At 58.6% G+C, this 55,126-nt stretch carries 60 protein-coding genes (3 of these 60 running past the window's edge); 26 read left to right on the top strand and 34 right to left on the bottom strand.

Annotated features, from left to right (window positions below):
• Position 1 carries a 1-nt sliver of an HvfC/BufC family peptide modification chaperone gene (locus ACR0I7_RS01635; protein ID WP_480507771.1) on the bottom strand. 761 nt of this gene lie to the left of the window's left edge, so just 1 of its 762 coding nucleotides falls inside the window; its start codon straddles the left edge of the window (only 1 of its three bases is visible, at position 1); the stop codon falls past the left edge of the window.
• Positions 1–855, bottom strand: partial view of an MNIO family bufferin maturase gene (bufB, locus tag ACR0I7_RS01640; protein ID WP_480507773.1) — the 5' portion only. Its footprint begins 3 nt before the window's first position; the window shows 855 of its 858 coding nt (coding positions 1–855); its start codon is at positions 853–855; its stop codon lies beyond the left edge, outside the window. The genes ACR0I7_RS01635 and bufB overlap by 4 nt, the downstream gene beginning before the upstream one ends.
• 74 nt (positions 856–929) lie before the next feature.
• Positions 930–1,232: a BufA1 family periplasmic bufferin-type metallophore gene (locus tag ACR0I7_RS01645; protein ID WP_480507775.1), complete on the bottom strand. Its 303-nt coding sequence runs from the start codon at positions 1,230–1,232 to the stop codon at positions 930–932.
• Positions 1,233–1,453: 221 nt separating this feature from the next.
• Entirely contained in the window at positions 1,454–3,412 is a 1,959-nt protein-coding gene (gene thrS, locus ACR0I7_RS01650; RefSeq protein WP_480507777.1) for a threonine--tRNA ligase, read from the bottom strand.
• A 215-nt stretch (positions 3,413–3,627) separates the two neighbouring features.
• Here thrS and ACR0I7_RS01655 point away from each other — a divergent pair, with 215 nt between their 5' ends.
• From ACR0I7_RS01655 to ACR0I7_RS01675, 5 genes are all read left to right on the top strand, one after another.
• Entirely contained in the window at positions 3,628–4,377 is a 750-nt protein-coding gene (locus ACR0I7_RS01655) for an alpha/beta fold hydrolase (protein WP_480507779.1), read from the top strand.
• Entirely contained in the window at positions 4,377–5,366 is a 990-nt protein-coding gene (locus ACR0I7_RS01660) for an alpha/beta hydrolase (protein WP_480507781.1), read from the top strand. The genes ACR0I7_RS01655 and ACR0I7_RS01660 overlap by 1 nt, the downstream gene beginning before the upstream one ends.
• 2 nt (positions 5,367–5,368) lie before the next feature.
• Positions 5,369–5,794, top strand: coding sequence for a VOC family protein (locus ACR0I7_RS01665; protein WP_480507782.1), 426 nt, complete (start codon positions 5,369–5,371; stop codon positions 5,792–5,794).
• 20 nt (positions 5,795–5,814) lie between these two features.
• Positions 5,815–6,429 (top strand): hypothetical protein, encoded by a 615-nt coding sequence (locus ACR0I7_RS01670; protein WP_480509682.1) that lies wholly within the window; start codon positions 5,815–5,817, stop codon positions 6,427–6,429.
• Positions 6,430–6,503: 74 nt separating this feature from the next.
• Positions 6,504–7,214: an alpha/beta fold hydrolase gene (locus ACR0I7_RS01675; RefSeq protein ID WP_480507784.1), complete on the top strand. Its 711-nt coding sequence runs from the start codon at positions 6,504–6,506 to the stop codon at positions 7,212–7,214.
• Here the strand turns inward: ACR0I7_RS01675 and ACR0I7_RS01680 are convergent.
• Together ACR0I7_RS01680 and phaZ are read right to left on the bottom strand one after the other, a co-directional pair.
• Complete coding sequence (locus ACR0I7_RS01680) at positions 7,211–7,702, bottom strand: DUF6151 family protein (protein WP_480507786.1); 492 nt, start codon at positions 7,700–7,702, stop codon at positions 7,211–7,213. The two genes, ACR0I7_RS01675 and ACR0I7_RS01680, sit on opposite strands and share 4 nt — an antisense overlap.
• A 96-nt stretch (positions 7,703–7,798) precedes the next feature.
• Positions 7,799–9,076, bottom strand: a complete 1,278-nt coding sequence (phaZ, locus tag ACR0I7_RS01685) for a polyhydroxyalkanoate depolymerase (RefSeq protein WP_480507788.1) — start codon at positions 9,074–9,076, stop codon at positions 7,799–7,801.
• 112 nt (positions 9,077–9,188) lie between these two features.
• Between phaZ and ACR0I7_RS01690 the strand changes: the two genes are divergently transcribed.
• The 3 genes from ACR0I7_RS01690 to phaR all read left to right on the top strand — a co-directional run bounded on the left by ACR0I7_RS01690 (position 9,189) and on the right by phaR (position 12,260).
• Positions 9,189–10,991, top strand: a complete 1,803-nt coding sequence (locus ACR0I7_RS01690) for a PHA/PHB synthase family protein (RefSeq protein ID WP_480507790.1) — start codon at positions 9,189–9,191, stop codon at positions 10,989–10,991.
• 131 nt (positions 10,992–11,122) lie between these two features.
• The gene (locus ACR0I7_RS01695) at positions 11,123–11,569 is read left to right on the top strand and encodes a phasin family protein (RefSeq protein WP_480507792.1); all 447 of its coding nucleotides are present in this window, start codon (positions 11,123–11,125) and stop codon (positions 11,567–11,569) included.
• Between the two features lie 136 nt (positions 11,570–11,705).
• Positions 11,706–12,260 carry a polyhydroxyalkanoate synthesis repressor PhaR gene (gene phaR / locus ACR0I7_RS01700; RefSeq protein ID WP_480507794.1) on the top strand — a complete coding sequence of 185 codons (555 nt, stop codon included), beginning with the start codon at positions 11,706–11,708 and terminating at the stop codon, positions 12,258–12,260.
• A 39-nt stretch (positions 12,261–12,299) separates the two neighbouring features.
• Here phaR and ACR0I7_RS01705 read toward each other — a convergent pair whose 3' ends face one another.
• The 5 genes from ACR0I7_RS01705 to ACR0I7_RS01725 all read right to left on the bottom strand — a co-directional run bounded on the left by ACR0I7_RS01705 (position 12,300) and on the right by ACR0I7_RS01725 (position 18,359).
• On the bottom strand, positions 12,300–13,514 hold the full coding sequence (locus ACR0I7_RS01705; RefSeq protein ID WP_480507796.1) for a DegT/DnrJ/EryC1/StrS family aminotransferase: 1,215 nt from the start codon (positions 13,512–13,514) through the stop codon (positions 12,300–12,302).
• Positions 13,515–13,625: 111 nt separating this feature from the next.
• Entirely contained in the window at positions 13,626–14,930 is a 1,305-nt protein-coding gene (locus tag ACR0I7_RS01710; RefSeq protein WP_480507798.1) for an NAD(P)/FAD-dependent oxidoreductase, read from the bottom strand.
• A 12-nt stretch (positions 14,931–14,942) separates the two neighbouring features.
• Positions 14,943–16,301, bottom strand: coding sequence for a glutamine synthetase family protein (locus tag ACR0I7_RS01715; RefSeq protein ID WP_480507800.1), 1,359 nt, complete (start codon positions 16,299–16,301; stop codon positions 14,943–14,945).
• Positions 16,298–16,981, bottom strand: a complete 684-nt coding sequence (locus tag ACR0I7_RS01720) for a type 1 glutamine amidotransferase (protein WP_480507802.1) — start codon at positions 16,979–16,981, stop codon at positions 16,298–16,300. Before ACR0I7_RS01720 ends, ACR0I7_RS01715 begins: the two co-directional genes overlap by 4 nt.
• Positions 16,982–17,039: 58 nt before the next feature.
• A complete protein-coding gene (locus ACR0I7_RS01725) occupies positions 17,040–18,359 on the bottom strand; it encodes a glutamine synthetase family protein (RefSeq protein WP_480507804.1) in 1,320 nt (439 codons plus the stop codon).
• A gap of 223 nt (positions 18,360–18,582) precedes the next feature.
• Here ACR0I7_RS01725 and ACR0I7_RS01730 point away from each other — a divergent pair, with 223 nt between their 5' ends.
• Entirely contained in the window at positions 18,583–19,392 is an 810-nt protein-coding gene (locus ACR0I7_RS01730) for a M90 family metallopeptidase (RefSeq protein ID WP_480507806.1), read from the top strand.
• 168 nt (positions 19,393–19,560) lie between these two features.
• Here the strand turns inward: ACR0I7_RS01730 and ACR0I7_RS01735 are convergent, their stop codons facing one another.
• From ACR0I7_RS01735 to secG, 11 genes are all read right to left on the bottom strand, one after another.
• Positions 19,561–19,998, bottom strand: coding sequence for a hypothetical protein (locus ACR0I7_RS01735; RefSeq protein WP_480507808.1), 438 nt, complete (start codon positions 19,996–19,998; stop codon positions 19,561–19,563).
• A gap of 50 nt (positions 19,999–20,048) precedes the next feature.
• The gene (locus tag ACR0I7_RS01740) at positions 20,049–20,855 is read right to left on the bottom strand and encodes an ABC transporter permease (RefSeq protein ID WP_480507810.1); all 807 of its coding nucleotides are present in this window, start codon (positions 20,853–20,855) and stop codon (positions 20,049–20,051) included.
• Positions 20,852–21,739 carry an ABC transporter permease gene (locus ACR0I7_RS01745; protein WP_480507812.1) on the bottom strand — a complete coding sequence of 296 codons (888 nt, stop codon included), beginning with the start codon at positions 21,737–21,739 and terminating at the stop codon, positions 20,852–20,854. The genes ACR0I7_RS01740 and ACR0I7_RS01745 overlap by 4 nt, the downstream gene beginning before the upstream one ends.
• Before the next feature lie 82 nt (positions 21,740–21,821).
• Positions 21,822–22,571 (bottom strand): transporter substrate-binding domain-containing protein, encoded by a 750-nt coding sequence (locus ACR0I7_RS01750; RefSeq protein ID WP_480507814.1) that lies wholly within the window; start codon positions 22,569–22,571, stop codon positions 21,822–21,824.
• A gap of 32 nt (positions 22,572–22,603) precedes the next feature.
• Positions 22,604–23,380, bottom strand: coding sequence for an ABC transporter ATP-binding protein (locus ACR0I7_RS01755; RefSeq protein WP_480507816.1), 777 nt, complete (start codon positions 23,378–23,380; stop codon positions 22,604–22,606).
• Between the two features lie 128 nt (positions 23,381–23,508).
• Positions 23,509–24,261: a phosphate/phosphite/phosphonate ABC transporter substrate-binding protein gene (locus tag ACR0I7_RS01760; protein ID WP_480507818.1), complete on the bottom strand. Its 753-nt coding sequence runs from the start codon at positions 24,259–24,261 to the stop codon at positions 23,509–23,511.
• The gene (locus ACR0I7_RS01765; protein WP_480507820.1) at positions 24,258–24,695 is read right to left on the bottom strand and encodes a tellurite resistance TerB family protein; all 438 of its coding nucleotides are present in this window, start codon (positions 24,693–24,695) and stop codon (positions 24,258–24,260) included. The genes ACR0I7_RS01760 and ACR0I7_RS01765 overlap by 4 nt, the downstream gene beginning before the upstream one ends.
• Positions 24,696–24,716: 21 nt before the next feature.
• On the bottom strand, positions 24,717–25,166 hold the full coding sequence (locus ACR0I7_RS01770) for a tellurite resistance TerB family protein (protein WP_480507822.1): 450 nt from the start codon (positions 25,164–25,166) through the stop codon (positions 24,717–24,719).
• 96 nt (positions 25,167–25,262) lie between these two features.
• Positions 25,263–26,039, bottom strand: coding sequence for an isocitrate lyase/PEP mutase family protein (locus ACR0I7_RS01775; RefSeq protein ID WP_480507824.1), 777 nt, complete (start codon positions 26,037–26,039; stop codon positions 25,263–25,265).
• 101 nt (positions 26,040–26,140) lie between these two features.
• Positions 26,141–27,784, bottom strand: a complete 1,644-nt coding sequence (locus ACR0I7_RS01780; RefSeq protein WP_480507826.1) for a CTP synthase — start codon at positions 27,782–27,784, stop codon at positions 26,141–26,143.
• A gap of 160 nt (positions 27,785–27,944) precedes the next feature.
• On the bottom strand, positions 27,945–28,310 hold the full coding sequence (gene secG, locus ACR0I7_RS01785; protein WP_480507828.1) for a preprotein translocase subunit SecG: 366 nt from the start codon (positions 28,308–28,310) through the stop codon (positions 27,945–27,947).
• A 151-nt stretch (positions 28,311–28,461) separates the two neighbouring features.
• Here secG and nthA point away from each other — a divergent pair, with 151 nt between their 5' ends.
• The 6 genes from nthA (at position 28,462) to ACR0I7_RS01815 (ending at position 32,556) form a co-directional block, all read left to right on the top strand.
• The gene (gene nthA, locus ACR0I7_RS01790; RefSeq protein WP_480507830.1) at positions 28,462–29,076 is read left to right on the top strand and encodes a nitrile hydratase subunit alpha; all 615 of its coding nucleotides are present in this window, start codon (positions 28,462–28,464) and stop codon (positions 29,074–29,076) included.
• A complete protein-coding gene (gene nthB, locus ACR0I7_RS01795; protein ID WP_480507832.1) occupies positions 29,073–29,750 on the top strand; it encodes a nitrile hydratase subunit beta in 678 nt (225 codons plus the stop codon). The genes nthA and nthB overlap by 4 nt, the downstream gene beginning before the upstream one ends.
• Entirely contained in the window at positions 29,747–30,082 is a 336-nt protein-coding gene (locus tag ACR0I7_RS01800; protein ID WP_480507834.1) for a nitrile hydratase accessory protein, read from the top strand. The genes nthB and ACR0I7_RS01800 overlap by 4 nt, the downstream gene beginning before the upstream one ends.
• A gap of 135 nt (positions 30,083–30,217) precedes the next feature.
• Positions 30,218–31,513 carry an adenylosuccinate synthase gene (locus ACR0I7_RS01805; protein WP_480507835.1) on the top strand — a complete coding sequence of 432 codons (1,296 nt, stop codon included), beginning with the start codon at positions 30,218–30,220 and terminating at the stop codon, positions 31,511–31,513.
• The gene (locus ACR0I7_RS01810) at positions 31,513–31,755 is read left to right on the top strand and encodes a DUF2842 domain-containing protein (protein WP_480507837.1); all 243 of its coding nucleotides are present in this window, start codon (positions 31,513–31,515) and stop codon (positions 31,753–31,755) included. Before ACR0I7_RS01805 ends, ACR0I7_RS01810 begins: the two co-directional genes overlap by 1 nt.
• An 87-nt stretch (positions 31,756–31,842) precedes the next feature.
• Positions 31,843–32,556, top strand: a complete 714-nt coding sequence (locus ACR0I7_RS01815) for a porin family protein (protein WP_480507839.1) — start codon at positions 31,843–31,845, stop codon at positions 32,554–32,556.
• A gap of 64 nt (positions 32,557–32,620) precedes the next feature.
• On the opposite strand, the gene ACR0I7_RS01820 is transcribed toward ACR0I7_RS01815, so the two are convergent.
• Positions 32,621–34,243 (bottom strand): hypothetical protein, encoded by a 1,623-nt coding sequence (locus ACR0I7_RS01820; protein WP_480507841.1) that lies wholly within the window; start codon positions 34,241–34,243, stop codon positions 32,621–32,623.
• Positions 34,244–34,365: 122 nt separating this feature from the next.
• Here ACR0I7_RS01820 and ACR0I7_RS01825 point away from each other — a divergent pair, with 122 nt between their 5' ends.
• Positions 34,366–35,073 carry a thiamine diphosphokinase gene (locus tag ACR0I7_RS01825; RefSeq protein ID WP_480507843.1) on the top strand — a complete coding sequence of 236 codons (708 nt, stop codon included), beginning with the start codon at positions 34,366–34,368 and terminating at the stop codon, positions 35,071–35,073.
• Here the strand turns inward: ACR0I7_RS01825 and ACR0I7_RS01830 are convergent.
• From ACR0I7_RS01830 to ACR0I7_RS01840, 3 genes are all read right to left on the bottom strand, one after another.
• A complete protein-coding gene (locus ACR0I7_RS01830) occupies positions 35,018–35,932 on the bottom strand; it encodes a DMT family transporter (protein WP_480507845.1) in 915 nt (304 codons plus the stop codon). The genes ACR0I7_RS01825 and ACR0I7_RS01830 overlap by 56 nt on opposite strands.
• 170 nt (positions 35,933–36,102) lie before the next feature.
• Complete coding sequence (locus ACR0I7_RS01835) at positions 36,103–36,861, bottom strand: isocitrate lyase/PEP mutase family protein (RefSeq protein WP_480507847.1); 759 nt, start codon at positions 36,859–36,861, stop codon at positions 36,103–36,105.
• Positions 36,848–37,933: a bifunctional transcriptional activator/DNA repair enzyme AdaA gene (locus ACR0I7_RS01840; protein WP_480507849.1), complete on the bottom strand. Its 1,086-nt coding sequence runs from the start codon at positions 37,931–37,933 to the stop codon at positions 36,848–36,850. The genes ACR0I7_RS01835 and ACR0I7_RS01840 overlap by 14 nt, the downstream gene beginning before the upstream one ends.
• A 197-nt stretch (positions 37,934–38,130) precedes the next feature.
• On the opposite strand from ACR0I7_RS01840, the gene ACR0I7_RS01845 reads away from it, so the two are divergent.
• Positions 38,131–38,943 carry a DUF2189 domain-containing protein gene (locus tag ACR0I7_RS01845; protein WP_480507851.1) on the top strand — a complete coding sequence of 271 codons (813 nt, stop codon included), beginning with the start codon at positions 38,131–38,133 and terminating at the stop codon, positions 38,941–38,943.
• Between the two features lie 14 nt (positions 38,944–38,957).
• On the opposite strand, the gene ACR0I7_RS01850 is transcribed toward ACR0I7_RS01845, so the two are convergent.
• Both ACR0I7_RS01850 and ACR0I7_RS01855 read right to left on the bottom strand, forming a co-directional pair.
• The gene (locus tag ACR0I7_RS01850) at positions 38,958–40,331 is read right to left on the bottom strand and encodes an L-serine ammonia-lyase (RefSeq protein ID WP_480507853.1); all 1,374 of its coding nucleotides are present in this window, start codon (positions 40,329–40,331) and stop codon (positions 38,958–38,960) included.
• A complete protein-coding gene (locus ACR0I7_RS01855; protein WP_480507855.1) occupies positions 40,331–41,029 on the bottom strand; it encodes a glutathione S-transferase family protein in 699 nt (232 codons plus the stop codon). The genes ACR0I7_RS01850 and ACR0I7_RS01855 overlap by 1 nt, the downstream gene beginning before the upstream one ends.
• A 789-nt stretch (positions 41,030–41,818) precedes the next feature.
• On the opposite strand from ACR0I7_RS01855, the gene ACR0I7_RS01860 reads away from it, so the two are divergent.
• The 8 genes from ACR0I7_RS01860 (at position 41,819) to ACR0I7_RS01895 (ending at position 49,334) form a co-directional block, all read left to right on the top strand.
• Positions 41,819–42,037 (top strand): hypothetical protein, encoded by a 219-nt coding sequence (locus ACR0I7_RS01860; protein ID WP_480507856.1) that lies wholly within the window; start codon positions 41,819–41,821, stop codon positions 42,035–42,037.
• A 67-nt stretch (positions 42,038–42,104) separates the two neighbouring features.
• Positions 42,105–42,791, top strand: a complete 687-nt coding sequence (locus tag ACR0I7_RS01865) for a hypothetical protein (protein ID WP_480507858.1) — start codon at positions 42,105–42,107, stop codon at positions 42,789–42,791.
• Between the two features lie 346 nt (positions 42,792–43,137).
• Complete coding sequence (gene rpiA, locus ACR0I7_RS01870) at positions 43,138–43,923, top strand: ribose-5-phosphate isomerase RpiA (protein ID WP_480507859.1); 786 nt, start codon at positions 43,138–43,140, stop codon at positions 43,921–43,923.
• 140 nt (positions 43,924–44,063) lie between these two features.
• The gene (gene gor / locus ACR0I7_RS01875; protein WP_480507861.1) at positions 44,064–45,422 is read left to right on the top strand and encodes a glutathione-disulfide reductase; all 1,359 of its coding nucleotides are present in this window, start codon (positions 44,064–44,066) and stop codon (positions 45,420–45,422) included.
• Between the two features lie 72 nt (positions 45,423–45,494).
• Positions 45,495–46,637 carry an FtsH protease activity modulator HflK gene (hflK, locus tag ACR0I7_RS01880; RefSeq protein ID WP_480509684.1) on the top strand — a complete coding sequence of 381 codons (1,143 nt, stop codon included), beginning with the start codon at positions 45,495–45,497 and terminating at the stop codon, positions 46,635–46,637.
• Positions 46,637–47,515 carry a protease modulator HflC gene (hflC, locus tag ACR0I7_RS01885; protein ID WP_480507863.1) on the top strand — a complete coding sequence of 293 codons (879 nt, stop codon included), beginning with the start codon at positions 46,637–46,639 and terminating at the stop codon, positions 47,513–47,515. The genes hflK and hflC overlap by 1 nt, the downstream gene beginning before the upstream one ends.
• A complete protein-coding gene (locus ACR0I7_RS01890; RefSeq protein WP_480507865.1) occupies positions 47,515–47,709 on the top strand; it encodes a DUF2065 domain-containing protein in 195 nt (64 codons plus the stop codon). The genes hflC and ACR0I7_RS01890 overlap by 1 nt, the downstream gene beginning before the upstream one ends.
• 197 nt (positions 47,710–47,906) lie before the next feature.
• The gene (locus ACR0I7_RS01895; RefSeq protein WP_480509686.1) at positions 47,907–49,334 is read left to right on the top strand and encodes a Do family serine endopeptidase; all 1,428 of its coding nucleotides are present in this window, start codon (positions 47,907–47,909) and stop codon (positions 49,332–49,334) included.
• 259 nt (positions 49,335–49,593) lie between these two features.
• Here the strand turns inward: ACR0I7_RS01895 and ACR0I7_RS01900 are convergent, their stop codons facing one another.
• From ACR0I7_RS01900 to ftsY, 4 genes are all read right to left on the bottom strand, one after another.
• On the bottom strand, positions 49,594–50,262 hold the full coding sequence (locus ACR0I7_RS01900; RefSeq protein WP_480507867.1) for a Crp/Fnr family transcriptional regulator: 669 nt from the start codon (positions 50,260–50,262) through the stop codon (positions 49,594–49,596).
• A 145-nt stretch (positions 50,263–50,407) separates the two neighbouring features.
• The gene (locus ACR0I7_RS01905; RefSeq protein ID WP_480507869.1) at positions 50,408–51,013 is read right to left on the bottom strand and encodes an inner membrane-spanning protein YciB; all 606 of its coding nucleotides are present in this window, start codon (positions 51,011–51,013) and stop codon (positions 50,408–50,410) included.
• A 16-nt stretch (positions 51,014–51,029) separates the two neighbouring features.
• Positions 51,030–51,932: an EamA family transporter gene (locus ACR0I7_RS01910; protein WP_480507871.1), complete on the bottom strand. Its 903-nt coding sequence runs from the start codon at positions 51,930–51,932 to the stop codon at positions 51,030–51,032.
• 88 nt (positions 51,933–52,020) lie between these two features.
• Entirely contained in the window at positions 52,021–53,169 is a 1,149-nt protein-coding gene (gene ftsY, locus ACR0I7_RS01915) for a signal recognition particle-docking protein FtsY (RefSeq protein WP_480507873.1), read from the bottom strand.
• 167 nt (positions 53,170–53,336) lie between these two features.
• Here ftsY and ACR0I7_RS01920 point away from each other — a divergent pair, with 167 nt between their 5' ends.
• Positions 53,337–53,738: a hypothetical protein gene (locus ACR0I7_RS01920; RefSeq protein ID WP_480507875.1), complete on the top strand. Its 402-nt coding sequence runs from the start codon at positions 53,337–53,339 to the stop codon at positions 53,736–53,738.
• A 9-nt stretch (positions 53,739–53,747) separates the two neighbouring features.
• Here the strand turns inward: ACR0I7_RS01920 and ACR0I7_RS01925 are convergent, their stop codons facing one another.
• Together ACR0I7_RS01925 and xseA are read right to left on the bottom strand one after the other, a co-directional pair.
• Positions 53,748–54,389 carry a glutathione S-transferase family protein gene (locus ACR0I7_RS01925; RefSeq protein WP_480507877.1) on the bottom strand — a complete coding sequence of 214 codons (642 nt, stop codon included), beginning with the start codon at positions 54,387–54,389 and terminating at the stop codon, positions 53,748–53,750.
• Between the two features lie 3 nt (positions 54,390–54,392).
• On the bottom strand, positions 54,393–55,126 hold the 3' portion of the coding sequence (xseA, locus tag ACR0I7_RS01930) for an exodeoxyribonuclease VII large subunit (RefSeq protein WP_480507878.1). 751 nt of this gene lie beyond the right edge of the window; the window shows 734 of its 1,485 coding nt (coding positions 752–1,485); its start codon lies off the right edge, out of view; it ends in the stop codon at positions 54,393–54,395.

The following is a 55,126-nucleotide window of genomic DNA, read 5'->3' on the forward strand; positions in this document are numbered from 1 at the left end:
TGCGGGAACCCGATCCAAAGCGGCCTGTGCCCGAACGGCTTCTTCGCGAAGAACCGGCCAGTCAGGGACGTCCGTGTCCCATTCGACCAAAACAGGTTTCGGGCCCGAACGATCCAGCACATAATCCAGCAGAGCCCAGACCGGGTCTACGACCTCGCGACCGTGGCTGTCGATCAGCAGCGGTTGCCCGTGGTCATCTTCGTCCTCGTCATGGCCGCCAAGGTGGATCTCACCAACTTTGTCCAGCGGGTAGGCATCGATGTATTCCTGCGGCGAATACTTCAGGTTTGTGGCCGAAACGAAGACGTTGTTCACATCCAGCAACAAACCACACCCAGTGCGCCGCGAGATTTCCTTGAGGAAAACGGGCTCGGGCCAGGTGCTTTCTTCAAAAGCGAGGTAGCTGGAAGGGTTCTCTAACAGCATTTGCCGTCCCACTGTGCTCTGCACCTCATCGATATGCGCGCAGACACGCTCCAGCGTCGCGTCCGTATAGGGCAGCGGCAGCAGGTCGTTCATGAATTGGGTCTCGTGCGTGGACCACGCCAGATGCTCGGAAAAACTGGCTGGGTCCAACCAGCTCACCAGATGCTTCAGCCGTGCTAGATGGTCCTTGTCCAGCGGCCCTTCGCCGCCGATCGACAGGCCAACCCCGTGGACAGAAATGGGAAACTCTTCGGATAGATGGCGTAGCTGCGCCAACGGGCGACCGCCATTACCCATGTAGTTTTCAGCGTGGATTTCCAGCCACGCGACGGGTTTTGCCTGCTCGAGAATCTGCGCAAAATGCTGAGGTTTGTATCCCACACCCGGTGCTGCGGGCAGGCGGTTCGACCTGAGTGCATTGTCCAGCATTTGCCAACTCCTTGATAGCAACAAAGAGGGCGGGCGATATCAAAAAGCCCGCCCTCTTATTCATGCAGCGGCTCTTATGCCGGCAGATCGCGTTCCAGCGGCTCAAGCGATCCTTTGCGTGCTGCGCCGTTTGCTTCGGCGGGCAGTTCGATCGAACCACAGGTGCCTGCGTCAACCAGAGTCCATGCGTTGCCCTGATAGTCTACGGTTGATGTGCCCGCACAGGTGGTGCCGGGACCGGCTGCGCAATCGTTTTGACCGGCCAGCGAAACGCCATAGCATTTCTCTTTTGCCTGTGCGCTTGCAGTTGTGGCTGCGCCGGAAACGGCGGCGGCAACGGCGCTTGCGATGACCAGGGTTTTTGCAGTGTTCGACATCTCGGTAATCCTTTTAATGACTGCGTATGTCTGCTTGTGACAATGACAAAGGTAGTAGCTTAATCTGCTCAGTTGAATTCACGAGCCCGTGTCTCACAAGCGTGTCAAAGGGCGTAATGCCCCCTTGAAGCATAACGAATTGTTTTTGAAATGAAATATGGAATTTGTTTCAATCCGGCCCGCAGATCGGGGCCGGATTCCCGGCAATGAACTGCCTAATGTTACAGCAAATCTGGTGGCGTTGCCGCCTGGCTGAGCTCAATTGTTACAGCCTCAAGCGATTGAACCTGCGTTTGTTTTTCACCCAGACGCCGGACGGTCACGGTACGTTCCTCGACCTCGCGATGGCCGACGGCCAAAATAACCGGAACTTTGCCCACCGAATGCTCGCGGACCTTGTAGTTGATCTTTTCGTTGCGGATGTCTGCCTCGGCGCGAATGCCAGCAGCTTTGAGCGTTTCGACAACTTCCATGACATAGTCGTCCGCCTCGGAGGTGATCGAGGCGACCACGACCTGACGCGGAGCCAGCCAGAAGGGCAGCTTGCCTGCGTGTTCTTCGATCAGAATCCCGATGAAACGCTCGAACGATCCAAGGCAGGCGCGGTGCAGCATGACGGGGCGATGTTTCGCGCCATCTGCGCCGATATAGGTGGCATCCAGTCGTTCAGGCAGAACAAAATCCACCTGGAATGTGCCACATTGCCAGTCGCGGCCTATCGCGTCTGTTAGAACAAATTCCAGCTTCGGTCCATAGAACGCACCTTCGCCGGGGTTCAGTTCCGGTTCGACACCTGCGGCGCGAGTCGCCGTCAGCAGTGCGTCTTCCGCGCGATCCCAGACCTCATCCGATCCAGCGCGTTGATCCGGGCGGTCCGAGAATTTGACCTTGAAGCTGTCAAATCCGAGATCCTTGTAGACTTCAGTCAGGAAGCCAATGAAGCGTGCGCATTCATCGCCTATCTGATCTTCGGTCGAGAAGATATGCGCATCATCCTGTGCAAAGCCGCGCACCCGCATGATGCCATGCAACGCGCCCGACGGCTCGTACCGCGCGCAGGAGCCAAACTCGGCCATGCGCAGCGGCAAGTCGCGATAAGATTTCAGGCCCTGCTTGAAGATTTCCACGTGGCAGGGACAGTTCATCGGCTTGAGTGCGTTCACCGCCTTTTCGCGGGCATGTTCCTCGTCGACTTCGACAATGAACATATTCTCTTGATATTTGTCCCAGTGGCCTGAGCGTTCCCATAGCTTGCGATCCACCACCTGCGGCGTGTTCACCTCGACATAGCCGCCGCGATGCTGCGCGCGTCGCATGTAGTCCTGCAATTGGGTGTAGATGGTCCAGCCGTTGGGGTGCCAGAAAATCTGACCCGGGGCCTCTTCCTGCATATGGAACAGATCCATCTCGCGGCCCAGCTTGCGGTGGTCGCGTTTGGCGGCTTCTTCCAGCATATGCAGGTGCGCCTTGAGCTTTTCTTTGCCGGTGAAGGCCACACCATAGATGCGTTGCAGCATCGCGCGATCGCTGTCGCCGCGCCAATAGGCGCCAGCGATGGACATCAGCTTGAACGCGTCGCCCGGAACCTGGCCGGTGTGCTGCAGATGCGGGCCGCGGCACAGGTCCTGCCAGTCACCGTGCCAGTACATGCGCAGCGGTTCATCGCCCGGAATGGCGTCGATCAGCTCGACCTTATAGGGCTCGTTGTTCTGTGTGTAGAAATCAACCGCGCGCTGACGATCCCAAACCTCGGTGGTCACGGGCTCGCGCTTGTTGATGATTTCTTTCATCTTTTTCTCGATCTTCCCGAGGTCTTCGGGTGTGAACGGCTCGGCCCGGTCGAAATCGTAATACCAGCCATTGTCGATCACAGGGCCGATTGTGACTTTGGTGTCAGGCCAGATCTCTTGCACCGCGCGGGCCATGATATGCGCCAGATCGTGGCGGATCAGCTCATTGGCCTGCACCTCATCCTTCATGGTGTGGATGGCGATCTGCGCGTCAGCTTCGATGGGCCATTGCAGGTCCCAGTGCTGGCCGTTCACAGTGGCCGAGATGGCCTTTTTCGCCAGTGAGGTAGAGATATCGGCAGCGACCTGCGCGGGCGTGATGCCTGCGTCATAGGATCGGGAATTGCCATCGGGAAAAGTAAGGGAGACTGACTGTGAGTCCAGGGCCATATCGGCTCTCCTCGTCGGTTTGGCGCCCACTGAACGCCCGGTTGCGGGTTATTTGCGTTTGGCTGATGTGGCAGGTGTGTCTGTATGTGTCAAGGGCGGGTGCGTGGGGGCATCCGGTCACGCTCTGCGCGATATTTTTCGGTCAGATGGCGGGTATCCCGGAATTGCACTTGGGGGTGGGGCGTGCATGATGCGGGAAAGAATAAGAGGGTTTCATGGCAGCGACGGATTTTCTGGAGACAGCACAGGGCAGGCGGCTGGCCTATCACAAGACTGACGGAGCCGGGCCAACAGTAGTTTTTCTTGGCGGGCTTAAATCGGATATGGAAGGCACCAAGGCTGTGCATCTCGAGGCCTGGGCGCAAGCGCGCGGGCAGGGGTATCTGCGGTTTGACTATTCGGGGCATGGGGAAAGCTCGGGCACGTTTGCCGATGGCTGTATCGGGGACTGGCACGAAGATACCGTGGCCGCCATCACAGCGCTCACGGATGGGCCGCTGATTGTTGTTGGGTCGTCCATGGGCGGTTGGCAGGCGCTTTTGCTGACGCGGGCGATGCCTGAACGGATCGCCGGTCTGATCACAATCGCCGCCGCACCCGATTTCACCGAGGATGGGTATTGGACTTCGTTCACGGATCAGCAGAAACAAGCGTTGGAAAGCGTGGGCCATGTTGAGTTGCCATCGGATTACATGGAGCCCTACATCGTTACCAAGCGCATGATCGAAGATGGGCGTCAGCACCTTGTTCTGCGTCAGGCTTTGCCACTGCCTTTTCCCGTTCGTTTCCTGCAAGGAACGGCAGATACTGCAGTATCGACCGAAACCGCGATCCGATTGCTGGAACATGCGGACGGGGCAGACATGCGGTTGCTGCTGGTGAAGGATGCGGATCACCGGTTTTCTGACGGGCCGTGTCTGGAGCTGATCGAAAACGCGGTTCTTGATGTACTGGGGGAACAGTGATGCAACGCCTTGGGTGGTTTCTGGGTCGTCTTCTGCTGGTTTTGATCATTGTTGGCGGGCTGGTCTATTGGTTCGGACCGCGCGAAGAGGTCGATCTGAACCCGACCTTTGATCCGAAGAAATTCGGCGAAGGCGTGCAGGTTTATTTCGAAAGCACCGAGTCCGCTTATGATGACATCACGCCGGGCGTTGAAAAGCGCGTCATCTGGCAGGAAGGGTTCGAAGAGCAGCGCACACCCGTATCGGTTCTCTATGTCCACGGGTTTTCTGCCTCGTCCGAAGAGATTCGACCGGTGCCGGACCATGTCGCGGACGCGCTGGGGGCCAATCTGGTCTATACCCGCCTGCAAGGGCACGGTCGGAGTGGCGCGGCAATGGCCGAGGGAACCGCATCGGGCTGGATGCGCGATCTCGCCGAGGGGCTGGCCGCAGCCCGCGCCGTGGGTGACAAGGTTATTGTCATCTCAACCTCGACAGGGGGTACCCTGACAGCAGCGGCAGCGCTGGATGTTGATCTGAGCAAAGACGTGGCCGGCATGGTGTTTGTCTCACCTAACTTTGGCGTCAACACGCCGGCCGCCTGGGCGCCGGGGCTGCCTTGGGCCAGACTATGGCTGCCGGTTCTGATGGGGCAGGAGCGGGACGTATCTGGCCCTGACCCGGAGAAAGAGAAATACTGGTCCACGGTTTATCCGTGGGAAGCCGTTGTGCCCATGACAGCATTGGTCGAGACGGTCTATGTGCAGGACTTCTCGCAAGCCGGTATTCCGGCATTGTTCTGGTTTTCCGACGATGATCAGGTGGTGCGCCCGGACCGGACACATGCTGTGGCCAACGCCTGGGGGGGGCCTGCAACGGTTGAGCTGGTGACGATGGGCCCCGAAGATGACCCGTCCTCGCACGTGGTGGCAGGGCGCCTGATGTCGCCCGGACAGACCGACGCCGCGGTTGCGGGCATTTTGGCGTGGCTCAAGGAACAAGGGATTTAGAGATGGAACAACGTGTCAGTCTGATTACTGTTGGGGTGGACGATCCAGAGCAGGCCGCCGGGTTTTATGAACAGCTGGGATGGCAGCGGGTCGACAGCCCGGATGGTGTCATTGCGTTTGATCTGATCGGGCAGACGCTGGGTCTCTATCCCCTTTCTGCTCTGGCCGATGAGATTGGTGTAGAGGCCGCGACCCTGGGTCGTGGTGCGCTGACGCTCAGCCATAATTGCCGCGCAAAAGACGAGGTCGCCGCGCTGCTGGACAAAGCCGCGCAGGCGGGTGCGGATGTTCTGAAACCGGCCTCTGATGTCTTTTGGGGCGGGCATCACGGGTATTTTCGCGCACCTGACGGCACGATCTGGGAGGTTGCGTTCAATCCCTTCTCAAAGCTCGGGCCCGATGGGGCCTTTCGCTGGAACGGGTACTGAACATGCGCAAACCGGGCAGCATGTGGAGCCTTGAGACTCTTGGCCGCGTGCGCTTGTCCCGGCATTTTTTTATGCGTGACTTTCTGTACTCCGAGATCGGCAATTTCCACCAACAACAGAACATCCCCGAAAATCCCGATCTGGCGATCGAAACGGGGCGGGCGTTCTGCGAAACCTTGTTGGATCCGTTGGAAGAGACCTTTGGCCGGGTCGCCGTGCGTTCCGGGTATCGCTCACCCTCGCTCAATCATTTCGGCAATGAGAACAGGCTGAATTGCGCCCGCAATGACAACCCGCTGGAGTGCCACATCTGGGATATTGGGCAGGGTGACGACAGGGTCGCCGGGGCGTCGATTGTGATCCCGTGGTTTGCAGATCAATACGCCACGGGCCGCGATTGGCGTGATCTTGCCTGGTGGATGCATGATCATCTGGACTATTCCGAGATATGGTTTTTCCCCAAACTCTGCGCCTTTAATCTGGTTTGGAGACCGGTTCCAAGGCGCCGGATTGACAGCTATATCGCACCGCGCGGCAATTTGCTGCGCGCTGGAGAAGAGCCGGCTGAGGCGCTTTCTGACAGGCAAACCCGCTACGCTGATTTCCCTAAGTTCCGCGCCATCCGGTATCCCTGAACTTTCGCTTGCCCGCGTCAGGCAAACCTTTCATCCTGAGCCAAAACGGGAACCCGAGCAGATGGAGGCCCCGGATGATCGAGCCACTGGTGTTTTTGCCGGGTTTGATGTGTGATGCCCGACTGTTTCGGGCCCAGACAGAATTGTTGTCTCAGGACAGGGCGGTGACCGTTGCCCCGGTAACATTGGGGGAGCGCATTGAAGAGATCGCCTCGGCCCTGTTGGACCAGCTGCCGCATCGGTTTGCGCTGGTGGGCCACAGCATGGGTGGCGTTGTCGCGCTAGAGCTTGCCCGTCGCGCGCCGGATCGTGTTACACGCCTGTGCCTGATGGCAACTGATGCACAGGCGGATACCCCTCAGATGGCCGCCGCCCGCGAAGAGCTGATCGTTGGCGCACAGGCCGGGCGGCTGGACGATATGATGCGCAAGATTGTCGGCTCCGACGCGCTGGCGCCGGGGCCGCAGCGTATTCCCATCCTGAACGAGCTGCTAAAAAATGCGGTTGATCTGGGGCCGGATGTCTTTGTCCGCCAGATGCGCGCCCTGCAACGCCGCCCCGATCAGCAAAGCGCCCTGTGCCGCATTCGGGCGCGCAGTTTGATCCTGTGCGGTGCACATGACACGCTGGTGCCGGTCAGAAAACACACCTTCATGGCGGAACTGATCCCCGAGGCAGAACTGCTGGTGATTGACGCCGCAGGCCATCTGCCAACACTGGAGACGCCGAACAAGGTTTCTGAGGCCTTGCGGAATTGGCTGCAACAGCCGCTCAGGCTGCTTTAGTCATACAGGTTTGCCCGCTCGGCTTTCGAAATCACATGTGGAGCCGCAACGGACTGGCCTGTCTGTGCATCAAAAAACGGGGTCTGCCGCCAACTGCCGGTCAGCCGCGACCTGAGCACGCGCTTGAGCAGACCAACCGCGGCAAAGCGCAGTTTTTCATGCTTTTGTTTACCATCCGGCTGCGGAACGAAACCTCGCGTCGTGACGGGGCCAAGGCGATCAGTGTCGGTGATCCGTTTCGAAATGAAGCCGGCGAACGGGAATTTGGGCGTTGCAGGAGTGGTCGCCAGCGGCGCATTGCAGCAATTAGCATACCAGCGCAACATCCCCTTGGGGCTGAGTTGCATGACTGCCAGATGCTCAGAGCCTTGGGTGATCCGAATTGCCTCGGGGCTCATCTGAAAAACATCGACGGGTCTTGGGGGCCGGGTCAGGTTGATTGAAATACAGCTGGGCGGCACGGCAGTCGTGGCAATAGCATACCACATGGGTGCCGCTTGTAACTCCGGGTCCTGAAATCTGCCCGCGCAGCGCGCCACATGTGCAGGCGAAGTTCAGTGGTTCGCCCGGTGCAGCCCTCATCGTCAGGCTGCGGTGTTCTTATTGGCTGCGCGGCGATTTGGCTTGGGCTTTCGCTGGTTTTCGTTCATGAACGCGATAACCAGCGGGCGAATATTGTCGCGCCAGCTGCGACCCGCGAAGATACCATAGTGGCCCGCGCCGGGTTCGACATGGCTGGCTTTTTTGGCATCCGACAAGCCGGTACACAGGTCCAGGGCTGCGATACACTGACCAGGCGCGGAAATGTCGTCATTGGCACCTTCAACGGTTTTCACAGCGACATCGGTGATCTTGCTCATGTCCACCTTGTGGCCTGCGACCACAAATTCATTGCGCGCGATCTCTCGGTTCTTGAAGACACGCTCGACAGTCGACAGGTAGAATTCTGCTGTCATGTCCATCACGGCAAGATATTCGTCGTAGAAACGGTTATGCGCATCGTGATCAGACGCTTCATCCCGGATCACCCGTTGAATCTGATCCGAGAACGCCTTGCTGTGGCGTTCGGCATTCATCGACATGAAAGAGGCAAGCTGCAGAAGGCCGGGATAGACCATGCGGCCCACGCCTTTGTATTTAAAGCCCACGCGCTGAATCATCGTCTCTTCCAGCTGGCCCATGGTCACCCGACGGCCGAAATCCGTCACTTCGGTCGGGGTGGCGTCGGGGTCGACAGGGCCGCCAATCAGGGTCAGCGTGCTGGGCTGCGCCTTTGGGTCCAGCTCTGCCAGATAGGCGGTGGCCGCCAGGGTCAGCGGCACGGGTTGGCAAACCGACACAACATGCGTCTCAGGCCCCAGCGCCTTCATAAAATCGACAAGGTAGAGCGTGTAATCCTCGACATCGAACTTACCTTCGGAAACGGGAATATCGCGCGCATTATGCCAGTCGGTGACATAGACCTCGCAATTGACCAGCAAACTTTTGACTGTCGATCGCAGCAATGTGGCGTAGTGCCCCGACATTGGCGCAACCAGAAGCACTTTACGCGGTTGTTCTTCGCGGCCATTCACGCGAAAGTGTATCAAATCCCCGAACGGGCGCTCAATCACGGTGGTAACGTCAACCAGATGATCTTTTCCGTCTTCACAGGTAAACGTACGGATGCCCCAGTCAGGTTTAGTGATCATTCGCTGGAATGTCCGTTCGGTTACCTCACCCCAGGCTGCCATCCAACCGAAGGCAGGGTTGGGTACCATAGAAAACAATGGGTAGGAGGCCATCGCGCTGGCCGTCGCACCAAGCCATTGGTTGGTGTTGCGCATGGTTTCCATCAAGTCGTAGGTCATCATATAGCGCATGAAACAGAGCCTCCTGAGTGTCAGCCTGAGAGTTCGGACCATTCGCCGCTTTGTCCACCGACACCCACGACGTTATTCTGCATAGCAGCGAGGTTAGGGGGGAATGGTTAAAATGACAACAAGTGAGGGTCAGACGCCCGAATTGACCGACGAAGCTATTGAACGCATTAAAGAAAATATGGGCAAGGTCGAGGAGCTTTCAAAGCGGTTGATTGATGTCATGGCGCTGAGGAAGCACCATACCCCCGCACTGGACGGTCCGAATCAAGAGCTTTTTGCAAGAGCAGCAACAGCTTATTGGCTTGAGGCATGGCAGGATCCCGCCAAGCTGCTCGAACGACAGGTCGAATACTGGGGCAAATCGGTTTTGAATTTTGCCGAGGCCCAGCAAGCACTTGCCGGTAGTGATCAAGGCGACGCGGCGCAGGGACCTCGCGACAAACGGTTTGGCAACCCGTTGTGGGAGACCAACCCCTATTTCCGCCTCATTCGCCAGCAATACCAGACCAACGCCGAGGCCATTTCACAGGCGGTTGCCTCTGTCGAAGATCTGGATGCAAAAGACAAACAGCGCCTCAGGTATTTCTCGCAGCAGATTATCGACATGATGTCGCCGACCAACTTTCTGGCAACCAACCCGGACGCTCTGGAAAAGGCGGTAGAGACTGAGGGGCAGTCCCTCATCCAGGGGCTGGAAAATCTGGTTTCGGATCTTGAGGCCAATGGCGGCGAGCTGGTGGTTAAGCTCGCCGACGAAAGTGCTTTTGAAGTCGGCGGGAACCTCGCAACCACACCGGGCGACGTGGTGTATCGCAACCGGATGATGGAGTTAATCCAGTACAAGCCTGCGACCGAAACAGTTTATGAAACGCCCATCATTCTGTTCCCACCCTGGATCAACAAATTCTACATTCTGGACCTTAAGGCGCAGAACAGCCTGATCAAATGGGTGACCGAGCAGGGATACACCTTATTCGTCGTAAGTTGGATAAACCCGGATGAAAGTTATGCTGATACCGGGATGGAGGATTATATCCAGGACGGGTTCCTGACCGCGATCGAAGAGGTCAAGAAGATCTGTAAGGTCAAGCAAGTCAATACCGTCGGATATTGCATCGCCGGAACCACGCTCAGCCTGACCCTGTCGCTGCTGAAACAGCGTGGTGACAAATCGGTCAAGTCGGCAACCTTCTTTACGGCGCTGACAGACTTCGCTGATCAGGGAGAGTTCACACCCTTCCTGCAGAATGATTTCATCGATGGCATTGAAGAAGAGGTTAACAAAGAGGGCCTTCTTCGCGCGTGGATCATGGCGCGCACCTTCTCGTTCCTGCGGTCGCGTGACCTGATCTATGGCCCGGCTATCCGCAGCTATATGATGGGTGAGACGCCCCCGGCCTTTGACCTGCTCTATTGGAATGGCGATGGCGCAAACCTGCCTGCAAAGATGGCGGTGCAGTATCTGCGCGGTCTGTGTCAGAGAAACGAGTTCGCGACCGACGGGTTTGAGTTGATGGGGCACACGCTGCGCGTCTCTGATGTGGATATTCCCTTGATGGCGATCACCTGCGAGACGGATCACATCGCCGCCTGGAAAGACTGCTATCGCGGAGTTCAGAAAATGGGGTCGCGGTCCAAGACCTTTGTCGTTTCGGAATCGGGGCATATTGCCGGTATTGTGAATCCGCCCAGCAAGAAGAAATACGGACATTATACAAATACCGATCTCAAGCCCGACGCTGATACCTGGCTGAAAGAGGCAACCTTTCACGAGGGGTCCTGGTGGCCCAGATGGGAGGCCTGGCTGAAGAAGAGGTCAGGCAAGCAGGTGCCGGCCCGTGATCCCGGTGATTCGAGCCACCCGTCGCTTGTACCTGCACCCGGCACTTATGTAGTGGGCGCGCCAAACGACTGATTTCGCTCTGGAAGTGGATTTTTTCTGCATTGCAGCAAGAAAAAACTTGCAATGCTGCGCCGCAGCAATCATATTCCCATCAAGCTGATGAAAACCGGGGTGGGCCCGGTTCGGCAAAAAGGATTATGACAATGGCAAAGACTCAGGACTTTACCGCAATCATGAAAGACATGATGGGCGCGTTCCCCGTAGACACCACCGCCATGGAAGGTGCCTTCAAATCGACCGCAGCTCTGAACGAAAAGCTGTCGGGCGTTGCTCTGGAAGCAGCTGAGAAATCGGCAGAAATCTCGAACAAATGGACCAAAGAAACTCTGGCCAAACTGAGCGAGATGTCGAAAGCCAAAGCAGAGCCTGCTGATTATGCAAAAGCAGCCACCGATTTCGCCAGTGCGTCTGCCGAAGTTGCTGCTGAAAACATGGCTGCATTTGCAGAAATCGCCAAAAAAGTTCAGTCGGAAACCGTTGAACTGCTGATGGCTGCAGGTAAAGAAGTTGCAGAAGATACAACTGCTGCTGTGAAAAAAGCCACCAACGAAGTAACCGCTGCTGCCAAAAAAGCAACGGCTGCCAAGTAAGGTAGGCAAGCGACGCGCACCTTCTCCTCCCAAAGGGTGCAATCGCAAGAGGGCAGGTCGATTGACCTGCCCTTTCTTTTTGTTCTGCAGTCGCATAACCTCTGCTGCAATGCATCATCCTTGGGGAGGGCAATTGGTGTCAGAACAAGAAAAACCGCTGTTGATCAAGCGTTACGCCAGCCGTCGGCTGTATAACACCGAGACCAGCGACTATGTCACGCTCGAAGATATCGCGGGGTTCATCCGGGATGGGCGCGAGGTGCAGATCATTGATCTGAAAACCGGCGACGACCTGACGCGCCAATATCTGCTTCAAATCATTGCCGAACATGAAAGTCGGGGTGAAAATGTTCTGCCGGTCAACGTGCTGAATGATCTGGTGCGCAGCTACATGGTTCCCGGTGGGGGCATGATGCCGCAATTCCTGCAAAGCTCGTTCGAAATGCTGCGCGAAAGCCAAAGCAAAATGATGGAGAACATGAACGCCATGAATCCCATGAGCGGTATTCCAGGCTTTGATGCTTTGCAAGCGCAACAGCAGGCGTTTTTGAAGGCCATGACTGGCGGCTTGTCAGGGGGCTGGTCAGGTCCTGACAGCGCAGAAGAAGCTCAACCAGAAGCAAACGAAGATCTCGATGACATCAAAAAGCAACTTGCCGAGTTGCAGCAGAAGTTGTCGAAACTCAACTGACATCGGAAAGACCCGCAGCGCGGGCCTTTCCCTGCTATCTTACGTACCGAATGCCTGGGTTGGTGCGGTTACCTCTTCGACTGAGGCAAGCAGGATGTCGGCAATGACGTCAAGCTCATCGCGTGTCAGGCGCACGGGCAGGCGCACATCGCAGGCTTTCATCAGCATTGCACGTGTCTGCGGCAACTCAAAAGTTTCAGGCAAGAACTGCCAGTTCCAGAAGGCGCGCGCATTGTCCTCACTCAGGCCGAAAACCTGCACCTTAACACCGCGTGCCTCAGCGGCAGCGGCAAAGGCGCGTGTTTCATCTTCGTTCAGCCCGACCAGATTAAACTGTATTGAATCCGGCGCGCGCTGTTCGGGGGGCAGCGGGGCAGGGACCTGAATATATGCCGAGTTATTCAGCCGGTCTGCCACATAGTCGTGGTTGGCCAACCCATCACGAACCCGCCGGGCCAGTTCGGGTATTTGCGGGCGAATGACGGCGGCGCTCAGGTTGCTCATGCGCAGGTTATATAGCGGCAGCTTGTTCTGCCAACGGGCAAAGGCCTGCTCCAGTTCGGGCGAGTTGTCGCCACGCGGGCCTTTGTGTTTCTTCCAGTTATGTTCGTAAGCGCCCGACATGATCACCGTACGCGCAACCAGATCAGCGTCGTCGGTGATCAGGATGCCACCTTCTCCGGCGTTGATCATTTTGTAGGACTGGAACGAAAAACAGCCGATTTTGCCGATGGTGCCGATGTTACGTCCATGCCAAGTAGTACCAAGCGAATGCGCCGCGTCTTCGATAACCGGAATCTCGCGGGAACCACACAGTTCCATAATCGCGTCCATATCCGATGTATGGCCGCGCATGTGGCTGATGATAACCGCCTGCACAGTTTCAAGCTTGGCAGCGAAATCAGCCATGTCGATGCGGTAATTGTCCGCCACTTCGCAGAGGACCGGAATGCAATCGGCATGCACGATAGACGACGGTACAGCAGCAAATGTAAAGCCGGGGATCAAAACCCGCGCATCGCGCGGTAGATCCAGCGCCTTGAGCGACAGGAACAGTGCCGCCGAGCAAGAGGATACGGCCAGAGCGTATTTCGACCCCAGCAGCCCCGCAAACTCAGCCTCGAGCAGCGCAACTGGCGCATCCTGAGGCGCAGTATATCGAAACAGGTCACCTGACTGCATCAGGGCATCAATGGCGTCTCGTGCGGCAGCGGGGATGGGTTCGGCGGCATGAACGTTGGGTGGAAGCGTCATATTTGGATTTCCCGAATTCTATCTTTTGCAAATATAAAATTAGATGACGGGTAAGCCAAGCCTCCATTCCATTCTTTGGCAAAATTTCACTGAACTGTCGTGTTCAGAAAACTACAGACCCAATCGGTCGCGCAGGCTGTACCAGGTCATCGCCAAAGCCAGCAGCGGATTGCGCAGGGCTCGGCCGCCGGGGAAAGGCGATGACGGGACCCGCGCCATGGTGTCGAACCCATCTGCCTGTCCCTGAATGGCCATCGCCATAAGCTGCCCGGCATGCGTTGCGGTCCCAACCCCATGACCGGAATAGCCCGAAGCGGACAGGATGTTTGTGGACAACCGGGTCAGATACGGCATGCGGCGCATCGTGATGGCCAGTGTTCCGCCCCAGGCATAGTCGATTTTGACGTCCCGCAGATGCGGATAGATCTCTGCCATGGGCTTGCGGACCGTCGCTGTGATGTCAGGCGGAAAGTGGTAGCCATAGCTTTCCCCGCCGCCAAACAGCAGACGCCCATCCGGGCTGAGCCGAAAGTAGTTCACCACAAATTTGGTATCTGCAACCGCCACGTCGCGGGTCAGAACCCGCTGCACCTCGGTGCCCAAAGGTTCCGTTGCAACGATGAAGTTGTTGATCGGCATGACCTGCGCGGCGACCTGCCGGTTCAGATCGCCCAGATACCCGTTGCAGGCAAGGATCAGGTGATCCGCCACCACCTGACCGGAGTCGGTGCGGACGATAATGCGATCTCTGTCCTCGATCCCCAGCACCTCGGTGCCTTCGTAAATCTTGGCACCCGCCGCTTTGGCCGCTGCAGCCAATCCCAGCGCATAATTCAACGGGTGCAGATGTCCGGCGCCCATGTCCAGATATCCGCCCGCATAGGCTGGTGAGGGGCAGAGCGCATGCCCGGCCTCGGCATCCAGCCGCTCGATCTGGTCATAGTTGTATCGGTCAGACAGATAGGCCGCGTGATCGTGCAACCCCCGGCATTCGGCATTTGTAAACCCCAGCGTGGCGACACCCGGTTTCAGATCGCAATTGATTTCATGGGTTCGGATCAGTGATTTGACCAGAGATTTTGCGTCTTCGGCCAGCTCCCACAGCTTGGCGGCATCTTCCAATCCAACCAGCCGTTCAAGCTGCTCCTGATCAACCCGTTGCGCGCTGCCCAATTGCCCGCCGTTGCGACCTGACGCGCCGAACCCGACGCGATGAGCCTCAAGCAGGGCTACATCATACCCGGCCTCGGCCAGATGCAACGCCGCCGACAGGCCGGTATAGCCGCCGCCGACGATACAGATATCCGCCTTGATCTGCCCGGACAATGCAGGAGACGGAGACGAGTCGTGCGCCGTTGCAGCATACCAGCTTGGCGGATAAGCCCCTTTGCGATCGTTGCTATACAACAGGTTCATCGCGTCGTGCCGTCAGACGTTCAGCAAAAGGTGCTCGCGCTCCCACGGAGAGATCACCTGCAGGAACTCCTCGTATTCTGCGCGTTTGACGATGCCATAGACGCGCGCAAAATCAGGGCCAAGCACCTCGCGCAGCGCCTCAGCCTCATCAAACAGATCCAGCGCCTGACCCATAACCTGTGGAATATCTCCATCCCCGTCATAGGCGTCGCCATAGAATTGGCGGCGCGGGCGTTCCTGATGGATCAGGCCCAGATAGCCACAAGCCAGTGACACCGCGATACCCAGATACGGGTTACAATCCATCCCGGCAATCCGGTTCTCGATCCGGCGGCTTTCGGGACCGGACAGCGGCACCCGAATCCCAGTGGTACGATTGTCGCGCGCCCATTCCAGATTGATCGGGGCGGCCTGATCTTTGACATAGCGACGATAGGAATTCACATAAGGCGCCATCACCGCCAGCCCGGCGGGCAGGTGCGTCTGAAGCCCGGCTATGAAGTGATAAAACGCATCCGTCTCACCGCCCTGAGGGCCGGAAAAGAGGTTCTGACCAGTCTCAGCATCCGTGATTGAATGATGGATATGCATGGCTGAACCCGGCTCATCCTCAATCGGTTTGGCCATGAAAGTGGCAAAACAATTGTGGCGCAGCGCAGCCTCGCGGATCAGGCGTTTGAAATAGAACACCTCGTCCGCCAGCTTGACGGGGTCGCCATGGCGCAGGTTGATCTCAAGCTGGCCAGCCCCGCCTTCCTGCGTGATGCCGTCGATCTCGAACCCCTGATGCTCGGCGAAATCATATATGTCGTCGATCACTGGCCCAAATTCGTCCACGGCCGTCATGGAATAGGCCTGCCGGGCGGCGGCAGGGCGGCCTGACCGCCCCATCATCGGCTCAATCCCCTGCGCGGGGTCCACATTCCGGGCCACGAGGAAGAACTCCATCTCAGGCGCGACAATCGGGTTCCATCCCTTTTCGTGATAGAGTTGCACAACACGTTTCAGAACGTTGCGCGGGCTAAAGGGTATGGGCCGTTCGTCGCGGTCATAGGCGTCGTGGATGACCTGCAATGTCCAATCGCCTGTCCAGGGCGCGGCTGACGCCGTCGTGAGATCGGGTTTCAGGATCATGTCGCGCTCGATAAACCCGTCTTCGCCTGCAGCCTCGCCCCAGCCGCCGGTGATGGTCTGATAAAAGACACTGTCGGGGAGATGGAAATGGGACTGGCGCGCAAATTTTGAGGCCGGAACCGCCTTGCCGCGCGCAATTCCGGGAAGGTCCGAAATGATGCATTCAACCTCATCCAGCCGATGTCCCGCGATATAATCCTGTGCTGCCTGCGGCAGGTTATCCGTCCAATCGGTCATCGGTCCCTCGCTTTTGTCAGGAAGTCAGCCATGAAGGCCGCGATTTCCTGATTGTCATTCGCGGCGCTCAGCTGGGTGGTGGCCGCTTGCAGCAGCTCGTCGGGGACCACACCTTTGCCACGCGTGCGGATCAGGCCGTCGACAAAAGCATTTTGAAATTCCGGATGCGCCTGCACCGTCCAGATCGTGTCGCCATAGGCCAGCATCGCATTCTTGCAAAACGCGTTGCCGCCAAGCACCCGTGCGTTGTCGGGCACCTGAACGACCTGATCCTGATGCCACGCGTTCAGCACGACAGAGCGCCCGTCATAGTCATAGGTTTTTCGTCCAACGGCCCAGCCGTCCCGGAATTTTTCGACCTTTCCACCAAGGGCTTGCGCGATGATCTGGTGGCCAAAACAAACACCGATCAAGGGCTTGCCGCTGTGTTGGATGGCGCGGATCAGCTCTTCGAGCGGTCCAATCCAGGGATGATCTTCATAAGCGCCGTGACGCGATCCGGTGATAAGCCAGCCATCCGCATCATCCGGGCCGCCCGGAAAGACTTGATCAACAACGGGGAACGTTTTGAATTCAAAGCCATTCCCGCTCAGCAATGCACGAAACAGAGTGTCATAGTCACCGAACTCCTCAATCATGGAATCGGGGGAGTGGCCGGTTTGGAGGATGCCGATTTTCATGGATCACCGCATTTAGTCAATTTTAGTCTGCCCAACCGAAAGACAGGGTGTGAGACTATCATACTGCCTCAAGATAGCTGAGCCAGTGCTCATTGGGCGGGCGGGCTGCAAAGCGGTGGATTTCCTGCCGCTTGGTCATTGCAAGATTTCGGATCAACTCGGCCGGGAAGATGCGGGCAATTTGCGGATCCGCGGTAAACTGGTCGATCGCGCCTTGCCAGTCCGGCGCAAGTTGCGGCAGGTCTTCGATTTCATAGGCGTTGCCCACAATCGGGCTGGGCGGTTGCAGGTTGTCTTCGATACCGGTCAGCGCGGCACCTAGCACACCAGCAAGCACGAGGTAGGGATTGGTATCGCCCCCCGCGACCCGGTGTTCGATCCGGCGCGCCGCCGGAGCGCCGCCCGGTATACGGATCGCGGCGGTACGGTTTTCATAGGCCCAACAGGCCCCTGTGGGCGCATGCGCGTCGGGCGTCAGGCGGAGGTAGGAATTCCCATGAGGCGCAAAGAGCAAAGTGCTGCCCGGCATTGCAGCAAGGCACCCGGCCACCGCCGAGCGCAACATGTCGGTCCCGTCAGGGCCGCCATCATCGAATACATTATGACCCTCCCCATCGATGACCGAAAAATGCACATGCATCCCGTTGCCGGCATCGGAGGGGTAGGGCTTGGCCATGAAGGTGGCGGCAAACCCGTGTTTATGCGCAAGGCCGCGTGCCAAGCTCTTGAAAAGCCACGTATCATCGGCGCAGCGCATCGCGGCTTGATGGGTCAGGTTGACCTCGAACTGACCTATCCCGCTTTCGGAGATCGCGGTCTGGGCGGCGATACCCATCGCGGAGCAGCCTTTGAAGAGGTCTGTGAAAAACGCGTCGAACGCGTCCAGTTCGGCCATGGCCAGAACCGCCTCATCCGAGAGGCGTCGGCCTGTCACCGGGTTGATCGGTGGTTTGGGCGCGAACTCCGATGCATCGAGCAGCGTGAACTCAAGCTCGGTCGCGGCGACAACGGACCAGTTGCGCTGCTCGTAGCGGGACAAAACCGCTGCAAGGGCGTGACGTGGATCACCAGTGTAGGGGGTGCCCCGATCATCGTACAGGCACATCGGGACCAACGCAGCAGGCGTATCGAGCCACGGCATGGGAACCGGGCCACGGTCGGTTGGCAGCAATGCGCCATCTGCGTCACCGGTCTCGAACACCAAAGGGCTGCCATCGATGTCCGCCCCCCAAAGATCGACATTCAGTGCTGAAAACGGCATCCGGACCACGCCTTTGTCCAGCTTTGCAGCATAAGACGAAGGTACGCGCTTGCCGCGCATCTGCCCGTTGAGGTCACAGGCCGCGACGCGGAAGGTTTGCAGGTTGTTGAGGTCCATCCGGGGCTCCGCTCCTCTCGTTTCCGAAGGTGTAGTTGAGCCGCTTTGGGTTGTCATCAGATTTGATCAGGTCACGCACGACGTGTTCGCGAGAACCCGGGCTCCGGCGCGTTTTGTACAAATCACACCACAGCCGGAACCCGTTTCCTATATTTTGTACAAAGCTGAAACAGATGTTCAGCGCCAATTGTACCCGCGCCGGTGATCCTTATAGTCTTCCACTATGTTCATCTTTCTTAGCATTTTGTTACTGATCGCATGCGGTCTTGCCTATTACCTCTGGTCCAGAAAACAGGCCCGGGCGGTGCTGTTGGCGACCCCGCTGACCGACCATCAACGCGATGTCATCGCGCGGCAGGTTCCGATTATTCGGCGGCTGCCGGCCGGGTTGCGCGCGCATCTGGATGGCAAGGTGAACCTGTTTCTGGATCAGGTGAGTTTCTATGGCTGTGACGGGCTTGAGGTGACCGAAGAGATGGAGCTGTCGATTGCGGCGCAGGCCTGTCTGTTGGTGATCAACAGCGACCTCTGGTACGACAATCTGACCACCATCCTGATCTATCCGAACGCGTTCAAATCCAAACAGCGGCGGCAGTCGGGCTTTGTCGTCTCGGAAAAAGAGATCGTGCGCACCGGCGAGAGCTGGGATCGCGGGCCGGTTATTCTGTCCTGGGCGCATAGCAGGCAGGGCGCGCTGGATGACCGGGATGGGCAGAATGTGGTGCTGCATGAGTTTGCGCATCAGATCGACGATCTGTCCGGCGGCACAAACGGGGTGCCGATCCTCAGCGAAGGCCAGAGCTTTGCCGAGTGGGAAAGGGCCTTTCTGACCGCCTATGACGCCCATGTTCACGCAGTTGAAACCGGGCAGCCCACGGTCATCGATTCCTATGGGGCGACCGGGCATGAAGAGTTCTTTGCCGTCTCGGTCGAAGTTTTCTTTGAACGCCCCAAAGCGCTGCAGCACGCGGTGCCCGAGGTCTATGCGCAGCTTTCAAAACTGTTCCGTCTGAACCCGGCCGAGTGGGCTTAGGATGTTTTGCAGTTGAACTGAGCAGGGGCCTTGCCCTTCGGTCGAGTTGTGGAATGCGCTAGGTTTTACCTTTATCACCGGTCAGCGCCCTGCAGATTTGGCGATCCGGCATCGTCGCGCTCTTGTAGATCATGGCGAACGTGCTGAGCAGTTTCCTGTGGATGTTCCTCAGTCCAGGGGGGGCAGGCCGGACTTTTCGAACCTTGTCAGGCAATCTTCTATGACCGCCCTCATCTCTAAGTCGTTTGAAGCGACAACGCCCCGGGGAACAATATGTTCGGCTGTTGGATCATCAAGCTGGGTGCATGCCAGAAAGCTCCACATGAAATGCGGACCACAGCCCTTGTCTTCGAGAAGGCTGATGTCTTGCATAGGCGTTGATCCAAGGATTTCATCGACAGAGGCAAATGGATCAGTTTCATCGTTTCGTCGCTGCCAGTCTTCGATACGCAACTGAACGATATCGTTCCTGCATTCGTCAGCTAACGAACTTGGCGGTGAGATGAAAAGACGGTCAAACGCCGCAGAGTCTCCGGCCACCAAGAGGCTGGGATGCAGCAGAAAAAGCGCAGAAATCAAGGGCAAATGCTTCAGTTGTCTCGCCACATACACGGAAAAAAAACCTTACGCTCTGATAAATGAAAACCCGGTGCTCTTTACCGTACCAGGTTTAGGCGGAACTTCATTTTGGATTTTCGCTCGGCAGGCAGATGCCGATTCAGCCGTTTGTTGACCAAGCCGAACGCCCAGATGATCACCAGCGTCAGCAGGATGAAATAGAAGGCCAGGATCGGGTAGGGGATGAACGGGTTGAACGTCTTGTCGGCAAAGTAGCTGGCATAATACAGTGCATCGCCGCGTTGCTGCCAGGCCGGGAAGGCCGAGAAATAGACCAGGGTGGTGGCGTGGAACAGAAAGATCGCCTCATTCGTATAGGCGGGCCACGCGAGCCGCAGCATGGTGGGCCAGACCACCCGTCTGAACCGGGACCAGCCGGACATGCCATAGGCGTCCGCCGCCTCGGTATCCCCCTTGGGGATCGAGCGCAGGGCGCCATAGAAGATCTCGCCCGAATAGGCGGCTGTGTTCAGGAACAGCACGATCAGCGCCCCCAGCCAGGCCGAGGTGAAGGCGTCGAACATCGGGTATGTCTTCTTCAGCGACAGGAAGAAGAAATACGCGAAGAAGAACTGGATAAACAGCGGCGAGCCGCGGAACAGGAAAATGAACCACTCGGCCGGTTTGCGCAGCCATTTGCGCGGGGACGCTTTGCCAAGCGCCAGCGCGGTGGCCAGACAGAAGCCGGTCGCCAGAGCCATGATGCCGAAATAGATGTTCCAGATCATGCCTGAGCCGATGAGGGTAAACTGCTCGCACAGGGTAAAGTCGGTTTTGGGCAGCAGCCGTTCGCCCAAGCCAATCGAGCGCAGGCCATAATCCTGGATGGTTTGCAAGCAGCTCATTGGGTGGTCTCCTTGCGCAGCAGCTCTCCGGCGGCGGTGGCCTGACCGCGGGACAGGCGGCGCATCAGACGCTCCAGCCCGATTTCCGAGACGCGGGTCATGCCGAGGTAGAAGACCAGCAGGAACAGGAAGTACCACATGCGCCAGTCGCCATGCGGATAGGCGGTGAATTTCGACGTTTTGGTGCCGCCGAGTTCACGGGCCCAGTAGACGATGTCTTCGATCCCCAGCAGGAACAGCAGTGGCGTGGCCTTGATCAGCACCATCCACAGATTGCTGAGACCGGGCAGCGCATAGACCCACATCTGCGGAACCAGAATGCGCCAGAAGGTCTGGCGGCGAGTCATGCCATAGGCCTCGGCTGTCTCTAGCTGGGCGTGGGGCACGGCACGCATGCCGCCGAACAGGACATTGGCGGCGAATGCGCCAAAGACGATAGAAAAGGTGATCACCGCCAGCGCAAAGCCATAGGTTTCATGGACCCATTCCGGCGCGGTGCCAAGCGGCAGTTTGGCGGCCTGACAGACAAGGAAGTCATTGCCCTGACGCACCGGATCGGTCCAGTCGGAGCACAGGGTCTTGTGGCGGATCCACTCGAACGCCTGATCCAGCGCGATCACGAAGAAAAGAAAGAAGGCAATGTCCGGCACGCCGCGGACAATCGCAATGTACCCCTTGCCCAGCCAACTGAGCGGCGCAAGATGCGACCGGGCAGCCATCGCGCCGACAAATCCAAAGCTGAGCGCAACCGGGGCCGTCACAGCCAGCAGCGCCAGAACCTTGATGAACGACAGGTAGAACGACCAGTGTACGCCATTGGTTAGATAACACGAGAACCAGCGGAACGTGCCCAACGTGTCGGGGTCAGCGCAATAGGAAAACATGAAGCGTCTTTCGAGCGTCGTGCCCGGCGACAAGGCTGGGCGTGTCCGGCGCGGTGACGCGCCGGACCGTTGGACGGAGGGCTTAGTTGGTTACAACAGAACCGTCTGTGTTGTAGGTGGTGGTGTCCTCACCGAACCATTTGACCAGCATCTCGTTGAGTGTGCCGTCAGCCTTCATCGACGTAATGGCTGCGTCAAACTTGCCGCGCAGTTCAGCGTCGCTTTCGCGCAGACCCATGCCTACACCGCCACCCAGTGGAACCGGATCGCCAACAAAGACCAGCTCGCCACCGGATTCTTCGACCAGCGGCGCCAGATAGTCGCGGTCGGCCAGAACGGCGTCAGCTTCACCGTTGCGAACGGCTGCAATGGTTTCTTCGGGCGTTGCGAATTCAACCAGCGTGGCGCCGGTCTCGGCGACGTGGCCAGCTTGGATTGTTGCGGTTTGCGCAGCAACGACACCGCCGGTTACATCAGCCGCGTCCGAAGTTGCGACATAGGCCGATGCGGTGGGCGGATAGTAGTTCTGGGTGAAATCGATAACTTCGTCACGTTCGTCGGTGATCGACATACCCGCGATGATGGTGTCGTAGTTGCCCGAAACCAGGTTCGGAATGATCGAATCCCAATCGTTCTTGACCCATTCGCATTCCAGACCAGCACGTTTGCAAAGCTCGTCGCCAACCTCACGCTCAAAGCCGTCGATCTCGCCGGCATCGTTGATGAAGTTATAGGGAGGGTAGGCGCCCTCGGTGCCCATGCGCACGGTGTCAGCCATGGCGATACCGGCTGTCAGTGCCAGTGCTGCAGTGGTCAGAATCAGGTTTTTCATGAGTTACTCCCCTTATTGGTTCTATTCTGAGGTTAAGCCGCCTTGGTGGCGGAGAGAAATCCCTGAAGCCGTTCGGATTCAGGGGATGCAAAGATATCTTCGGCGGTGCCTTCTTCCTCGATCAGGCCCTGATGGAGAAAGACCACATGGCTGGAAATGTCGGCGGCCATCTTCATGTCGTGGGTCACGATGATCATGGTGCGGCCTTCGGCGGCCAGATCCTTGATCACTTTGATCACTTCCTGTTCCAGTTCGGGATCAAGCGCCGATGTGGGCTCGTCAAACAAGAGCGCCTCGGGCTCCATGCAAAGGGCGCGGGCGATGGCCGCGCGCTGTTGCTGGCCACCCGACAGCTGCGCCGGATAGACATCGCATTTGTCGCCGATGCCCACCTTTTCCAGATATTTGTGGGCGCTGTCCTCGACCTCGGCCTTGTCGCGGCCCAGAACGGTGACGGGTGCCTCCATCACGTTTTGCAGGATGGTCATATGGGCCCACAGATTGAACTGCTGGAACACCATCGACAGGTTGGTGCGGATGCGTAGCACCTGTTTTGGGTCGGCCGGGCGGCGATGGTGGTGGCTGCCATTCCAGCGCACCGGTTCGCCCTTGAACATAATCTCGCCTTCCTGGCTGTCTTCCAGCAGGTTGCAGCAGCGTAAAAGCGTAGATTTGCCCGAGCCGGAAGACCCGATCAATGAAACGACGTCACCTCTGCACGCTGTAATGTCCACCCCCTTCAGTACTTCGAGGTTCCCAAAGCTTTTATGAAGGTTTTTGATCTCGATGACGGGAGCGGCTTCTGTCACAGGCAGTCCAGTTGTTGTTGGTGGTGTTGGTGCGGTACTAGGGCTGAAAAAAACGACCAATGCAATGCGCAAATGACAAGTTCAAGCCTAGAAAGTGACGAATCGGCCAAAGGTATTGATCAAAATGGTCAGGATGTGGATTGAATTGCCTGCGGTGTGTGCGGATTGCCAATAGCCAGATACTGTGCGGCCGGAATGTCGATCAACCTGCGGATGTGCAGTGCTTTGCGGTTCGCCGGTGAGAGGTCTGCAATAGCGGCCTGCACGGCCTGCGCGATAAACGCGGCATCTTGATCTTGGGCGGTGATATAAGGCAGCGCCGGGGTGGGGTCTGTGACCGCAATCTGCCGCAATTTGAGCCCGATATCCGTATGCTCGGTCAGCAGCGCCCATGTCAGCGCATCCAACGCTGCAAAATCGGCGCGTCCGTCGGCCACTGCGTCTGCCGATTGCGCGTGGCCGCCGGTTTCAAGCAGGCGGCCTGGGGTCAGGCCGTTGCGGGCCATATGCGTCACGGGGGCCGCCCAACCCGATTGAGACAGCGCCTCGTTATAGGCAAAGACGCCTTGCGTGAGCTGGTCCAGATCACGGTCGTCTTGGGTACGGATAACAAAGACAGAGCGGTAGTGTCCGGCGGGGCAACCGGGCAAGCCGTAATCCGGCGTGCCGACCAACTGCACTTTGCCGTGCAGCCGGGTGCGATAGGGCATGCCGCAGGTCTGCGCAAAGATCAGCGACGGGTCTTGCCAAATCTCCCAGAAATCCCGGTTGCGGGTCAGATGCGTGGGACCAAGGCCCAGATGGCCCCGAATCAAAGTCCAGAACCGATCATTGGCGGGCTGCAGCGCGGGCATGTCATACATGCCCAGCATGGCAATCACGATTTGGCAGCCTTCTGCCGCGCGCGCGCGGAATCGACGTCGCTGACGCCGAGCAGGCTGACGGCAAGACGGATCAGCGAATCCTCATTGGCCGAGCGTTCTCCATCGGCCAGGGCAACGGACCACAACGCCTCGACCACGCCAAGGCGGTGCTCATACGGTACGGCCTCTTTGATGGCACGGGTAAAGCGGACGGTGTCGGGGGCCTCGGCCTCAAGGTCTTCGGCCTTGGCGCGCAGGCCGGCGGCTTCGAACGGGGACAGACCATAGCGTTGGGCTGAGATACGGTCGATCCGGGCCATTTCGGTATCGGCATAGTCATTGTCGGACCGGGCGATGCGGACCAGCAGCGCGGTCAGGGCCAGGCGGGCATCATCTTCGGCAAGCGGATCGGGCTGCGGCTGCGTGAGCCGGGACAGGAAATCACTGAACATGAACAAAGATATAGACGCTGCTTAGCTGGCTTCCAAGCGGCTTTGCACCCGGTCGCGCGCATCCTTGTTGTCTTTGATGCTGAGACCCATGGAGGCGCAGGCCTCTTCGACGATCTTGATCTCACCCTCATCCGAGTTGCCATCGGCCAGCACGACCTCCCACAGCGCATCCAGCGCTGCCATGCGTTCCTGCAGGTCGGTGGTCTCGCGGATCAGCTTGCCGAATGTATCGGTTTCGGGCGCCGCGGCATGCAGCTTTTCACAGGTTGCGCGGACCTTGGCGGCCTCGATCGCGTTGTGCTGATATAGCCGCGCGAGGATGCGGTCGATCAGGCTGATCTCTTCGATCTTATAATCACGATCGGCCTGCGCCACGCGCACCAGAAGGGCCCCCAACGCCAGTTCGGCGTCAGGATCGGGTAGGGTTGTCTGCTTTGGCGGGCGAAACGCCTGAAAGAATTTCTTCAGCATGAGCTTAGGTTAGTCCATATTTTGTGGCCAGCCAAGCGGTGACTACCCGTCATAGCCTCAATGATCACAAGTTTGCCGTTTGATGCATCTGTCGGACTAGGTCGGCTGGTCAAAAACCGCGCTGGCCTGCGCCGTCAGCCATTTGACCATCTGCCGATAGGGCACCGGGCCATAGCTGACGCGGGCCACACCCAGTCCGGCCAGCGTGGGCGTATCGGGTGTGCCGGGCAGGGCGATGATGTTCACCGGCAGGTTGGTGGCGTCACACAGGCGGGCAATCATGTCCTCGTCCTTCAGGCCGGGGGCGAAGAACCCGCTGGCCCCGGCATCGGCATAGGCTTTGGCCCGCGCGATGGCATCATCCAGCATGGAAGCGTCATGGGTGTCGGGCGCGGCCTTGAGGAAGATATCGGTGCGAGCATTGATAAAGGCCGGGATGCCTGCGGTGTCGCACCCTTCGCGCATGGCCGCGACGCGAGCGGCCTGGGTCTCGATGTCATAAAGCTCTTTGCTGCCAACGATTTGATCTTCGAAGTTGAAGCCGATAACGCCGGTTTCCAAAGCCAGCTGCACATTGGCGGCGACGCCGACCGTATCTTCGGCATAGGCCCCTTCGAAATCCAGCGTTACGGGCAGGTCAACGGCGGCGACGATGCGGCGGGCATTGTCCAGCGCGGCCTGCATCGGGAAAGCCTGACCATCTGCAAACCCTTGCGCCATGGCAACCGGCGCGCTGCCTGTGGCGATGGCTTTGGCGCCCGCATCGCGAATGGCCGCTGCACTGCCTGCGTCCCAAATGTTGTACAGGATCACCGGATCGCCCTTTTTGTGCAGGGCTGCAAACTGTTCCGCCTGTGTCACTTGGTTGGTCATGCCGGTCTCCTGTCGCTGCTATGGCGGCAGTTAATCCCGCAAAACGTCGGCGCGTAAAGATGTTTCGCGCCGACAGGTACAATCCCGCTGTCGCCCCCGGATCAGACCAGACGCGAGGTGTCTTTGGCGGCGCGCACAAAGTCGCGGAACAGGGGGTGCGGATCAAACGGTTTGGATTTGAGTTCGGGGTGGTACTGAACCCCAATGAACCACGGGTGGTCCGACCATTCGACAATCTCGGGCAGGCGGCCATCGGGCGACATGCCCGAGAAGTTCAGGCCGGCTTTTTCCAACTGCTCGCGATACTTGATGTCGACTTCATAGCGGTGACGATGGCGTTCCTCGATCGCGGTGCCGCCATAGACCTCGGCCACTTTCGAGCCATCGGCGAGAACCGCATCATAGGCGCCTAGACGCATGGTGCCGCCTTTGTCGTCACCGACTTTACGCTCGACCTTGTGGTTGCCCTGCACCCATTCTTTCAGGTGATAGACCACCGGCTCGAAACGCTTTTTCCCGGCCTCGTGGTCGAATTCCTCCGAGCCAGCCTCGGTAATGCCTGCCGCATTCCGCGCCGCTTCGATCACGGCCATCTGCATGCCCAAACAGATGCCCAAATAGGGGACCTTGTGTTCGCGCGCATATTGCGCGGCCTTGATCTTGCCTTCGGTGCCACGCTCACCAAACCCGCCGGGGACGAGGATGGCGTGGTAGCCTTCGAGATGCGGGGCGGCGTCTTCAGTGTCGAAAACCTCGGCATCGACCCATTCGACCTTGACCCGCACCCGGTTGGCCATGCCGCCATGGGTCAGAGCTTCGGCGATGGATTTGTAAGCATCTTCCAGCTGGGTGTATTTGCCGACAATGGCGACTTTGACCTCGCCCTCGGCGTTGTGGATGCGGTCGCTGACATCTTCCCATTTGGCCAGATCGGGTTTCGGCGCGGGGCTGATCTGGAACGCGTCCAGAACCGCCTGATCCAAACCCTCGCGGTGATAGGCCAGCGGAGCGTCGTAGATGGTGGAAAGGTCCTGCGCCGCGATCACGCTGTCGGGGCGGACGTTACAGAACAGGGCCAGCTTTTCGCGTTCTTTCGTGGGGATCGGGCCTTCGGAGCGGCAGACCAGAATGTCGGGGGCCAGGCCGATCGAGCGCAGCTCTTTCACCGAGTGTTGGGTCGGCTTGGTCTTCAGCTCACCCGAGGCCTTGATATAAGGCAGCAGGGTGAGGTGCATAAAGATACATTGACCGCGCGGCTTGTCCTGGCTGAACTGACGGATGGCCTCAAAGAAGGGTAGGCCCTCGATGTCGCCCACGGTGCCGCCGATCTCACACAGCATGAAATCAACCTCATCCTCGCCGATGGCGATGAAATCCTTGATCTCGTTGGTGACGTGCGGGATCACCTGAATGGTTTTGCCGAGGTAGTCGCCACGACGCTCTTTCTCCAACACATTGGAATAGATCCGACCTGAGCTGACCGAGTCGGTCTTGCGCGCGGCCACACCAGTGAAACGTTCATAGTGGCCAAGGTCCAGATCGGTTTCGGCGCCATCATCGGTGACGAAGACTTCACCGTGTTCAAACGGTGACATGGTGCCGGGATCGACGTTCAGATAGGGGTCCAGCTTGCGCAGACGCACCGAATATCCGCGCGCTTGCAACAGCGCGCCCAAGGCGGCTGAGGCCAGTCCTTTGCCCAAGGACGAAACCACACCACCAGTGATGAAAATAAAACGCGCCATGTTGTTCGGCTGCTCCCGTGAGACGTCATAATCAGCTGCCCGGCGGTTCGTAAAAAACCGCTGCATCACGGGACTTCACATATAAAGGATTCGCGCGCGCAGCGCAAGAGAACCGCAAGATGCTGTTGCAGCTCTCTTTTAGATTTCTAAGTGTAGTGGCTTAGTCGGCCTGAGGGATCAGCGGTGCATTGTCGCCCTGCGTGGGGGGCAACAGGTCATCTGCTGACGGAACCGCCGGTGTGCCTTGCTCGGTCGCGGCCGGGGCGGGAACGCCCAGTCGATCAAGAACCGAACTGCCCGACGATTTCTGCGCCGCCAGAATGGTCAGGGTGATCGAGGTCACGATAAAGCAGGCGGCCAGGATCCATGTCAGCTTGCCCAGCGCGGTTGCTGCTGCGCGTCCGGTCATGGCGCCACCGCCGCCGCCACCCATGCCGAGGCCACCACCTTCGGAGCGCTGCATCAGAACAACGACAATCAGGCCCAGAGCCAGAAGAAGGTGGATAATGAGAACGACGTTTTCCATGGTGGTCCTGTACAGCGTGGCGTGTATCGCGTGGTATCTATGCAAGTTTGATGCCGGGGGCAAGTCACGAGTTGGCATCACACACATTGATGTTTCACATCACGGTAAAGGGGCTGGACAGGAGGGTCGCGCCTCGCGCAGGCTGCGGCCTATGCCACATGACGACCACGACCACCCGCACGCCCTTTTACCGCCTGATCCTGCGCTTCGTGTCAAAGCGCTGGAGACGATTCTGACCCGTAAGGGGCTGATCGATCCGGCGGCGCTGGATGAGATTATCGACACTTATCAGAACAAGATTGGTCCGCAGAATGGCGCCCGCGTCGTCGCCAAGGCGTGGAGCGATCCTGATTTCAAGGCCGCGCTGCTTGAAGATGCCACCCCGGTTGTGGCTGATCTGGGCTATTACGGGCGTCAGGGCGAACATATGGTCGTGGTCGAGAACACGCCAGAGCAGCACAATATGGTCGTTTGCACCTTATGCAGCTGCTATCCGTGGCCTCTGCTCGGCATCCCGCCGGGCTGGTACAAATCCGACGCCTACCGCGCCCGTGCAGTGCGCGAGCCGCGCAAGGTGCTGGCCGAGTTTGATGTCACGTTGCCGCAAGGGACATCGGTCCGGGTTTGGGATTCGACGGCTGAGGTTCGGTATCTGGTGCTGCCGATGCGCCCAGAAGGAACCGAAGGCCTCAGCGAAGAAGAACTGGCGGCCTTGGTCACGCGCGACAGCATGATCGGAACCGGATTGCCCAAGGTGCCGTCATGACCCGTGTGCATGATATGGGCGGGCGGTTCGGCGATGGGCCGATCAACCCCGAACCCGAGGACGCTCCGATTTTTGCCGAAGACTGGCATGGGCGCGCGCTGGCCGTGACGCTGGCGGCCGGGTTTCTGGGTCAGTGGAACATTGATGTCTCGCGCCACGCCCGCGAGCGTCTGTCGCCGAAGGATTACACGCGGTTTTCCTATTATGAGAAATGGCTCGCCGGTTTGGCCGATCTACTGGTCGATCGCGGTGTGCTGACGCGCGATGATTTGCGCGACATGGGCGAGGGGGGGCTGCATCCGCTGGCCGAGCGGATGCTGAAGGCCGAGGCCGTCTCGGGCGCGCTGGCCAAGGGTGGCCCGGCTGATCGTTCGTCGAACATCGCCGCGCGGTTCACGGTCGGCCAGGAGGTGATCACCGCCCGTGCCACGGCCAACCGTTTGGTCGACGGAGGCCACACCCGCCTGCCGATCTATGCCGCTGGGGCCAGAGGCCGCATCCTGCGCTTGCATGGAACGCATGTCCTGCCTGATTCCAACGCGCATGATCTGGGGGAAGCGCCCGAGCCGATCTATGCCGTGGCTTTTCCGGCCTCTGAACTGTGGGCCAATCCTGAACATCCCGGTGACGAGGTGGTGCTGGACCTCTGGCAAAGCTATCTGACACCGGCATGAGCGATTGCATCACACATACAGCCCCTGAACCGGTCTTTGCAGAACCCTGGCACGCGCAGGTCTTTGCCGTGACCGTTGCGCTGAACGAAGCAGGCCGGTTTGACTGGCCCGATTGGGCAGCGCGCTTCTCAGACACGTTGAAACGCAACGGGTTGGATCGCGAGCTGGACGGGGGTGACGATTATTTCCACGCCTGGCTGGAAACGCTTGAGGCGCTGTTGGCCGAACAGGGCGCGGCGCTGCCGGATGACGTGCAAACCCTGCATCAGGCCTGGGAAGAGGCCTATCTGACCACACCGCACGGTAAGCCGGTGCATTTGCGGCAAGTCTAGTGGCGCGGGCCTTGCCGTCGTCTCGGGCATCGCAAGACTGCCCGATTTGCATCTGCGGCGAAATATCGGTTTCCCTGTCGTTTGTGCCCCGCTATATGAGCCGAGTTTGATTACTCAGCACGAAAAGGACCGGATATGGCCAACGTGGTTGTTGTCGGCGCCCAATGGGGTGACGAAGGAAAAGGCAAGATCGTCGACTGGCTCAGCGAGCGGGCAGACGTGATCGCGCGTTTTCAGGGCGGGCATAATGCCGGTCACACTCTGGTCATTGATGGCGAGGTTTACAAATTGCACGCCCTGCCATCGGGTGTTGTGCGCGGCGGCAAGCTGAGCGTCATCGGCAACGGGGTTGTTCTGGACCCCTGGCATCTGATCAAAGAGATCGGCACGATCCGGGCGCAAGGCGTCGACATCTCGCCCGAGACCCTGATGATTGCCGAAAACACACCCCTGATCCTGCCCATTCATGGTGAGCTGGACCGGGCGCGCGAAGAAGCCGCCAGCAAGGGCACCAAGATCGGCACCACCGGTCGCGGGATCGGCCCGGCCTATGAAGATAAGGTCGGGCGTCGTTCTGTTCGTGTGGCCGATCTGGCGGATCAAGCAACTCTGGAGGCACGTGTGGATCGCGCATTGCAGCATCACGATCCGCTACGCAAGGGCTTGGGAATCGAACCGGTTGATCGCGATGCGCTGATCAGCCAGTTGAAAGAGATCGCGCAGGAGATCCTGCCCTTCGCAGCACCGGTCTGGAAGGTGCTGAATGAAAAGCGCAAGGCGGGCAAGCGCATCCTGTTCGAGGGCGCGCAAGGCGCATTGCTGGATATCGATTTCGGCACCTATCCGTTTGTGACCTCGTCCAATGTCATTGCGGGGCAGGCGGCGACTGGTGTTGGCATCGGGCCCGGGTCGATCGATTTTGTGCTGGGGATCGTCAAAGCCTATACCACGCGTGTGGGTGAAGGCCCGTTCCCTACCGAGCTGGAGGATGATGACGGCCAGCGGCTGGGCGAGCGCGGGCATGAGTTTGGCACCACCACGGGCCGCAAACGCCGCTGTGGCTGGTTTGATGCCTGCCTGGTACGCCAGACCTGTGCCACCAGTGGCGTGAATGGCATTTCACTGACCAAGCTGGATGTGCTGGACGGGTTCGAGACGCTGAAAATCTGCGTTGGCTACGAGCTGGACGGAGAGCGTCTGGACTACCTGCCAACGGCCGCCGACAGCCAGGCGCGTTGCAAACCGATCTATGAAGAGGTTCCCGGTTGGAGCGAATCCACCGAGGGCGCCCGCAGTTGGGCTGATCTACCGGCCAACGCCATCAAATATGTGCGCCGGGTCGAAGAGCTGATCGAATGTCCGGTTGCATTGCTGTCCACCAGCCCGGAGCGGGACGACACCATTCTGGTGACCGACCCGTTTGCCGACTGATGGCGGACCCGCAGAAACCCGGCCTGAGTTACAAGGCGCGTCGGCGGTGGGCGCTGGTGATCCTTGTAATTGGGCTGCCGCTTTACATCGTTGCTGTGGTGACGGTGGTGAACCTGCTAAACCGCCCGCCGATCTGGGTTGAGCTGCTGGTTTATGTGGTGCTGGGCATTTTGTGGGCGCTGCCTTTCAAGTTCATATTCCGCGGTGTTGGCAAAGAAGACCCGGATCAGGACCAACAATAGCCCGCCCAGTTGAAAGAAACCTGCCTGCGTGAGAGACTTATCGAAGTTAGTGAATTCGATGGGCTTTTATTTGCAGGCGGGTTTCTCATGAAAAAACGGGTTTTGGCAGCCATGGTCAGCCTTTTGGCAATGATGTCCGGCGGCGCGCAGGCCGATGATTGGGACTATGTGATCGCGCCTTATGTTTGGGGACCAAACTTCAGAACCTCGCTGGATATCGGGCCGAACCCGCCGGTGGATGGCAATACATCCATTTTTAATATCCTCAACAGCGCCTTTCTGATCGCAGGCGAGGCGCGCAACGGGCGCTGGGCCATCGGGGGCGAGTTCAACTATCTCAATCTTGGCGACAATGTATCCATAGGCCCCTTCAACGATGCCGCGAGTTGGGAACTGGACGGCACAATGACCACGCTTGGGGGCAGTTACGCCGTGTTCGAGGACAGCCAATCCCGGCTGGAAGCCCTTGCCGGGCTGCGGCATTGGGATCTTGATTTGTCGACCACAGTGCGTGGTTTTATGGCCAGCACCGATCAGAGCTGGACCGACCCGATCATCGGCGCGCGGTATTCACGTGTGCTGAACGAGCGCTGGCGCGTTGGCGCGATGGGCAATATCGGCGGGTTTGGCTATGGATCGAAATTCCAGTGGGAGGCTGTTATTCAGGCCAGTTGGCGCTGGACGGACACGGTCGATGTTGCGGGAGGGTATCGCCACCTGAGCGTGGATTTCCAAGAAGGCAGCAATGTAATCGATCTGATCCTGACAGGGCCTTATGTGGCGCTGGCCTTCAACTTCTGATGTGACGGACCAACGTAGAACGGCCGGGGATGACCCGGCCGTTTTGCGTGCGTTGTATGGTGGATCAGCCCGCTGCGCGTTCGTCGTTGGGGCGGAACCCGATCTGGTTCGAGGCCGAAAACCGACCACCGCCGGCTCTTTCGATCTTGCCATCACGCAGCAATTGGCCGAAGGACCGCAGGCTTTCTTCGCGATTGAACTCGTCTTGCTTGAGTGCGCGGATCTTGTTCATCAGCTGCGGGCGCGAGAACTGCTCCTGACCTTCGATAAAGGACAGATAGGCGGCGGCAGCCTCGAGCAGGTCAGGCAATGACTGGGCACCCTGTTCCTGCGCAAACATAGCAAAGCCACCTTCTTCTTCGGCGTCCTGGCCCTCAGACGTGTCGATGCGCCGGGGCGTGATCGGGCCGGTATTTGCTTCTTCGGTGTCGATACGCTGTTCCGCAACCAGTTTGAGTGGCGCTGCGCCATCGGTCTCGGGGCGGGCGCTGGTGGCCTGAACCTCTTCGGGGCGGCGCGGGCTGACCACGGATGCCAGATCGCCACGATAGTCCGCATCGGTTGCCGGGGCCGCGTCGGTGCCCGAACCGCGATCCGCCTCGGTAACGGCAATGGCCGCCCGCAGATGCGAATATGTCGTGCGCTTGTCGCTTGCTTCGGGGTCGTCCATCTGCGCCCCGGCCTTGTCCATAAGGCGGGACACATCCTGATCGATGTCCGAGCTTTCGGTGTCGTCCTGACCGGTCTGGGCCTCAAGATGCGCCTCGACCTCGGAAATTCCGTTCAACAGGGTTTCTTCGTCTTTGGCAGTCAAAAGGGCCGTATCGATTGGTGCCTGCGGTTCAGGCGCGGCGTGCGGCTGGGGGTCAATCTCGGGGATCTCATCCTCATCGCTGAGGATATTGACGATCTCGTCCTCTTCGTCATCGGCGTTGCCATCAAGGTCCGAGAACAGGGCGTCTGCAGTCGCATCCTCTTCATACTCAGAGTGGCCATCCTCGACCATCGCCGTGTCGTCCTGCGTAGTATCCAACTCGGATGACAGGGGGGCTGGCTCGGGGTTCGGCGGCAGAGGTGCCTCGGCGAGCGCGCTGGCTTGCGCTTCGCCTGTCTCAAGATCGTCGGGGTGGAGCGCGCCGGCCTCAAAGGCCGCCGAAATGGCATCCACCTTGGGTTTCGCCGCAGCCAGATAACCGCTGTCGTCTTCCTCGGAATAGGCGACAGGATTGTCTTCGGCATGCGAGACAACGGCCCGGATGCGTTGCAGTTTGGCCGCGATGCTGTCGGCCGCGGCAGGCTGAACTTGGTCGGGTTTGGAAGGCAAGACCTCGGGCTCCGTTTTTTGAGGGGGATTTATGGCGGCCAAATCAGGGGCCTCGGGGGCGGGGGGTTGGGGGGCGTCTTCGGTGTATGACACGGCGGTGGGGGCGTGCTCGGTGGCCCGCAGCAACAGGCCAGAATCGTTCTGACTGGCCTCAACGTGGCGAGGGGCGTCGCGCTGGGCGATGCGGGTCAGCATTTCGGCGTCGGGCTGCGGAGGTTCAGACCCAAAGTATCGGTCGTCTGCGGCAAGGTCGCGGAAGTATTCGGCAATCGCTTTCATCGTTTCAAATGAATCGTCGAAGCCTTCCAGTGTGCACGAGAAAGTCCCGTAGGAAACGGTCAACACCTTGTTATTCTGTACCATCAGACGCACGTCCTTTACAAACTACAAAGCCAACCAGCGCGACGCTGAGCGCAGTTGTCAGCTCGGAACCTTATAGATGAACCTACCAATTTGTGGTCTCAATGTGTCCAAAACCGGAAAAAATGGTCAATCTTGTAAAAAATAGCCCGATTGTTTGTTCAGACGGCCCAGTTGCGCTGGTCGGAGGGGGCGAAATCGGGGCTGACGACCTGAAACTGGCGCTAAATCGCGTCAAAACACTTGTTGCGGCGGATGGCGGCGCGGCGGCCGTGATCGATTCGGGGCGTATGCCAGACGCGGTTATCGGTGATTTCGATTCGCTTCCGTCGCAGTATCGAGCGCAGATTCCGGCAGAGCGTTTGTTTCCAATTCATGAACAAGATCATACGGATTTCGACAAAGCGTTGCGCAATATTGAGGCCCCGCTGGTGCTGGGTGTCGGATTTCTGGGAGGTCGCCTGGATCACCAACTTTCGGTTCTCAATGCGTTGGTCAGGCTTCAGGATCGATGCTGTATCTTGCTGGGGGAGCATGAGGTTGTCTTTCACGCGCCGCCGCGTATCGCGCTGACGATCATGGCTGGTGGGACGATCTCGTTGTTTCCATTTCGGCGGGTAAACGGGCGCAGTCAGGGGCTCGAATGGCCTATCGACGACCTGATTCTGGAACCAGGTGGGCGCGTGGGCACATCGAACCGGGCGATCGCGGACGTTCAGCTAGAGGTCGACGATCCGGGCCTGCTGGTGATGGTCCCGCGTGCCGCGCTGGATCAGGTCATGCAGGCGTTTCTGTCGGAACAGACCGCGCGCTGGCCCGCTCGCGCAGGATGACATAAAGCCCGGCGCCGATGGTGATCAGGATGCCCAATGCGGCAAGGCCGTCAGGCAGGTCAGAGAAAATGAGCCAGCCAAAGAACGTCGCAATCGGAATTTCCAGATATTGCATGGGGGCCAGTGTCGCTGAGGGCGCATAGCGCAGCGACCATGTCATGAACAGATGCGCCACCGTTCCCAGCACGCCGATCCCCAGCAGCAGCCAGTGGGTATTGCCTGTTGGTACAATGATCGACAGCACCCATACATCGGCGCTGTTTCCAATCAGCAGCACGGGCAGCAATAACAGCGTCGCAAAGACACCAGAGACGGCCTGCAACGCGATGGGGTCGGTTTCCTTGGCGATCTGGCGCGTGACCAGCATAAAGAGGGCAAAGACCACTGCCACGATTATCGGCAGCAGGGCAGGGGCACCCACTTCGGCAAAGCTGGGCTGAATGACCAGCAGGGTCCCGACAAAACCGACGATACAGGCGATGACGCGGCGCAGGCCGACCTCTTCGCCCAACACGTATTTGCCCAGCATCAGCATGATGAACGGCATTACAAAGGCAATCGCAACCGCATCGGCCAGTGGCAGATACTGCAACGCGCTGAACATGGCCGTGATCCCTATGATATGCAGCACAGTCCGCAGCACCGTCAGTCTCAGCACCCGCCCCCTCAGTCGCCAGTGGCGCTGTGTCAGCGCCACAAGCGGTACCAGAATCGCCGCCTGCACAGCAAAGCGGATCAGTACCAGCAGACCCAGCGGGGTTGTTTCACCCAGCAATTTCGCCATCGCGTCACCCAGTGGCGCGAGCAGGCAGAAACCAAGCATCAAGACGATGCCAAAGACGGGCCGATCCTGTGTCATGACCTGAAAGCTATCGTTGGAGGGGGGAAGTGGAAAGGTGATATTGTGATGCCGGTTTGAGTTCTGAGAACTCTGAAAACGCAAGTAGAAATGATTTCGGAGATCGAGATGGCCAACGATATCTCGTCAACTAACCAACAGCTAACAACCTGCAGTATGTGACGTCGACGCTATCTGATATCAGCGTAGGCAGATTTTAGAGCAGCGATAAGGTGCAAGTATGGAGCAGGGCCATAGCTCGCCCTGGATACGCCCAAGGAAGCAACCTGTTTTACCGACGTCAAACTACCCATCATCATGACATTCACAGGCAAGCTTGCCGTCTCTACAACGCGTGAGATCAGGTCAGATTGCGTAAGCCCCGGCACAAAGAAGCAATCAGCACCTGCCTCTGCATAAGCTGCTGCGCGCTCAAGCGCCTGAGCTAGACTGTCTTTGTGTGTTGCAGGGTCTGTTCCAAGAAACAAATCTGTACGGGCATTTAAGAACAGAGGGACACCTTCCTCAGATGCTACAGATTTGATTGCCTTGATGCGCTCTACCTGATCCGAAATTGAATGCAGCCCTTCGCCTCGTACGATTCTGTCCTCGAAATTCAGGCCAATTGCACCGGCCTGAATAACTTTGCGGACGTTTTCTCCGACTTCAACAGGATCAGTCGCATACCCGCCTTCGAAGTCAACGGTTACGGGTGTATCAACTGTTCTACAGATGCGCTCAACCATCTGAAGCATGAAGCCTAAAGGAATGGTCTCTCCGTCCTGATAACCATGTGCAGCGGCCATGGACCAGCTGCCCGTTGCCAAAGCGTGTGCGCCTTCCTTAACCAAAGCTTTGGCCCCTCCGGCATCCCAGATATTGTACAGGACAACCGGATCGCCCTTTCGATGAAGATCAGCGAAGCGAGATGCCCTTTCAATCTGAGACATGGTAGTTCCTTTCAGTTTTCTGGGGCAGATATTGCCGCTCGATTTCCAAGAGCTTTTGCTTGCGCCAAAGCCCGCCGCCATATCCGGTCAACGATCCATCTGCGCCCAGGACCCTATGACAGGGTATAACCAAGGCGATCTGGTTGGCCCCGTTTGCACGGGCGACCGCGCGGACTGCAGCGGGGCGCCCAATAGTTTTTGCAATATCCGAATAACTGCGCGTATGACCCGCCGGAATCTGTCTGAGCGCATCCCATGTGGCTCGGCTGAAGTCCGATCCGTGATACGCAAGCGGAGTATGAAAATCTGACGACGACCCGTCAAAGAACGCCGCAAGCTCGGCCCTGATCCGCTCTGTCGGTTCTGTCGATCCGATCCCCAATCGACCTTTGGCAAACGTATCAAGCCGCCCGAGTTCTTTGGGCAGTGCTTTGCGATCAAAAAACTCTAGAAGATGTAGGTGCGACTTGCTGCTGACGCAGATCATATCGCCCAGCGGGGTCGGTATCCAATCGGCCAGCAACACCGGGTCCCGCGAGAGGTTGCCCGGGGCTTTTCCTATCAGTTTGAGAAAGGCCGCTCGAAATGCGCTTGGAGAATCGAAACCTGCGTCGAGCTGCCCGTCGATCACCGCGCCGCCGTGGGCGAGTGTTTCAAAACCATCTCTCAACCGTCTCTGACGTGCCATTTCCAGAAAAGTCATACCGAACTGGCGTTTGAAGCTTCTCCGAACTGTGGAGAGGTCGAAGCCCATCTTTTCGATATCGCTTTCGCGCCAGCGATAGTCCGGACGCATGTCCAATGCGGCCAGCAAAGCTGCTATTGCGGGGTCTGACATTGCCATCGGTTGTAGTGGATGGCAGCGTTTGCAGGCGCGGTAGCCTGCTTCGATGCATTCCCCGACTGTTCCGAAAAACGTGCAATTCTCTTGCCTTGGTTTTCGGGCCGGGCAGGTCAATCGGCAAAATACACCGGTAGATGAGACGCAAACATAGGCTTGTCCGTCATACGACGTGTCACGGTTCAAAAGGGCCTGATACAGGGTGTCGTGGTCTGGAAGGTCAAATAACATGGCGAGACAGCTATCACACTCAGATTGGCGTGCCGCCGAAAATCAGGCGTGTATTTGATTTGCTGCGGGTGGCAATGCTTACCCTTGTTCTGATGTCCCACCTGATGCAATCTTGAAGGCAGGAAAGGCGCGTCAGTTCACCGCCGTGTCTGTGGAAACACAGGCCGGTTCGGTGCCACGCTTGGGAGGAGTGTGTTGTGACGTCCAATTCCGCAGAGCCCAAACCACCAGATAATCTAACACCGCAGACTCTGCCCGAGGTTAACCGTGTCACTTGGCAGGATATCACTGAGTCGCTGAAGGCCGGCTTTTCTGACTTTTTAGCACGCCCGCTTCTGAGTGGATTCTTTGGCCTGTTTTACGCGGTGTTCGGCATTCTGTTCGTATGGTGTTTGGTTTGGCTGGGTAAGATCTGGATGATCATTCCTGCTGCAGTGGGCTTTCCACTGGTTGCGCCGTTTGCAGCTGCCGGTCTGTACGAAATGTCTCGGTGCCTGCAGACGGGCGCGCCTTTTGGTTGGTCGGACATCCTTACCGTCATGGCCCATCAGCGCAAGCGCGAGATGGGGTGGATGGCTTTTGTCACGCTGTTCATCTTCTGGGTATGGATTTATCAGGTTCGGCTGTGGCTGGCGATCATTCTGAGGGATGCCTCTTTTTCCAACCTCGATGGGTTTTTGAACAGCGTCTTCTTCACGCCACAGGGGTGGGTTTTTCTTGCGGTGGGAACTTGCGTCGGGGCGTTCCTGTCGGCGGTTCTGTTCTCGGTGACGGTAATCGCCATGCCTATGTTGCTGGATCGGGAGACGAATTTTGTCTCGGCCATGCTGACGTCCATTCGCGTCGTGACTGAGAGCCCGGTGGTCATGCTGAGCTGGGCGGCGATCATTTCGGTTACCATGCTACTGTCGCTGGTTCCCGCGTTTCTGGGGTTGATCTTCACGCTGCCGATCCTTGGGCACACAACATGGCATCTGTATCAGCGGGCCGTTTCAGCGGCACAGGCGTGATCTGGCCGCGGCGCTCAGCAGTTTGGCACGTTCACGGCCAGACCACCCAGCGAGGTCTCCTTGTATTTCTCATGCATGTCCTCACCGGTCTGGCGCATCGTTTCGATCACCGCATCCAGCGGCACAAAGTGCTGACCGTCGCCACGCAGCGCCAGCGAGGCGGCTGAGACTGCCTTGATCGCGGCGAGCCCGTTGCGTTCGATGCAGGGCACCTGAACCAGCCCGGCAACCGGGTCGCAGGTCATGCCCAGATGGTGCTCGAGCGCGATCTCGGCGGCGTTTTCCACCTGTTCGGGTGTGCCGCCCATAACCGCGCAGAGGCCCGCAGCCGCCATGGCAGAGGCGCTGCCAACCTCGGCCTGACACCCCGCTTCGGCCCCCGAGATTGAGGCGTTGTATTTCACCAGCCCGCCGATGGCGGCGGCGGTTAGCAGGAAGTCTTCGATATGGCTCTCGGACGCGCCCGGCACGTGGTCGAGGTAATAGCGCAGGACCGCAGGCAGCGTGCCCGCAGCACCGTTGGTCGGGGCGGTGACGACCTGCCCGCCGGCGGCGTTTTCCTCGTTTACGGCCATCGCATAGACGCTCATCCAATCATTGATCGTGTGCGGTGCGTTCAGGTTCATGCCGCGTTCGGCCTGTAACGCGTCGTGGATGCCTTTGGCTCTGCGGCGCACTTTAAGGCCGCCGGGCAGAATGCCGTCGGTGGTCAGGCCGCGTTCGATGCAGCTGTTCATGACCTCCCACAAGCGCGCGGTGCCTTTGGCAAGGCTTTCGGCACAGCCGCGGGAGACTTCGTTGTCTCGCTTCATGGCAGCAATGCTCTTGCCGCTGGTTTTGGCCATCGCCAGCATTTCAGCAGCAGAATGGAACGGGAAAGGCACCGGCGGGCCGGCATTGGTGTCCTTACCTTCGGCCAGTTCTTCTTCAGTCAGGACAAAACCGCCGCCGACCGAATAGTAGACCTGCCGCAGGATGACGTCGCCTTGCGCGTCGGTGGCCATCAGGATCATGCCGTTGGCATGGCCGGGCAGGTTGTTGTCATAGTCAAAGATCAGATCGCTTTTGGGGTCGAATTTCAGGTCCGGCAGGCCCTCGGGCTGCACCGAATGGGTGGCGGCGATGTCGGCCAGCGCGGCCTCGGCCTTGTCGTTGTCATAGTTGTCGGGGACAAAACCGGCGAGGCCCAGAATCGTGGCTCGGTCTGTCGCATGGCCGACGCCGGTAAAGGCCAGCGACCCGTGCAACGAGCCGCGCAATCCCGCAAAGTCAAACGGCGAGGCGCGCATCAGGTCCAGAAACCGCGCCGCAGCAACCATTGGCCCCATCGTGTGCGAGGATGACGGGCCAATGCCGACCTTGAACATGTCAAAAACAGAGAGAAACATCAGGTGGGCGACCCTTCTGGCGGAGTGGCATGAGACGGAGCGGTGAAGGGCGTTGCCCCCAAACCCTCGGCGAGAATGGCGGCCCGCGTTGCGGCGCGGGGTTCCAGCTGTATCAGGATCTGTTGCAGGTAAGGGGTATCGGTCAACTGAAACCAACTGCGGTCCGCCCGGGCCGGGTAGATGGCCATCCAGCGCATCATGCAGGCCAGATAGTAGGTGATCACCGAAGGCTGATCAGCCCGCAGCCAGCCCGGCGCGGTCTTTGCCTCAGCATTCAGCAGTTGTAGGTGCTGACGCAGGCGCGGGCGAATGCCGGCGCGCAGGGTGTCTGCCAGATCGCTGGCGATGTATTTTTCGGCGTAGAACAGGATGCGCAAGTCGGCATGCAGCGTGTTTGACGCAAAAAACAACCATTTCAGAAAGGCTGCGCGATCCGCGCTTTCTGGGGATGGCGCCAGTTGATCATGCGTATCGGCCAACCACAGCAAAATCGCGGCTGTTTCAAAAACCGGCCCCTGCGGTGTTTCCAGAACCGGGATCAGCCCGCCGGGGTTCAACGCCCGATAGGCGGCCCCATCCTGCTGACGCTGGCGTCGGTCCACCAACATGGTCTTGTAGGGCAGGCCCATCTCTTCCAACACCAGCCGGATCACCAGCGAGGCGTTGTCGGGGGCATAATGGAGCAGGTACGGTTTCATGCCTGGACCCTATGACAGCGATTTATGCCTGAACGACAGAAATGCGACGTTTCCTATAGGAAATACGCATTTTTTTCCACATGTTTGACGGGGTGCGGCGATATCGCCGTCCCGCAAGGGCGTTCTACGTAAATAACGGGGAGGCAACTGGTGTTGAATGTCGGATAGTTCTGATCTGCCATCAAAGACTGACTTTTGGCCCCGACGAGTCTCTTTAATTTCGGTTGTAGAACGTCAGATTTTTCTGATTGAACAACACCCTGCAGCGCGCCCAAAGTGCCAAATGCTGTGCTATCGACGAATGTCTGCTTTGCAGATCAGATTGCAGAGCTCTCGAGCCAAAGCCTCGCCCACGGCCAACTTTCGTTCTACAGCGCAAGTTAGTGCTTCGCAGGCGAGGACTGAGGCTTCTTCAGGGCGATGTGGGGATGAGGGCTTTGGTGACATTTCGCGTATAGGCTATTTGTGACGCAGTCCAAGTGATGAGAATAGCTACTTAGGTTGCTGGACTAATATTTCTCGTTAAACGCAGCTTTGTGGGCTTCCACAAGTAGGATCAATTTGAGGCTAATGATGTCAATTCAGGCACAATTTCTGCTACAAAAGCGATCAAGAGACAGTGAGATGTGCAGATTAAAGATATGAAATTAAAAGATTATTTATTAAACGGTTGCAAAATAATTCGCCGTGACGATTGTGAAACACTAGATTTATGATTAGTCTAACATGGTGTTCAGCAGTTGCGCATTCACTGCAGCATGTGCAGAATCTGGTAAAGAGGTGCGTTCAATGATTAAACACGGCTCCATCACCCAAATTTTCTCGACCGGTATATTCATCATTTGGTGCGAGGAAGACGACACTGCTTATCGATACTCGATCAGTAAGCTTGATAGTGATGTCTTGCCAATAAAGCTCGAAATTGGTGAAGAGCTAAGCTTTAGGCTGATTGACGGCAAGGTGGCAGAGATTATGCATTATGAACACGAAGATGCAATGATCGCTTAACTTCTACTTACCTATATTAAAATTGAATGTTATTGTTTCCTGACTTTGGGTGTCAGGGCGACTTTTTATGTTTGACAGAAGGCAGTCGATTGTTACAAGTCGGCCAAAAGCTAAAGTAAATAGTGACAGCATTGGAAGAATTCTAAATGTATTGGAACCCGGAGACATCATTTTAGCATGGAATGATAACTCGGTTCTCGGGAAGGCAATCTCAAGATATCAGGGCAAGTATCCCAGCCCGTCAAATGAAATTGTTCATGTTGCTCTATATTCAGGTTTTGATGAAGTTACTCATGCTAGGTTTGATCCGTTAAAACCGAAGCAATCGGTCGTGCGGAAACAGGCTTTCTCCGAATACTTTCTTGATCGAGACATTAGTGCCGTCGTTCCAAGCGGACTTCCTATTGGCTGGCAAGCAGAGGTTCTACGACAGGTCGATGACCTGACCGGTCGCACTTACGATCCAAGAATCCCCGCTTGGGAGGTGCTTGCTTCTTCTGAGACAGCGAAAGGTTTTTTGGGATGGATGGGGGTTAACGCCGACCATCAATTGGAACAAGCGACCCGGGACGGTGTGATATGCAGTTCAGTTGTCGAAGAAATTTTCAACACAGCATATCCCGAAAGGTATGATTTATTTGATCTTGAGGGCCGCTGTTCTGTTGCGAAGGTAACCTTGCCCGCAAATTTCTTTCCAAACCCAAAGTTGTTAGACGTCACAATTGACTTTGCGAAGCGTTTGCCTGGCGCTTGAGGCATTGGGGATGCGCTGTCAGCATGCGGATGTTATGCTTAATGGCTACTATGGGCTGCACTAAAGCAATCTAGAAGCAAATCTGTTATCTTACTTGCTCCAATGGCGAAGCTTGTAGATGGCAAATTATTGAACGCAGTCCAGAAGGCCGCCATTGGCGTAACAGCAGTGGAAGCTCACTTTAACCGCTCAGCGGCTGGCGGACTAGAAATGCCGGGCGTTTGAGCGGGCGCGGGACGATGCGGCGCTTTGGACAGCGCAAACATATGCTACAGTCCACGATTGGGTCTCGCAGTTGCGCAGCGCTTTCCGTATAAGATCGGCAAAATAGCTGAGGATCGCTGCCATGACCGGGGAACTGTCACCCATCGACACTGCAAAATACGTTGCCGCACAGCGTGCCGCTGACATGGTCGAAGACGGGATGCGGGTCGGGCTGGGAACCGGGTCGACCGCCGCTTGGCTGGTCCGCCGTCTGGGCGAGCGGGTGCAGAATGACGGGCTTAAGATCAAGGGCGTGCCAACCTCGACCGCCACGGCGCAGCTGGCGCGTGAGGTTGGGATCGAGGTCGTCTCATTGGATCAGGCCGGTTGGCTGGACCTGACCATCGACGGGGCCGATGAGTTCGACGGCGATCTGAGCCTGATCAAAGGCGGCGGCGCGGCCCTGTTGCAGGAAAAGATCGTGGCCACCGCCAGTGATCAGATGGTGGTGATCGCAGATGCGGGCAAAGAGGTCGAAACGCTCGGCGCGTTCCCCTTGCCGGTCGAAGTGATCCCCTTTGGTTGGCAAACCACGCGGACACTGATCGAAGAGGCGCTGGACACGATGGATGTGTTGGGCACTTCGGCGACGTTGCGGATGAACGGCGAAGCGCCCACCGTGACGGATGAGGGCAACCATATCCTTGATCTGCATCTGCAGCGCATCGGCAACCCGCGGCAGATGGCGCTGGTTCTGAACCAGATACCGGGCGTTGTCGAAAACGGGTTGTTTATCGACATCTGTGACAAGGTCGTCATCGGGTTTGGAGACGGCCGCGTGGAATTGCGCGACATCAATGAAGGCACGATCGAGCTGGACCGCCTGGGCGAGGGGCGCGACAATCTGTTCTCGGATCTTGCGGATTGACGACCCGCGCGGATTTCTTGCGCGCGGCCGCAAAAACTTAAGCCGTTATTCGATATTTCTGCGCTTTCAGGGTTGGAAGATTTCGCAATGATCCCAGATAGACAGGAAGTTTCGGTCAGGCTGAATGAAGGAACTCAAGTATGAGCTTTGACTATGATCTGTTCGTCATTGGTGGCGGTTCGGGCGGGGTACGGGCAGCCCGCGTCGCCGCAGGCGAAAACGGAGCCAAAGTTGGTCTGGCTGAAGAGGACCGCTATGGCGGGACCTGCGTGATCCGGGGCTGTGTGCCCAAAAAGCTGATGGTCTTCGCCAGCGAGTATTCGGGCATGGTTGACGATGCGCAGGCTTATGGCTGGGACATTCAGGCGGGCGCGTTCGACTGGAACACCTTTCATGGAAAGCTGGTCACCGAGCTCGACCGGCTGGAAGGCATCTATCGCAACATCCTGAAAAACAACGGCGTTGAGAGCTTTGATCAACGCGCCCACGTAGTGGATGCGCATACGGTCGAGCTGGCCGATGGTACGCGCAAGACCGCCAAGCATATTCTGGTGGCCACGGGAGGTCGCCCGGTTGTGCCCGAGTTTCCGGGCTCGGATCTGGCCATCACGTCGAACGAGATTTTCCATCTGGAGAAGTTGCCCGAGTCGATCCTGATCGTGGGCGGCGGCTATATCGCCTGTGAATTTGCGGGTATCATGAACGGGTTGGGGGTCAAGACGACCCAGTTCTATCGCGGTGCACAAATCCTGCGGGGCTTTGATGACGAGGCGCGCGGGCTGATCAGCGAAGAAATGTGCCAGAATGGCGTCGATCTGCATCTAGGGACCAATGTGCTGGAGATGGCGAAAGACGGCGACAAGATTCGCGTCAAGGCCACCAACGGCTCGGAGCAGTTGTTTGACGTGGTCATGTATGCCACGGGACGGACGCCGAATGCCGATGGGCTGGGGCTGGAAAGCTTGGGCGTCGAACGCGGGCGCAAGGGCGAGATCATTGTGGATGATTACAGCCAGACGGCGGTGCCCTCGATCTATGCCATCGGCGATGTGACCGACCGGGTGAACCTGACGCCGGTTGCCATCCGAGAGGGTATGGCTTTTGTCGAAACCGTCTTTAAAGGCAACCCAACGCCTGTGGATCACGAACTGATCCCCACCGCGATCTTCACTCAGCCCGAGATGGGCACTGTAGGGCTGAGCGAGGAAGAGGCGGCAGCGCAGGAACCCATTGAAGTTTATGCAACCTCGTTCAAGCCCATGCAGAAGTCATTTGCAGGCGGCACCCAGCGGGTTCTGATGAAGCTGATAGTCAGCCAGGCCACCCGCAAGGTGCTGGGCTGTCATATCGTGGCGCCTGGCGCGGGCGAGATGATTCAGCTGGCCGGTATCGCCGTGAAAATGGGCGCTACCAAAGAAGATTTCGACCGTACAGTTGCGGTTCATCCGGTGATGGCCGAAGAACTGGTAACGATGCGGCAACCTGTACGCACGGCTTGATTTGCAAGCGCGCGCACACACGTTACAAGGGAACCCGTGATCACACGGTCCAACACAAGGGAAATGATACATATGGCGGGCAACAGCGGTGGCCCCTGGGGGGGCGGAGGCTCATCCGGTGGCGGAGGAAATCGGGGTAACAATGGGAACGGGCAACGCCCGCCCGAAGGCGATGGCCCGCAGATCCCCGAGATCGACGAATTGATGAAGAAAGGCCAGGAGCAACTGCGCGTCCTGATGGGCGGTCGTGGCGGTGGTGGTCAAGGCGGCAGCGGACAGGGCGGCGGCGGTGGTCCGATCTTTACCAGGGGGACCGTCGCGATTGGTGCGCTTGTGGCTGTCGGCCTGTGGCTCGCGGCAAGCGTCTATACCGTCAAGCCTGAAGAGCAATCTGTAGAGCTGTTTCTGGGTGAGTTTTCGGCCGTTGGTAATCCGGGTTTGAACTTTGCCCCATGGCCGCTCGTAACCGCCGAGGTCATTCCGGTCACCCGCGAACAGACCGAGGACATGGGCGGCGCGCGTGGCAGCGATGACGGCCTGATGCTGACCGGTGACGAGAATGTGGTCGACATCGACTATCAGGTGGTCTGGAACATCAACGATCCGGCGAAGTACCTGTTTAACCTGCGTGATCCGCGCCAGACGATCCGAGCCGTGTCGGAATCGGCGATGCGCGAGATTATTGCGCAAAGCGAGCTGGCCCCGATCCTGAACCGGGATCGTGGGATCATCGGCGAGCGCCTGCAGGAGCTGATCCAGTTAACAATGGACAGCTACGATTCGGGTGTGAACATCATCCGCGTGAACTTTGACAAAGCCGACCCGCCGCAGGACGTGATCGCCGCATTCCGCGACGTTCAGGCCGCTGCGCAGGAACGGGACCGGCTGCAGAACGTGGCCGACGCTTATGCAAACCGTGTTTTGGCGGAAGCCCGCGGTGAAGCCGCGCAAGTTCTGGAAGAGGCGGAAGCCTATCGCGCCCAACAGATCAACAGCGCTCAGGGTGAGGCCAGCCGTTTTAGCGCGGTTCTGGAAGAATATACCAAAGCGCCGGATGTGACCCGTAAGCGCCTTTATCTGGAACGGATGGAGCAGGTTCTGGGGGATGTCGACAAGATCATTCTGGATGAAAACTCGACCGGTTCGGGGCAGGGCGTCGTGCCGTATCTGCCGCTGAATGAGTTGCGCCGCAATCAGGCCGGGGAGAACAACTGATGCGTAAATCACCTCTTATCCTCATAGCTGTTATCGTCCTCGCGGTGATCGGCTTGTCTGCGATTTATATCGTTGATGAACGTGAGCGGGCGCTGGTTCTGCGATTTGGCCGGGTGGTCGATGTGAAAGAGACGCCGGGTCTAGCGTTCAAGCTGCCGCTCTTTGATGAGGTTGTGCGTTACGATGACCGTATCCTGTCGATCGATGTCCAGCCGTTGGAAGTGACGCCGCTGGATGATCGCCGTTTGGTCGTTGATGCATTTGCGCGCTACCGGATCGCGGATCTGAATCAGTTCCGTCAGGCCGTCGGTACCGGCGGTATCCCGGTTGCCGAAAATCGTCTGGACAGCATTCTGCGTGCCGAAACCCGTGAAGTTCTGGGTTCGGTGTCGTCGCGCGATATCCTGAGTTCGGACCGTGCCGCGCTGATGCTGCGTATCCGCAACAGCGCGATTGCCGAGGCGCAGGCGTTGGGCGTCAGTGTGATCGACGTACGTCTGAAAGCCACCGACCTGCCGCAGGCGAACCTTGAGGCGACCTTTGACCGGATGAAGGCCGAGCGGGAACGTGAGGCCACCGACGAACGCGCCCGTGGTAACGAAGCCGCGCAGCGTGTGCGCGCGCAGGCGGATCGTACCGTGGTTGAATTGGTCTCGGACGCCAATCGCGAGGCCGAGATCATTCGCGGTGAGGCGGATGCCGAACGCAACGGGATCTTTGCCGAAGCTTACGGCGCCGACCCGGAGTTCTTTGAGTTCTATCGCTCGCTTTCTGCCTATGAGCGCGCGCTGAGTGGCGGCAACAGCTCGATGGTGCTGAGCCCGGATTCAGAGTTCTTCAACTATCTGAAATCGCCCACAGGGCAGGCGACCCAGTAATGGGTATGATCCTTCTGGCCTTCGGGCTGGTGTTGATTGTCGAGGGGCTGGCCTATGCGCTGGCCCCTTCGCTTATTGAGCGTATGCTTGAGGCGTTGCGCAGCCTGCCCGAATCCGCGCGGCGGCTGGTGGGGTTGCTATGTGTGGTAAGCGGATTCATTCTGCTGTGGGGGGCATATCAGCTTGGGTTTTGATCATCTGAACTCACGTGCAGGTGATTTCCACATTATCCCGAGTTGCGGGCGACCCCAAACTGACTACATTGGATAACAAATGAGGCCGCTCTGACGGTGGTTTCAGGTAACGATTGACGACAAGGAGGCCCCAGGTGCAGGCAAAAGCACGCAGTATTTCCGTCCGGCGGGACGATGTGATCGTGAAAACGCGGCTGATGTGGATGGCCTTTCTCGGGGTGCTGCTTGTGCTGGCGCAGGGGCTGGCTGCGCAGGCGCGAACCGACAGCCTGGCGCCGTTGGCCGAAAAGATCAGCCCGGCGGTGGTGAACATCACCACGTCCACTCTGATTGAAGGGCAGACCGGCCAACAGGGTATCGTGCCCGAAGGATCGCCTTTCGAAGACTTCTTCCGCGAGTTTCAGGACCGAAACGGAGATGAAGGCAACCGGCCGCGCCGCAGCAACGCGCTGGGATCGGGCTTTGTGATCTCCGAGGACGGCTATATCGTGACCAACAATCACGTCATCGCCGAAGCGGATGAAATCCTTATCGAGTTCTTTCCCGGTGACGGGCAGCCGGTCAAGGAACTGCCAGCCAAAGTGATTGGCACGGACGAAAAGACCGATATTGCACTGCTCAAGGTCGAAGCCCCAAGTCCGCTGAAATACGTGAAGTTCGGCAACAGCGATATCGCGCGGGTTGGAGATTGGGTCATTGCCATGGGCAATCCGCTGGGGCAGGGCTTTTCCGTTTCGGCCGGGATTGTGTCGGCGCGGAACCGTGCGTTGAGCGGATCGTATGACGACTATATCCAGACAGACGCGGCCATCAACCGAGGGAACTCGGGCGGGCCCTTGTTCAACATGGAAGGCGAGGTCATCGGTGTGAACACCGCGATTCTGTCCCCGAATGGCGGCTCGATCGGGATCGGGTTCTCGATGGCGTCGAACGTTGTCATCAAGGTGGTGGATCAGCTGCGTGAGTTCGGTGAGACCCGCCGCGGCTGGCTGGGTGTGCGTATTCAGGACGTGACCGAGGATATGGCCGAGGCGATGGGGCTGGACAAACCCGGTGGTGCGCTGATCAGCGATGTGCCGGATGGTCCTGCCAAAGACGCTGGTCTGCTGGCCGGTGATGTGATCCTGAGCTTTGATGGGGTTGAGGTCGAAGATACGCGCGGTCTGGTGCGTCAGGTCGGTGAGACAACCGTTGGCAAATCGGTTCGGGTTGTCGTGCATCGGGACGGCGGAACGCAGACCGTTCTGGTCACGCTGGGCCGCCGTGAGGATGCCGAGCGCGCAGAAAGCGAACCGGCAGCAGACACCGACGCGCCGGTTGAAGAGAATGCCGATATCCTGGGTCTGACGATCTCGCCCCTGACCGATACGATGCGTGAGGAGCTGGGCCTTGATGCCGAGGCCGAGGGTCTGGTCGTAACAAATGTCGATGAGGCATCCGAGGCCTATTCCAAAGGTCTGCGCGCGGGTGATCTGATCACCGAAGCCGGTCAGCAGAAGGTGATTGCGATTGGAGACCTCGAGGACCGCATGGAAGAAGCCCGCGAGGCAGGACGCAAGTCGCTGCTGTTGCTGGTGCGCCGTGGTGGGGATCCTCGGTTCGTGGCGCTGGGCTTGCAGGAGTAAGCCCGCCCTCATGCGCTGAAAAAGGCCAGAGCGGACGCTCTGGCCTTTTTCATATGCGGTACGCAGAAAAGGAAAGAGCCATATGCTGGGAAAGCATATGGCTCTGGTGCAGGAAAGGGCCGGTGGACAGATATCGGGGATGATAGACCGGCCCCCTACGGTAACGGTCTTCTGTCTAGATCAGGCGGATCGGGTTGTATGTGAAGTGGATCACACGCCCTCAGGTTTTTCGGCGCTCAGCGTTGTGTCCGATTGTATCCTAGATCAGGTCAGACTCGGCCAGTTGCCGCAAAGCGTCAAAATCCTGAATCAGCAACCCGCCACGTGAGGCCTCGACCACATTGCTGCGTTTCCAGGTCGAGATCGCCTTGGACACGGCCTCGCGCGTGGCACCGACAAACTCGGCCAGTTCGCTCTGCGACAGCGTAATACGGCCTGTTGGTTCGTCCTGCTGGCTGGCCAGATGCAGCAATTTGCGCGCCAGACGGATGGGCAGCGGCAAAAACACTTGCTCATTCAGCTGGGCCCCCATCCAGCGCATCCGCAGACCGGCCAGACGGATCAGGTCAACGGCCAGATCGGGATGTTTGCGGATCTGGTTCATCACATCATTGCGCCGCACCCGCAGAACGCGTGAGGGTTCAGCGGCGGTGATGGTTGCGGTGCGCGGGCCGCTGTCGAACAGGGCAATTTCGCCGAAAACCTCGCCGGGGCGCATCAGGCTGAGCGCCAGCTTGCGCCCGCTCATCGCCAGGAACGATACCTCGAGCGTGCCTTTGATCAGAGCATAGAGCGCGTCGCCTTCGTCATCTTGTTCAAACAGAATTTCACCCTGGGTCAGAGTGATTTCAGACGCCTGCGCACTGAGCATGTCACGCAGCTCGTCGGATGCCTCGGAAAGAAATCCGCTATTCGGAAAGCCCGTCATGAGTGGCACGGTTCCCTGATTGTGGTCTTTGAGTGGTGCCCCAACCTTCCACAGCTTGATTTGCAAGCCAAGGCTTTTGTCGTGTTTTTTGTCCGGTTGTCTTTGGTAACATGAATAAACAGATCACAAAGCGGCGGAGCGAGGGTTACTGCCGGTCGGGGTCGTCCATATAGCTTTGCAGCAGATTGAACTGCAGCATCAGGAAAATCATCAGCGCGATCGGAAAACCGAAGGTTTCGATTTTGACCCAGAGGTCGGTCGACAGCGTGCGCCAGACCAACTCGTTGGCAATGGCTAAAACGGCGAAGCAAGCGCAGAGGCGACGGGTCAGAATCATCCAGCCCTCCTGCCGCATCGGCAACATCTCATCCAGAACGTAGGCCAGATAGGATTTTCCCTGAAGCAGCCCGATGCCCATAACCGCCGAGAAAAACCCGTAGACCAAGGTGGTTTTCATCTTAAAGAACCGCTCGTCATTGAACCAGGCGGTCAGCCCACCAAAGAAGATGACCATGAAGGCGGTGAAAATCTGCATCCGGCTGAGTTTACCTGTCAGCATCCAGAGGACACCCATCGCACCCAGCATGAGCGGCACAAAGATGATCGTGGCAACGATAAAGCCGGAATATTCGGTGCCGCCGAACTGAAAGCTGTCATCGCGCAAGCGCAGGTAGATGAAAAAGAAGGCCAGCGGCGGGCCCAGTTCCAATGCCTGTTTGAGAAACGGGTTGATTTCTTTTTTATCCGACATGATTCCGTCCTGCTGCTTACCCGCCCATTTCAACTATTACGGCGCCCAATGCAATCAATGCCATCAGCGCAATGCGCCGGGGGCCAACGGTTTCTTTCAGGACCAGCCAGCCGATGAGCGCCGCAAACACGGTTGAGGTTTCGCGCAGAACCGCCGCTTCGCCCACCTTGTCGAGCCGGGTGGCCAGCATGACGGCGCCGAACGACATGAAGGCAACGATCCCGCCCGTAACACCGCGCAGCATCAGCGGGCCAAGGGTCGGGCGATCGGACATGGCGCGCCATCTGAGGGCGGCATAGATCGGCATGGCAAAGCCATCGATCATGAAAAACCACGCCAGAAAGGTAAACGGATCAGCCGTGGCGCGGATGCCGTAGGCGTCATAGGTTGTATAAAGCGCCACAAACAGGCCGGTGGCAAATGCCAGCACCAGCGCAACACCCAGCGTTTCGCGATTGGTTTCGAGAAAGCGCAGGTTGTAGGCGGCCAGCCCGAAGATACCCGTCAGAAGCACCCCAACTCCCAGCCATTGGGTGGTGGTGAAGACCTCGTCAAAAATCAGATAAGCCCCGATCACGGTAAACAGCGGGCCGGTGCCCCGGACGACCGGGTAGACCACCGTGTAAGAGCCCTTGGTATAGGCCATGGCCTGCAAGATCTTGTAAGCCATATGGATCAGCCAGGCTGTGGCAAAGATCGGCCACATGAACGGTTCGGGCCAGGGAACGACAAACAGCGCAAAGGGCGCGGCCATCAGGCAATACGAGGCGTCGATTGCCCCGCGCGACAGCCATGGATCGTGGCGGCCTTTTTGCAGGGCGCCAAACACCGCGTGAAGGAACGCGGCCATCAGCGCGAGGGCAAGAGCCAGTTGATGGCCTGCCTCGGTGCCTTCCAGTGAAATCAGCCAGCTGCTCAAATCCGGGGTCTTTATGCGCGTGGTGAGGGTGGGGGGCTATCTGCCGTCCGCGCGCCCCGAGGATCTGTATCGTCAGGTGACGGTCGGATCATGACTGGCCCAGCCCGGTCAGGGCGGCGGCAAATTCTTCGGGATCGAAAGGGGCGAGGTCATCGATCTGCTCACCGACACCAATCGCGTGGATGGGCAGACCGAACTTGTCCGCCAGCGCAACCAGAACGCCGCCTTTGGCGGTGCCGTCGAGCTTGGTCATGACCAGCCCCGAGACATCCGCCAGATTGCGGAAGGTCTCCACTTGGCTGAGCGCGTTCTGCCCAGTGGTGGCGTCCAGCACCAGCAGGGTGTTGTGGGGGGCGGTCTCGTCGACCTTGCGAATGACGCGGACGATCTTGGCCAGTTCCTCCATCAGATCGGCGCGGTTTTGCAACCGGCCTGCGGTGTCGATCATCAGCAGATCGGCACCGTCGTTTTGTGCCTGGGTCAGGGCGTCAAAGGCCAGAGAGGCCGGATCGGAGCCTTCCGGCGCGGTCAGCACCGGAACACCGGCGCGGTCGCCCCAGACCTGCAACTGTTCGACGGCGGCGGCGCGGAAGGTATCTCCGGCGGCGATGACGACCTTTTTGCCGGCGGCCTTGAACTGGCTTGCAAGCTTGCCGATCGTGGTGGTCTTGCCCGAGCCGTTGACGCCCACCACCAGCACCACCTGCGGGCGTTTGGGATAGATCGGCATCGGCTTTGCGACGGGTTCCATCACGCGAGCCACTTCCTGTGCCAGCAATTGCTTGATTTCCTGAGTTGACAATTTTCGGCCCAGACGGCCCTCGGCCATGTTGGAGGTCACGCGCAGCGCGGTATCGACGCCCATATCAGAGGCGATCAGCAGCTCTTCGAGCTGTTCAAGCATGTCGTCATCCAGCGTGCGGCGCACCACAGTCCCATCATTGCGGCTAAAGAGACGTCCCAGCAGGCCCTTGGACTGCCCCTCTTCGGGCATCTCGGGCGGTGGCGGGGCAGGCGTTGGATCAACGGGTTGGGGCGCGGGGACCTCGACAGGCTGCGGGGTCGGCGTTGGTTCGGGGACCTCCGGAACCGGCTGTGGCTCGGGTTCGGGGGCCGGGATAACCGGATCGGGTGCAGCGGTCTCCTCTCCACCTTCTTCGACGATGGCGTCAAGCCCCTGTTCAAGGCGGGATGAGGATTTAAAAAGCCGGTCCTTGAGCTTGGAAAAAAACGCCATTTTTGGGTCTCCGATGGTGGTCCCCCTCACCTAATGCGGATTTGCGCGGGTTGCAAAGGGTGACGGGGCTATGCAGGAAAAACAGCGACGGGCGCGCGGTTGTATCTGCGGCGCGCGGCGCGAAAGGTTGAATGGCATCGCGGGGTCGCATCTGCCAGAATGGGTCCATGCTGACGCGTGTTATGATTCTTCTGTCCGGTCTGGTTGCCGCGCAAGCGGCAGTGGCGCAGTCGCCGTTATCGGGGGCCGAGTTTGACGCCTATACCAAGGGAAAGACCCTGTTTTACGGGTTTGACGGCACCACCTACGGGGTGGAGCGATACCTGCCCAACCGCCGGGTGATCTGGTCGTTTCTGGATGGCGATTGCAAGGAAGGTGTCTGGTACGAGCAGGATGAGCAGATTTGTTTCGTCTACGAAGACCGGCTGGATCCGCAATGTTGGGTCTTTACCCGATCAGGCGGTGGCCTGATTGCCCAGTTCGAGGGCGATCCGGCGGCAACCGAGCTGTATGAGGCCAGTGATATTGGGGAAGAGATGCTGTGCTATGGGCCAGAGGTCGGCGTCTAAGCTGAGCTGTCAGGTGGCCCTAAGTTCATCATAGCTGACCATTACATGCTCCTGAAAAGCGGGTCTTTCTGACAGCATGTCATAGTAGCGCCGGAGGTTGCGCAGCGGCGCACGTGAGATGTCGATATCGTAGTAGCGGCAGAGAATATGCCCCAGCTGGATATCTGCCAGAGTGAAGTCCGGCCCGGTGAGATAGCTGTATTGCGAGAGTTGCTGGTCTGCGACGGCTAACTTCTCCTCCAGCACCTTCAGGGCCGCAGCAATCGCGGCTTCGTCCCTTTCACCATTGGGGGTGCGCACGACGCGCCAGAAAATGGGTACGGTAAAGGCCATAGCGACGTTCAGTTTGGCCCACTCGGCCCATTGATCGACCCGTGCGCGCCGAGCCGGATCGTTGGGCCAGAAGGGCCCGTTGGCATAGCGGGCGGCGAGATAGCGTAGGATCGCGCCGGTTTCCCATATCGGTGGGTCGTCGCCGTCTTGCAGAACCGGGATCGTGCGGTTGGGGTTCAGGGCGTGAAACGCATCGGTGTCCAGCCCGCCGAAGCGGTGCCCGGCTTCATGCCGTTGGTAGTTCAACCCAAGCTCGCCAACACACCACATCAGCGCCTGCACGTTCGAGGATGTCTTGCGGCCCCAGATCGTCGGCATGGCCTAGAACAGCGAGCCCTGATCCGGGGCGTCGGGTTTGGGTTTCTTCGCGGCGGGCTTGGCTGCACTTCCGGTGGTGAGGCGGCCATCGCTGAACTCGATTTCCAGCGCCGCGTGTTGGGCGGCGTGTGATTTGGTGGTCACCACAGTGCCTTCGGCGCGGACGACGGCATAGCCACGCTCGAGCGTCGCCTTGTAGCTGAGCGTTTCGCGCAGGCGATCGGTGGCATCCAGTTGCTGGCGCAGGCGGTCCAGCCGTGTGGTCTGTGCGCCGTCCAACCGATCGGACAGCCGGTTCAGAGCGTCTTTGCGCGTGTCGATCTCGCGCTGGATCGGGCGCAGGGACAAGCGGGACGACAGGTTGTGCCAGCGGTCGCGTCGGGCGTCCACAAAACCGCGCAAGGTCGAAGGGCGCAGATGGGCCGAGGCATCCAGTAGCTTGACGCGGCGGTTCTGTACGCCCCGGATAAGCGCGTTGGGCAGGCGTTCCGCCATCTGATCTAGACGTTGCCGGGGCGTGTCCAGCAAGGTGTCGGCGCGCGGCAGTGCGCGGGACAGGTCGCGCAGGCGCTGGCTGCGGCGCTGGACGGCATCGGCTGCGGCGCGGGACAGGCGTGCGCCCTGTTCGCCGGTCCAGGCCAACAGCTCGACCCGGACGGGCACGGCAAGTTCAGCCGCTGCCGTGGGGGTGGGCGCGCGGCGGTCCGAGACGAAGTCGATCAGCGTTGTATCGGTTT

The sequence above is a fragment of the Ruegeria sp. AM1 genome (assembly GCF_056540745.1).

Coding starts and splice junctions, on each gene's coding strand:
- ACR0I7_RS01670 (WP_480509682.1), top strand. CDS start 5,815: ATGTGGAGCCTTGAGACTCTTGGCCGCGTGCGCTTGTCCCGGCATTTT.
- ACR0I7_RS01855 (WP_480507855.1), bottom strand. CDS start 41,029: ATGAAACCGTACCTGCTCCATTATGCCCCCGACAACGCCTCGCTGGTG.
- ACR0I7_RS01905 (WP_480507869.1), bottom strand. CDS start 51,013: ATGTCGGATAAAAAAGAAATCAACCCGTTTCTCAAACAGGCATTGGAA.
- ACR0I7_RS01895 (WP_480509686.1), top strand. CDS start 47,907: ATGTGGATGGCCTTTCTCGGGGTGCTGCTTGTGCTGGCGCAGGGGCTG.
- ACR0I7_RS01710 (WP_480507798.1), bottom strand. CDS start 14,930: ATGAACCTGTTGTATAGCAACGATCGCAAAGGGGCTTATCCGCCAAGC.
- ACR0I7_RS01800 (WP_480507834.1), top strand. CDS start 29,747: ATGAGCGATTGCATCACACATACAGCCCCTGAACCGGTCTTTGCAGAA.
- ACR0I7_RS01765 (WP_480507820.1), bottom strand. CDS start 24,695: ATGTTCAGTGATTTCCTGTCCCGGCTCACGCAGCCGCAGCCCGATCCG.
- ACR0I7_RS01850 (WP_480507853.1), bottom strand. CDS start 40,331: ATGTTTCTCTCTGTTTTTGACATGTTCAAGGTCGGCATTGGCCCGTCA.
- ACR0I7_RS01820 (WP_480507841.1), bottom strand. CDS start 34,243: ATGGTACAGAATAACAAGGTGTTGACCGTTTCCTACGGGACTTTCTCG.
- ACR0I7_RS01900 (WP_480507867.1), bottom strand. CDS start 50,262: ATGACGGGCTTTCCGAATAGCGGATTTCTTTCCGAGGCATCCGACGAG.
- gor (WP_480507861.1), top strand. CDS start 44,064: ATGAGCTTTGACTATGATCTGTTCGTCATTGGTGGCGGTTCGGGCGGG.
- ACR0I7_RS01665 (WP_480507782.1), top strand. CDS start 5,369: ATGGAACAACGTGTCAGTCTGATTACTGTTGGGGTGGACGATCCAGAG.
- ACR0I7_RS01810 (WP_480507837.1), top strand. CDS start 31,513: ATGGCGGACCCGCAGAAACCCGGCCTGAGTTACAAGGCGCGTCGGCGG.
- ACR0I7_RS01695 (WP_480507792.1), top strand. CDS start 11,123: ATGGCAAAGACTCAGGACTTTACCGCAATCATGAAAGACATGATGGGC.
- ACR0I7_RS01780 (WP_480507826.1), bottom strand. CDS start 27,784: ATGGCGCGTTTTATTTTCATCACTGGTGGTGTGGTTTCGTCCTTGGGC.
- nthA (WP_480507830.1), top strand. CDS start 28,462: ATGCCACATGACGACCACGACCACCCGCACGCCCTTTTACCGCCTGAT.
- ACR0I7_RS01860 (WP_480507856.1), top strand. CDS start 41,819: ATGATTAAACACGGCTCCATCACCCAAATTTTCTCGACCGGTATATTC.
- ACR0I7_RS01815 (WP_480507839.1), top strand. CDS start 31,843: ATGAAAAAACGGGTTTTGGCAGCCATGGTCAGCCTTTTGGCAATGATG.
- ACR0I7_RS01725 (WP_480507804.1), bottom strand. CDS start 18,359: ATGGACCTCAACAACCTGCAAACCTTCCGCGTCGCGGCCTGTGACCTC.
- ACR0I7_RS01655 (WP_480507779.1), top strand. CDS start 3,628: ATGGCAGCGACGGATTTTCTGGAGACAGCACAGGGCAGGCGGCTGGCC.
- ACR0I7_RS01680 (WP_480507786.1), bottom strand. CDS start 7,702: ATGTGGTATGCTATTGCCACGACTGCCGTGCCGCCCAGCTGTATTTCA.
- ACR0I7_RS01675 (WP_480507784.1), top strand. CDS start 6,504: ATGATCGAGCCACTGGTGTTTTTGCCGGGTTTGATGTGTGATGCCCGA.
- ftsY (WP_480507873.1), bottom strand. CDS start 53,169: ATGGCGTTTTTTTCCAAGCTCAAGGACCGGCTTTTTAAATCCTCATCC.
- ACR0I7_RS01770 (WP_480507822.1), bottom strand. CDS start 25,166: ATGCTGAAGAAATTCTTTCAGGCGTTTCGCCCGCCAAAGCAGACAACC.
- ACR0I7_RS01660 (WP_480507781.1), top strand. CDS start 4,377: ATGCAACGCCTTGGGTGGTTTCTGGGTCGTCTTCTGCTGGTTTTGATC.
- ACR0I7_RS01825 (WP_480507843.1), top strand. CDS start 34,366: ATGGTCAATCTTGTAAAAAATAGCCCGATTGTTTGTTCAGACGGCCCA.
- ACR0I7_RS01750 (WP_480507814.1), bottom strand. CDS start 22,571: ATGAAAAACCTGATTCTGACCACTGCAGCACTGGCACTGACAGCCGGT.
- ACR0I7_RS01740 (WP_480507810.1), bottom strand. CDS start 20,855: ATGAGCTGCTTGCAAACCATCCAGGATTATGGCCTGCGCTCGATTGGC.
- ACR0I7_RS01690 (WP_480507790.1), top strand. CDS start 9,189: ATGACAACAAGTGAGGGTCAGACGCCCGAATTGACCGACGAAGCTATT.
- ACR0I7_RS01925 (WP_480507877.1), bottom strand. CDS start 54,389: ATGCCGACGATCTGGGGCCGCAAGACATCCTCGAACGTGCAGGCGCTG.
- ACR0I7_RS01645 (WP_480507775.1), bottom strand. CDS start 1,232: ATGTCGAACACTGCAAAAACCCTGGTCATCGCAAGCGCCGTTGCCGCC.
- ACR0I7_RS01865 (WP_480507858.1), top strand. CDS start 42,105: ATGTTTGACAGAAGGCAGTCGATTGTTACAAGTCGGCCAAAAGCTAAA.
- ACR0I7_RS01730 (WP_480507806.1), top strand. CDS start 18,583: ATGTTCATCTTTCTTAGCATTTTGTTACTGATCGCATGCGGTCTTGCC.
- rpiA (WP_480507859.1), top strand. CDS start 43,138: ATGACCGGGGAACTGTCACCCATCGACACTGCAAAATACGTTGCCGCA.
- secG (WP_480507828.1), bottom strand. CDS start 28,310: ATGGAAAACGTCGTTCTCATTATCCACCTTCTTCTGGCTCTGGGCCTG.
- ACR0I7_RS01705 (WP_480507796.1), bottom strand. CDS start 13,514: ATGACGCTTCCACCCAACGTTCATGCCGCCGAACCCATCCCCGCTGCC.
- thrS (WP_480507777.1), bottom strand. CDS start 3,412: ATGGCCCTGGACTCACAGTCAGTCTCCCTTACTTTTCCCGATGGCAAT.
- ACR0I7_RS01835 (WP_480507847.1), bottom strand. CDS start 36,861: ATGTCTCAGATTGAAAGGGCATCTCGCTTCGCTGATCTTCATCGAAAG.
- ACR0I7_RS01775 (WP_480507824.1), bottom strand. CDS start 26,039: ATGACCAACCAAGTGACACAGGCGGAACAGTTTGCAGCCCTGCACAAA.
- ACR0I7_RS01715 (WP_480507800.1), bottom strand. CDS start 16,301: ATGACCGATTGGACGGATAACCTGCCGCAGGCAGCACAGGATTATATC.
- ACR0I7_RS01920 (WP_480507875.1), top strand. CDS start 53,337: ATGCTGACGCGTGTTATGATTCTTCTGTCCGGTCTGGTTGCCGCGCAA.
- ACR0I7_RS01830 (WP_480507845.1), bottom strand. CDS start 35,932: ATGACACAGGATCGGCCCGTCTTTGGCATCGTCTTGATGCTTGGTTTC.
- hflK (WP_480509684.1), top strand. CDS start 45,495: ATGGCGGGCAACAGCGGTGGCCCCTGGGGGGGCGGAGGCTCATCCGGT.
- ACR0I7_RS01840 (WP_480507849.1), bottom strand. CDS start 37,933: ATGTTATTTGACCTTCCAGACCACGACACCCTGTATCAGGCCCTTTTG.
- ACR0I7_RS01805 (WP_480507835.1), top strand. CDS start 30,218: ATGGCCAACGTGGTTGTTGTCGGCGCCCAATGGGGTGACGAAGGAAAA.
- phaZ (WP_480507788.1), bottom strand. CDS start 9,076: ATGCGCTATATGATGACCTACGACTTGATGGAAACCATGCGCAACACC.
- ACR0I7_RS01720 (WP_480507802.1), bottom strand. CDS start 16,981: ATGAAAATCGGCATCCTCCAAACCGGCCACTCCCCCGATTCCATGATT.
- hflC (WP_480507863.1), top strand. CDS start 46,637: ATGCGTAAATCACCTCTTATCCTCATAGCTGTTATCGTCCTCGCGGTG.
- nthB (WP_480507832.1), top strand. CDS start 29,073: ATGACCCGTGTGCATGATATGGGCGGGCGGTTCGGCGATGGGCCGATC.
- ACR0I7_RS01745 (WP_480507812.1), bottom strand. CDS start 21,739: ATGTTTTCCTATTGCGCTGACCCCGACACGTTGGGCACGTTCCGCTGG.
- ACR0I7_RS01890 (WP_480507865.1), top strand. CDS start 47,515: ATGGGTATGATCCTTCTGGCCTTCGGGCTGGTGTTGATTGTCGAGGGG.